A 54,752-nucleotide genomic window follows, 5' to 3' on the forward strand; every position below is an offset into this window, starting at 1 on the left:
TCGACACCCCCCGCCTGCTGCTGCTGTCGGGGGTGGGCCCGCCCGAGGACCTGCGCGCGGTCGGTATCGAGGCCGCCCACGCGCTGCCCGGGGTCGGCGAGAACCTGCTCGACCACCCCGAGTCGGTAATCATGTGGGAGACCGCCCGCGAGGTGCCCGAGACGACGGTCATGCACTCCGACGGGGGCCTGTTCGTGCGCCGCGACGCGGCCGACGAGCGCCCGGACCTGATGTTCCACGTCTACCAGGTGCCCTTCGACGACAACACCGCGCGGTTGGGCTATGACTCGCCGGGTCCGCGCAACGCGATCTGCATGACGCCCAACGTGCCCCGCGCGCGCTCGCGCGGCAAGCTGTGGCTGGTGGATGCGGATCCGGCGGTCAAGCCCGCGCTGGACTTCCGCTATTTCACCGACCCCGGGGACTACGACGCCCGCACGATCGTGGACGGGCTGCGCATCGCCCGCGAGATCGCCGCCACCGAGCCGTTCCGGTCCTGGATCGCGCGGGAGGTGGCGCCGGGTCCGGCGCTGACGGGGGATGCGGAGTTGTCGGAGTACGGCCGGCGGGCGGCGCACACGGTCTATCACCCGGCGGGTACGTGCCGGATGGGGGCCGAGGACGATCCGGGGGCGGTGGTGGATCCGTGCCTGCGGGTGCGGGGGCTGTCGGGGTTGCGGGTGGCGGATGCGTCGGTGTTTCCGACGATGCCCTCGCCCAATCCGATGGTCACGGTGCTGACCGTGGGCGAACGCGCCGCCGACCTCATCAGGTCCGACAACTGAGGATCGCACCGCGGACGGCGGACCGCCACTGAGAGGGCGATCCGCCCGATACCTGCCGCCCTGCCCCGCCCCTGCACGCCGACGCGCCGCCGCGGGTCGACGACGAGCCGACCCGGCTGGGCCGGTCGCTACGCGCTCCGATCCCGGCCCTCACCGACTGGGCCGAGCAGCGCGCGGGCGAGATGGTCGACCTTCGGTAGGCCTACGACGCGGCGCGGGGCGTGAGCGGGGTCGGCCGGGTCGGCGGCGCGCCCGGTGTGCCCGGCGGTCGCCCGCAGTCCAGGTGGGTCGGCGCCGCGCGGCCGCACGCGGCGCGTGCGTCAGTCCGCCGCACTGTGCGCCGTTTCCGGGAGCCGCGGGGAAGCCGATCGCGCAGGCGGGGCCGGGGCGGAGCCCGCGCCAGCCGCGGGCCGCCGGACGCCGCCGGGGTCCGTGCCGCTTCTGGTGCCGCCCTGCCGCGCCGCTTCCGCGACTTCGCGGAGCACCGTGAGTGCCGTGCGCGCCGCCGGGGTGTGCTCGACGGCATCGTGCACCACCGCGTGGATGGACCGGAGCGGGGTCGGGCGGACGACGCGGACGCAGGCGGCGCCGTCGGGGAGGTGCGCAGCGCCGAGCGAGGGGAGCACCGTGACGCCGATCCCGGCCTCGACGAAGGCGAGAGCGGTCGGGTAGTCGTGGGCCTCGACGTGGAAGGCCGGGGTGAAGCCCGCGGCCGTGCAGGCTTCGACGAGGTTGGCGCGGCACCAGCCACGGGCGAAGTCGTTGTCGATCCAGCGTTCATCGGCCAGCTCGGCCAAGTCGACCTCGTCCCTGCCCGCGAGGGGGTGCTCCCGGGGCAGCACCGCGACGTAGGGGTCGTCGAGCAGGTGGTGGGCGGTGAAGCCCGTCCCGGGGACGAAACCGGACCGCGCCACGACCACCTGCACGTCGGCGCGCTCCTCGTTGGAGTCGGGGATGTGCTCGCGGAGTTCGAGGGCCAGCTGCACGCCCGGGAGGTCGGTGTTCAGCCGCCGGACCACGTGCGGCATCCACGCGGCGCCCACCGACGCGAAGTAGGCGATGGACAGCGAGCCGGTTCGGCCCGAGCGCAGGGCCGCCACCAGCGACTCGGCCTCGCCGAGCCGGGCGAGCACCCGGTCGGCTTCGGCGGCCAGGGCGTGCCCGGCGGCCGTCGGCCGCAGCCCGCGGCCGGCCCGCGTGAACAGGGTGAGGCCCGTCTCCCGCTGCAGTGCGGTGACGTGCTGGCTGACGGCCGAGGGCGTGTAGCCCAGGTTGGTGGAGGCCGTCTGGACCGATCCGGAGGCGACGACGGAGCGGAAGATCTGGAGCCGGTGGACGTCAAGCATGGAGCGAATATACAGCAGAACTGAAGTGTCATGAAGAAATAATCGCTGGTACTGAATCGTGCGGCAGGTGAGAATCGCTGTATGACACAGCAGCACACTCCCGAGATCCCCACTCACAGGCCGGCTGAGAGCGCCACCGCGCCGCCCGCCGCCCCCTCCTCCGCGCAGGCGCCGGATCGGCGCGCCGGGCGCCCTCCCTCCTGGACGATCGTCTGCGCCGCGGGGATCACCGTTCTGCTGTGGGCGTCGGCGTTCGTCGGTATCCGCTCCGCCGGACACGACTTCTCGCCCGGCGCCATGGCGCTCGGCCGCATGGTGGCCGCGGCCCTCACGCTGAGCGTGTTCGCGGCGGTCGCCGCCGCGTCCGCCCGGTACCGGACCGCGGAGCGAGCGACCGCCGAGTCGGCCGCGGAGCCCGCCTCCTTCCGCGCCCTGCCCCGGGGCCGCCTGCTGGGGCTCATCGCGCTCTGGGGCGTGGTCTGGTTCGGCGGCTACAACGTGGCCCTCAACGCCGCCGAGCGCCTGGTGGACGCCGGGACGGCGGCCCTGCTGGTGGCGACCGCGCCCATCCTGGTCGCGGTGACCGCCGTCGCCGTCCTGGGTGAGCGGCTCACGAGTCGGCTCGGCATCGGTGTCGCCGTCGCGTTCGCCGGTGTCGCACTGATCGCCGTCACGGGTTTCACCGGCCGGGTGGACGGCGTCGGCGTCGCGCTGGCAGTCCTGTCCGCGGTCCTGTACGCCTTCGCCGTACTGCTGCAGAAGCGCCTCCTGGCGCGCGTGGAGGCGGTGACGATGACGTGGCTCGGAGCACTGGCCGGGACCGCGGCCCTGCTGCCGTTCCTTCCCGCGCTCCTCAGCGAACTGGCCGCGGCGCCGGCGGCCTCACTGGCGGCGGTGCTCTACCTGGGTGTGTTTCCGACCGCGGTCGGTTTCCTGACCTGGGGCTACGTCCTGTCGTACTGGACCGCGGGCCGCACCATCGCCGCGACCTACCTGGTGCCGCCGGTCACGGTGGCACTGTCGTGGACGCTCCTGGGCGAGGTTCCGGCCGTTCTCGCCCTCCTCGGCGGCGCCTTCTGCCTGGCAGGCGTGGTCCTGGCCACCCGCCGCTGACCGGGCCCGCCCGGACCGGCAGGCGGCCACTCGGAGGCCCGCGACCGGGCGCGGCGCGCGGTGCAGCCGAGCGACATCGCCGCGCACCGGGCGCTGAGCCGATACAACGCAGGTGTCGCCGCGTCCCCGGCGCCACGGGCGGTCTCGAACGCCCTGCGGCGTATCGCTCGGTGACGCTGGCACACTGGTTCCCCTTCGACGCGGGCGATCCTAAAAATGATTAATTAGTATTTTTCGTTGACGCCATGCGCCCTCGGTGGCATGCTCTGTGCCAGTCAGAACCGCTATCCGTCCAGGTGAGGCGGTCGGCTGTTCGCTCGGGGAGGTGCACCACGGTGGAGACCGCACCCGCTTGCGCGCCCTCGTCGGGCCTGTCGGCCTCCTGGGGGCGCCGGCCGCCGGCCGACCTCACCGGTGTGTTCCCGGGGCTGCGCGCGTGCCGGGAGGACTCGGCCGAGCCGCGCGGCCCGGTGGCGCCGGCCTCCTCGGTGCACGCCTGATGGCCGCCTACTCCGAACGCGGGGTCCACGGCCAGACCGTGCAACTCCTGGGGGAGCGGGTGCTCTCCGGGCGGCTCGCCGAAGGGGAGACGATCGACCTGGCCGTGCTCAGCGGCGAGCTCGACCTGAGCCTGACCGCCATCCGGGAGGCGATCAGGGTGCTGGCAGCCAAAGGACTGGTGGGGTCGCGCCAGCGCAAGGGCACCTTCGTGCGGCCCCGGGCCGACTGGAACCTGCTCGACCCCGACGTCGTCAAGTGGCAGATCGCCGCCGGGGCGGGCGACACGTTCTTCCGGAACCTGGCCGAGCTGCGCGGCGCCCTGGAGCCGACCGCGGCCCGGCTGGCGGCCGCCCGGCGCACCGGGCGCGACGTCGAGGAGCTGCGCGCGGCGGTGCGGGCCATGGCCGACACCCGCGGGTCGCCACCGGAGGAGGCCGCCGCCGCGGACCTGCGCTGGCATCGCGCGCTGCTGGCCGCCACCGGTAACGAGCTCTACACCCGCACCGACATCTTCCTCGCCGCCGGTCTGGTCGAGCGGGACCGCCTGGTGCACGCCGCGGACCCCAGGGACCCGGTCCCCAGCCACACCCGCGTCACCGAAGCCGTCGCGGCCGGCGACCCCGCCGCTGCCGAGAGCACGATGCGCGCGCTGCTGGACCAGGCGGAGGAGGACCTGTTCCGCGCCACAGACGAGGGCGCGCACGACGACGGACCGGAGAGACCCGCATGAAGATCACCCGTATCGAGACCTTCCTCGTCGCCCCGCGGTGGCTGCTGTGCCGCGTGGAGACCGACGAAGGGCTCGCCGGGTGGGGCGAGCCGGTGGTGGAAGGCCGCGCCGAGACGGTGCGGGCCGCTGTCGGCGAGCTGTCCGACCTGCTGATGGGCGAGGACCCCGCGCCGATCGAACACCACTGGCAGCGGATGACCAAGGCCGCCTTCTACCGGGGCGGGCCGGTGCTCTCCAGCGCGGTGGCCGGGCTCGACCAGGCCCTGTGGGACCTTGCCGGCAAGCGGCTGGGCGTGCCGGTGCACCGGCTCCTGGGCGGGCCGGTGCGCGACCGCGTGCGCGTCTACGGCTGGGTCGGGGGCGACGACCCCGCCCGGTTGCGCGACGCAGTGGCGGCCCGGGTCGAGTCGGGGCTCACAGCGGTGAAGATGAACGCGGCCGGGGTGGTGAGCCGCTCGCCCACCGTCCGCGAGATCGACGGCGTCGTGGAGCGTCTGTCCCAGGTCCGGGAAGTCCTGGGGGACGACCGCGACGTTGCGGTGGACTTTCACGGCCGGTTCACCGCCGCTGCCGCCCGCCGCGTCCTCCCGCTGCTGGAGCCCCTGCGGCCCATGTTCGCCGAGGAGCCGGTGCTGCCCGAGTTCGGGCACCTTCTCGAGGCCGTGGTCCGCTGCAGCCCGGTGCCCGTCGCCACCGGCGAGCGCCTGTACTCGCGCGGCGACTTCCTGCCCGCGCTGCAGGCCGGGATCGCCGTGGCCCAGCCCGACCTCTCGCACGCCGGAGGGGTGTCCGAGGTCCGCAGGATCGCCGCGCTGGCCGAAACCTACGACGCCCTGGTCGCTCCGCACTGCCCCCTCGGCCCGGTCGCGCTGGCGGCGAGCCTGCAGGTCGCCTTCGCCACTCCCAACTTCCTCATCCAGGAGCAGAGCATCGGGATCCACTACAACCGCGGCGCCGAGCTGCTGGACTACGTGCTGGACACCGGGCCCTTCGGCTTCGCCGACGGGGCCATGCACCGCACGGACGCCGCCGGCCTGGGCATCGAGGTGGACGAGGACGCGGTGCGCACGGCCGACCGCGCGGGCCACCGCTGGCGGCCTCCGGTTTGGAGCCACCGCGACGGATCGTTCGCTGAATGGTAGGAGGATCGTTGGATACGTCGGCGGGACCGCGGATTCAGCAGCGGTTCGAGCTGGGGGAACGGCTGCGGTGGTCCGCACCGGGTCGGGCGGGGAGCGGTCTCCCCGGCGGCCGGCTGGGCGCCGCGGCCGCCGGGGCGCCCGGCCCTCCCGTGCGCCCCCGGCCCTCCGCGGCCTTCGGCGGGGCCGCGTGAGGGGCCCGGTCGCGTGCGTCGGCGAGACCATGGCGCTGCTGGTCCCGAGCGGCCCGCTCCCGCTGGAGGAGGCGCCGCACGTGTCGGTGACCGCCGCCGGGGCCGAGTCGAACGTCGCTTGCACCCTGGCCGGGCTCGGGCACTCCGCGGCCTGGGTGAGCGCGGTGGGTGACGACCCCTTCGGCCGGGTCGTCACCCGGACCCTGGCCGAGCGCGGTGTGGACGTTTCCGGTGTGCGGGTCGACCCCGACCGCCCCACCGGGCTGCTCGCCAAGGACCCCCGCCCCTCGGGCAGCACCGTCCACTACTACCGGTCCGGGTCGGCGGCCTCGGCCCTGGGGCCCGACACCGCCGACACGCCCGCGGTGCGCGGCGCGGGGCTGGTGCATCTGTCCGGGATCACGCCGGCGCTGTCGCCGGCGTGCGGCGCCCTGGCCGAGCGGCTGCTCACCGGTCCCGCACCGCCGGTGAGCTTCGACGTGAACCACCGCGCCCGCCTGTGGCCCCCGGGGAGGGCGGCCGGGCGCCTGCTGGAGTTGGCGCGGCTCGCCGACGTGGTCCTGGTCGGCCGGGACGAGGCCGAGGAGCTGTGGGGCACCGCCACCGCTCCCCAGGTGCGCGCACTCCTTCCGGAGGTTCCGCGGCTGGTCGTCAAGGACGCCGAGCGCGGCGCGACCGAGTTCAGCGGGGAGCGGGCGGTCCACGTCCCCTCACCGGCGGTGGAGGTGGTCGAGCCCGTCGGTGCGGGAGACGCCTTCGCCGCCGGGTACCTGGCGGGCGGCCTGCGCGGACTGGACACGGCGGGCCGCCTGCGCCTGGGGCACCTGTGCGCCGGGCGCGTCCTGCGGGTGGTGGGTGATCTGGCCGCACCGCCGCGGGACGGCCAGGGCGAGGCCGTGCTGGTTGAGCCGCACGAGCGCCGGGGCGATCGGGCACCGGCCCAGCCGGCGCCGGCGGGTGAACGAGAGGAGGAACCGTGGCGGACGCAACGAGGGAAGGCGTGAGCGGCGGCGGGTTCGCAGGGCTCTTCGGCGGCGGGCGGGTGATGGCCATCCTGCGGGGACTGCCGCCGGCGGACACGGTCGCGCTGGCCGCCCGGGCGTGGGATCTGGGAATCGGCGTCGTGGAGGTGCCCGCCCGCGATCCGCGGGGGATGGAGGCGCTGCGCGCGACCGTGCGGGCGGGCGCGGAGCGCGGAGTCCCGGTGGGCGCGGGCACGGTCGTCGGCCTCCGCCAGGTCCGCGAGGTCGGTGCGTGCGGAGCCGCCTTCACGGTGGCGCCCGGGTTCGACCCGGAGGTCATGGCCGCCTCGCAGGAGGCAGGTATGCCGCACCTGCCGGGCGTGGCATCGCCGACCGAGGTGCAGGGCGTCATGCGCGCGGGAGGGCGCTGGGTGAAGGCGTTCCCGGCGTCGGTCCTGGGCCCGGACTGGATCAGGGCGCTGCACGGCCCCTTCCCGGACCTGCGGGTGGTGGCGACCGGAGGCGTCGACGGCCGCAACGCGCGTACGTTCCTGGACGCCGGAGCCGACGTGGTCGCGGTGGGGTCGGCGCTCGGCGACCCCGACCAGATACCGCTTCTGAGCGGCCTGTGAACCGGCGCCCGGCGCCGCAGGCGCCGGGCTCAGCTCCGGTTGAGCAGGCCCCCGGGAACGAGGAGCGCGGCCTCGTGCTCGTCCAGGAGGTCCTGCGGGGCGGTGAGCAGCCACGCCTCCGTGACCAGCTCGGCCAGCTCGTCGAGGGCTATCGCGTCCAGCTGGACGACGACCCATCCGTAGCCGCCGGCGGTGAACTGCTCCTCGAAGACCGCGGGGCGCTCGGCCACCAGGGCCTGCTGCTCGGCGACCGTCTGCTTCAGACCGACTGTGCGCGTGCGTTCCCAGAGGAAGCCGAACCCCTTGCCGTGCACCTTGAACGAGGTCCAGTCGCGCGCCTCGCCCTGCTGGACCGAGGGCAGCGCGCCGACCAGGCGCAGGAAGTCGTCCACATCGGCGGCCATACCCCTATGGAACCACGCCCGGACGACGAAAGCGGATGCTGCACGCGTTTCGGGGACGCGCCGTGCCCGCGGAGCGCGGGACCGGCAGCGGCGGCCGCCACCGCCGGCGGAGCCTCACCAGTCGTGGATCGTGCCGTCGGCGAGCCGGTTGTAGGGCAGGTACGCCTGCGCGTAGGGGTACCTGCCCGCCTCGTCGGCGTCGAGATCGACGCCCAGGCCCGGCTTGTCGCCCGGGTGCAGGTAGCCGTCGCGCCAGCTGAACGACTGCTGGAACACCTGGTCGGTCCGGGCGCCGTGCTTCATGTACTCCTGGATGCCGAAGTTGTGGATCGACAGGCCGAGGTGCATCGCCGCCGCCATGCCGACCGGCGAGACGTCGGTGGGGCCGTGCATGCCCGACTTGATCTGGTACTGGGCCGCGTAGTCGAGCACCTTCTTCAGGTGGCTGATGCCGCCGGTATGGGTGACGGCGGAGCGGACGTAGTCGATCAGCTGCTCGCGGATGATCTGCTGGTAGTCCCACACCGAGTTGAAGATCTCTCCGACCGCGAGCGGGGTCGTGGTGTGCCGGCGCACGAGGCGCAGCGACTCCTGGTTCTCGGCGGGGGTGACGTCCTCCAGCCAGAACAGGTCGTAGGGCTCCAGCGACCGGCCGAGCCGGGCCGCCTCGATCGGCGCGAGCCGGTGGTGCGCGTCGTGCAGCAGCGGCGTCTCGGGGCCGAACTCGCTGCGCACGGCCTCGAAAACTCCGGGTACGTGCCGCAGGTAGCTCCGTGTGTCCCAGTCCTCCTCTGCGGGGAGGGAGCCCCGCTGGGCCGGCTCGTGATCGTAGCGCACGCTCTTGTCGGCTCGGCGCGTCTCGTTTGAGGCGATGCCGTAGATCGACTTCAGGCCCGGCACGCCCGTTTGCACGCGGATGGCGCGATAGCCCTGCTCCCGGTGGTCGCGGACGCTGTCGAACAGCTCCTCCAGATCCCGGCCCGACGCGTGGCCGTAGGCGAGCAGGCCCTCGCGCGAGGCGCCGCCGAGAAGCTGGTACACGGGCAGCCCCGCGACCTTGCCCTTGATATCCCACAGAGCGGTGTCGACGGCGGCGATCGCCGCCATCGTGACCGGCCCCCTGCGCCAGTACGCGCCGCGGTACAGGAACTGCCAGGTGTCCTCGATGCGGCTCTCGTCTCGGTCGATCAGCAGCGGCACGACGTGGTCGCGGAGATAGGCGACCACCGCGGACTCGCGCCCGTTGAGGGTCGCGTCCCCGAGGCCGGTGACCCCGTCAGCGGTGGTCAGCTTCAGGGTCACGAAGTTCCGGTCCGGGCTCGTGACGATCACTTCGGCGCGTGTGATGGCCATGTCTTCCTCGCCGTACGGGGATGGGTGGGGCGGGCGCGGCCGTGCGGGCCGACTGCCGGGTGGGACGGCAATACTCTCATCGCCGGTTCGGGGGACGGACGGCGGCGGTGCGCTCGCCGCCTGTGCCGAGAGCGGGCGGGGCAGCGGTCACCGCCGCACCCCCGCCACCGCCAGCTCCGCCGGGTCGGAGACCACCACGCCGGCGCCGTGCGCGAGGAGCTCCGCGGCCTGCCCGGACCGGTCCACCCCGACCACCAGGCCGAAGCCGCCGCGCGCGCCCGCATCGACCCCGGCCAGGGAGTCCTCGACCACGGCTGTGCGGGCGTGAGGCGCCCCCATACGACGGGCCGCCTCGGTCAGCAGCGCGGGATCGGGTTTGCCGGGAAGCCCCAGCCGCTCGGCGTCGCCGCCGTCGACCCGCACGTCGAAGAGGCCGGCGGCACCGGCGGTCTCGACGATCGCCGCGCAGTTGCGGCTCGCCGAGACGATCGCCGTCGCGATTCCCGCGCGGCGCAGCGCCGCGAGCAGCGCCAGCGTCGACGGGTAGGCGGTCACGCCGTACGTGCGCACGTAGTCCAGGAAGTAGCGCTCCTTGCGGTCCCCCAGCGCCGCAACGGTCATCGCCCGCGCGTCGGCGCCGGGACGCTCCTCGGGCAGCTCGATTCCGCGCGAGGCGAGGAAGGAGCGCACGCCCTCCAGCCGCGGGCGGCCGTCGACATGAGCGAGGTAGTCGCCGCGCAGCTCGAAGGGTACGAACGGCCCGCCGGCGGTTCTGGAGCGCGAGCGCAGGAAGTCGTCGAAGGTCCTCTTCCATGCGGCGGCGTGGACGGAGGCGGTGTCGGTGACGACCCCGTCCAGGTCGAACGCCGCCGCCGCGAACTCCTCGGCCGCGATCACCGCCTCACCCGCGTGCTCCACGTCGCCTTCTCTCGCCCGGGCGCCGACGGGCGGACGCCGGTCCCGGCTCCGCTTCCGGCCCTTCGCGCGCCGGTTCCGCTCCGGCCCCGGCCGTCCGGTCCGCGGGACCGCGGAGCGCGCGCCGCGTGCTGTAGGGCGGAGGGACGCCGCCGGCAGCGCCGTCCCTCGGTACTCCCCGGTCCGCTGACGCCGTTCGGGTCTGCGGGGCTTCGCGCTCCTTACCGCCCACCCTCCTCCGGCGCCCGTGCCGGCGGCAGAGGCGGCCTGCCCGCGGCCGCGCGGGCTTCCTGCCCGCACGTGGAGGACCTCCGTCCCGCCGACCGCGACCTCCGGTACGCGCGGCTGCTCGGACGGCGCTCCGCATCACCAGCGGTTCGGAGCCAAGGCCTCCTCAGAGCCGCGACGCGGTCCCGCCGGACGCATCACGGGGCGGGGGAGCCGCCGCGTCCCGCTACGTCCGGTCCTCCCCGAGTGCGCGGCGCCCGCCGACGCGGCGCCCGGTGATCCGCTCGGCGTCGATGCGGATCCAGACGTCGCGTTCACCGCCGGCCCAGGGCCGCACGGTGTGGTGCTCGCGCAGGGCCGCCAGTCGGGCGTCGTTGACGATGGCGGCGCGGCCGGTCGCGAGCACGCTCCAGCCCTCGCTGGTGCCGCCGTCGATCCGGTCGACCTGGAAGCTCATCGGTCCGGGGGTGTGGCGGGCGATGACTCCGTCGGCAGCGGTGCGGAAGACGACCGCGCCTTCGCTGAGGGTGTAGTTGACCGGCAGCACCGCGGGGGAGGTGCCGGCGGCTTCGGTGAAGGCGGCGCGCCCCACCCCGCCGGGTGCGATCAGCTTCAGGCACTCCTCGGTGCTGAGCGGCCGGATCCCGGGGTCGGGCTCCGCGGTCGCCGCGTGGCCGGGCGGGGTCTCGGTGTCGGCGCCCAGCAGCTGCGCCGGGGAGGTGCGCAGGGCCTGCGCCAGGCGGTAGAGCGACTGCCGGCTGAGGCTTCCGGGGTGCTCTTCCAGGTAGGCCACGTAACCGGGGTCCATGGAGGCGGACTCGGCCACCTGGTCGTGCGAGAGTCCCAGTTCGGCGCGGCGCTGCGCGACACGGCGCCCGAGGTCGCCCCCGTCGCCCTGGTGCGGTTCCTTCATCGCTCTGCCCTTCCGTTCGCTCTCGGCGCAGGTCATCGTGCCCCGCTTCGCGCATCGTCACGCGCCGGGCGGGTGACGGCCAAGGGGCGTCGGTGCCCTGGTCCCGGGGCGGAGGTCCCGCCGCGGGCGTCCACGGGGCGAGCTCCGGGCCCTGCCGCCGGACGGTTGGCGGCGGAGGTGTCGCCGGGCCGCTGGCGGGATCGGTGAGCCGGTCGGTGCCGCACCGCTCCCCACGTCCTGGTCCAAGCGGCCGGCCCATGCCGGGGCGCCGACGACCGAGCGGCCGCGGCGCGTCCCCTCAGCCGAGGCCGTCCTCGTCGACGGGCGCCCGCCAGGACAGCCGGGAGCCTCCGCCGGGCCGCCGGCCCGTCTCGAACGCGCCCCCGCAGAGAGCGGCGCGATCGGCGAGGTTGGCCAGTCCGCTGCGGCGGCCCTCCTCCTCGGCAATGCCCACGCCGTCGTCCTCCACCTCGACGGAGATGCCGCCGTCGTCGTCGACGACGACGCGGATCTCCGCACGCGAAGCCTCGGCGTGGCGAGCGATGTTGGAAAGCGCCTCGCCGATCACCGCGAGCACGTGCTCGCCCACGTCGTCGGGAACCCGGCTGTCGATGGGGCCCTCCAGCCGCAGGTTCGCGGTGAACCCCAGCGGCTCGGTGGCGGCGCTGACCGCGTCCAGGATCTGGTTGCGCAGCCAGCGGCGGTCGTCGCCGACCTGCTGGAGGGCGAAGATGGTCGAGCGGGTCTGGCGGATGGTGTCGTCCAGGTCGTCCACCGCCTGCTGGACGCGCTGCGCCGACCCCGAATCGTCGATCCGGTTGACGCAACCCATCAGCGACATCGCGATCGCGAACATCCGCTGGATGATGACGTCGTGCAGGTCCTTGGCGATGCGGTCGCGGTCCTCCAGGACGCTGAGCCGCTCGGCGTCGCTGCGTGCGTCGGCCAGCTCCAACGCCAGTGCCGCGTGACCGACGAAGGTGTGCAGCATCCGTACGGTCGTCGGGGTGAACGGCCCCGAGCCCGCTATGCGTCCCAGCACGAGCACGCCCCTGGCCGTCTCGCCCGTGCCCAGGGGAACCAGCAGAGCCGGCCCCAGGCCCAGCCCGTCCAGCAGGGGCGCCGACTCGTCGCCGGACCGGCCGAGATCGGTGATCACGGGCGCCTCACTGCGGAACGCCCGCCCGGTCAGCGTGCCGTGCGTCGGGGTGGAGCGTCCCCGGATCCGTTCTGCGTCGGCGCCGTCGGCCACCCGCACGGCCAGTTGCCGGCCTTGCTGCTCGGGTGCGGCGATGGCCACCAGCTCGGCGCCGGACATGCGGCGCGCCCGCTCCGCGATCAGGTGCAGCACCTCGTCGGTGTCGGCGCCGCGCAGCAGCCGTGTGGTGATCTCGTCGGAGGCGCCCAGCCACAGCTCCCGGCGGCGGGTCTCCTCGTAGAGGCGGGCGTTCTCGATGGCCACACCCGCCGCGGTCGCCAATGCCACCACGATGGCCTCGTCGTCCTCGTCGAAGTCGGCGCCGTCGGCCTTCTCGGTCAGGTAGAGGTTGCCGAAGACCTCGTCGCGCACCCGGACCGGGACGCCGAGGAACCCCCGCATGGGCGGGTGCCCCCGCGGGAATCCGCGGGACTCGGGGTGCTCGGCCAGCTCGCGCAGCCGCAGCGGGCGCGGCTCCTTGATCAGCAGTCCCAGGACGCCGCGGCCCTCGGGCCAGTGGTCGATCGCGGCGATCTGCTCCTCGCCCAGGCCCACCGGGATGAACCGCTCCAGTTCGCCGTCGTGGCCGACGACGCCCAGAGCGCCGTAGCGGGCGTCGACCAGGTCCATCGCGGCCTCGACGATGCGGCGCAGGAGCGTCTCCAGATCGAGTCCCGTGCCGATCATGACGACGGCGTTGAGCAGGGAGTGCACCCGGTCCCGTGTCAGCATGACCGCGCTGAGGCGGGTCTGCACCTCCGCGAGCAACTGGTCGAGCTGCGTCTGCGGGATCAGGACCGGGGTCGGCTCGGTGTGGGGATTCTCGCCGGACAAGAGTCACCTCCGAGGCCCGGAACGGCTCGCTGCGCCGGCGGGCTTACTCTCCTCCGACTCTACTGAGGTCGTCGGCTGCCCGGAACCGCTTTCGGGCCGAGATCGCAACGAACGGTGATTCGGAGGTGATGCGCCGTCATCGCGGCGGTGCCGGATCGGTGCGCACGGAACCGTGCGGGAGGGTGCGCCCGAGGCGCAGGACCATCTGGGGGTGGGCGCCCTCGCAGTACCTCTCGGCCATGAAGGCCCGCAGCGCCGGCTCCTCCAGAGGCTGGGTGTGGAACGCGGCCGAGACCTCCTCCACCGCGGCCGCGAGCAGCACGCGTTCCAGGGCCTGCCCGGCGGCCATCCAGGCGTTGCGCGTGTCCTCGGCCGTGGTCAGCAGGGCGACGGTGCCGGTGACCGCCCCCGGGGAGTCGAGCATGCCGCGGATGCGGCCCTGCCCGTAGTCGCGCCCCGGGAACAGGGCGCCGTCAGCGTCCGCGTCGCCGGGGAAGTCCTCCGCCCGGACCCCGTCGGAGGCCGGGCTGCCGACCGGGCGCACCCAGCCGGCCAGCTCGTCGGCGCGCGGGCGCTCGTAGCGGTGCAGGTGCTCCGCGGCGGCGACCAGACCGGCGAGCGAGCGGACGAGCGGTTCGGAGAGCAGCGGCAGCAGCGCCGCGCCCTCGGCGGCCGCGGCGGCGCCCAGCTTCCGCACGAGGGCGACGTCGTCGATGTCGGCGGCGAACAGTCCGCGGTGGGTGCGGCGGCGGGTGATCGCCGCACCCTGCGCCCGGGCCTCGTCGTCGGGTCCGCCCGCGCGGCCGATCGCGACTTCGGCCAGCCGCCCCGGCCGGTCGGGGTCGGGCAGGACCGTGGCCTCGGGGACCATGCCCTCGGCGCGCAGCGCCACGCGGATGTTGTAGAGCGCCGCTCCGCAGCTGATCACCAGTTCCCGGGCCTGCGGGTCGGCCGCATCCAGGCGCCGCTCGGAGTCGGCGACCACCGCGATGCGGTCCCCCTCGTCGCTGAGGACCCAGGGGCGGGTGTTGCATACCGACGGCGCGCGTTCCCCGGCCTGTAGCGCGGCGCGCAGCGGCCGGTGCTCGGCGGGGCGGAGGTCGCGGATGTCCATGATGGTCAGCTCCAGCGGTTCGCGGTGTCGGCGTTCGGGCGAGGACGGGGCCGGATGCGGTCCGAGTCGGCCGGGGCGGCGCGCGGTGGGACGCGAGCGGTCGGGATCGCCGAGCGCGCCGCGGGCGGCGGGGCGCTGTCGCAGCCCCGGGTGGGACCGCGTGCCCTCGCCCCCGGATCCGTTCTCCGAGGGCGAGCGCAGCGGTTTCCTCACAGCCCTGCGTAGGGCATCAAGAGGTCGTCGACGTGCCAGCTGATCCTGTTGTCGACGGAGACGACGCCCTCGATGCGGTTGACCAGCCGGGCCAGGGTGTGGCCTGTGCTGCGGTGGTGAACCGACCCGGTCAGCTCCACCCGCCCGTCGTCGACCGAGGCGGTGATGTCGGTGCTCTTCATCGCGGCGGTGATGTCGGTGCCCTTCATCGCGGCGGCGAGGTGGTCGATCTCGGCCTGGACGGCGGCGGCGATCGCTTCGTCGTCCTGCAGGAACACCCGCAGCAGGTCGCGGCGGCCGACCATGCCGACCAGGGAGCCCGCGGCGTCGACCACGGGCAGCCGCTTGACGCCGCGGCGCTCCATCAGCCGGGCGGCCTCCACGACTCCCGCGTCGGGGGAGACGGTGACCGCAGGGCGGGTCATCAGCTCTGCGGCACTGGTGGCGACGGCCTTCTCGTCGGCGCGCTCGACCAGCACCCCGGCGCCGGCAAGCCGTGAACGCAGCCGGGCGCGCAGCGGCGGCCGGTAGTTGTTGTCGCGGTCGGTGTCCTTGAACTCCTCCTTGTGCAGGAGGTCCTCCTCGGAGACCACGCCGACGACGCCGCCCTCGGAGTCGAGGACCGGCAGGGCGCTGACACCCTGGTCCAGCAGCGCCTGCGCTATGTCCTTGTAGCCGGTGTCCTCGGTGACCGAGGCGACCCCGGTCGTCATGACGTCGGCGACCGTACTTCGCATCGTCTTCTCCTGTTCTGTGTGCGCTTGTGAGCCGCGCCCGCGGCGGGCGCGGCCGGGGCCGTTCAGACCGCGCGCGGCGAACTGCTCGCGGGGTCGGGCCGTCCGCGCCGGCCGGGCTCGCCCGACGGCACGAACTCGATGGAGCGGACGCCGGGAACGGTCTGCTCCAGCGCCTCGATGGCGCGGCGGGTCCGGGCGTCGGCGGTGCCGGCCACGAGGACCTCGCCGTCGCGCACGCTCACCTCCAGGCCCTCGGCGTCGGGAGCGCTCCGGCCGATGGCGGCGCTCACGTCGGCGCTGACGTCGGCGTCCGGGCGCAGCATGAGCAGCATGACGTCGCGGCGGCGCACCAGGCCCACGACCGCACCGGCGCGCAGTACCGGCACGCACCGGACGCGCGTCTCGAACATGCGCCGACACAGCTCGCAGGCGTCCTGGTCCTCAGCGGCGGTGACCGCAACGCGGGTCATCGCCGAACCGACCCGGTGGGGTCCGCGCGAGGGCGGGGCGTCCAGGCCCCGGGCGTAGCCGCGGTGGTCGGCCTCCAAGCGGTCGGCGAGCAGGTCGCCCTCGGTGAGGATGCCCAGCAGTTCGCCGTCGTCCCCCGTGACGGGGGCGCTGTCGCAGCGGGCTTCGGCCAGTAGCCGAGCCGCCTCGCGCACCGGGGTGTCTGCGTCCAGCACCACTTCCGGGGGCGACATGATCGCGCCTACCTGCATCGTCTCCGCCCCTTCCTTCGTGGCCGCGGCCGCCGGTGCGCCGCCTCGGCGCCCGTCCGATCCGCCGGGGCGGACTCCGCCCCGGGGTGTGAGCCGTTCGACGGCTGCGGCGAGTTCGGCCGCGGTGCTCTCCAGGTGCCGGACACGGGCTTCCAGGACCGCGATCTGCGGCGGGGCGTAGTCTTCGCCGATCTGGCGCATCGTGTGCCTTCCGTGTCCGTGCGGCGGTCTGTCGGCGGCGGGTGCCGGTGCTGCGGCTCGCGCACTGCGCGCCCGGCGGTCGTGCCGACGCTTGGAACTGCGGCTGTGCTCGGTTGCGTCGTGCGCCGCCCCGCCGCTGTCTCTGCTGTTTCCAGACTCCGCCGCGGAGCGCGCCGTCGACAGTGCCCACGGGCCCGTCGGGGGCGGACCTTCGGCCCGGAGGGCGGCGGCCTCCCGGCGGCCCCCGGGGCGCCCGCGGGGGAGCGGACACGGGAAAGGGGGCCGCCGCATCCCGGGATGCGGCGGCCCCCTTCGCCCCGGCGGCGGCCCCGACGCGGTCTCAGTGCTTCTCGGCCCGCAGGACAGCCACCGGTACGGCGCTGTGGGAGAGCACCGACTGGCTCACCGAACCCATCAGCATCCCCGTGAAGCCTTCGCGGCCGCGGCTGCCCACCACCAGGAGGTCGGCGTCCTCGGCCGCGTCGACCAGTACGCGGGCAGGGTGGCCGCCCTCGACCACCTCTTCCACGTCGACCTGCGGATAATGCTCCCGTCGGCCCGCGAGCGACTCCGACTGCATGCGGCGGGCCTCCTCCGCGGCCGCCGCCTCCTCGGCGGAGTCGAACGCGTAGCGGGCCGGCACCTCGAGTGAGCCCAGGCGTCCGCTGGAGACCCGTGCGTGGACGGTGACGGCGCGCAGCGCGGCACCGCGCTCGGCGGCGGTGGCGAACGACCACGCCGCCGCGGCCCGCGCGGCGGGTGATCCGTCGAGGCCGACGACGACGCGCCCGACGTCCGGTTTCGGTTCGCGGTCGGGCACCACGACCACGGGGCAGCGGGCGGTGGCGGCCAACTCCATCCCGGTCGAGCCCAGCAGGACCGCGCGGAGCCGGCTGCGGCCGCGCGAGCCGATGACGGCCAACTCGGCCTCGGCCGCCGCCAGAAGCAGGATCGGTGCGGCGTCGCCGACCTCGAACTCCGCCTCGGTCCGCAGGTCCGGCGCCCGCTCGAGTGCCCGGCTGCGGGCGTGCTCGACCACGCGTCGGGCGAAGTCCTCCATCGAGAAGTCCGGGATCCCCGCGGGCACCGTATGGTAGACGGGCCAGTCGAAGGCGTAGACGATGCGCAGCCGCCGGCCGCGCCGCAGTGCCTCGTCCGCCGCCCAGTCGAGGGCGCGCAGGCTGCCCTCCGTCCCGTCGACCGCTGCCAGCACCGGCGCGCCTGTTTCCTCACCCATCGCCGTCTCCCGCCCTCGACTGAGGTGTCAGAACCGACGCTAGGCAGGCGGCACTGCCGGGAGGCAGCGGCCGAAGTCCGCGGACGGAGGGCCGTGTGTCCGCGGAGGGCGGGACTTTCGGCCCGGCCGGGGACCCGGGCCCGGGTCAGTCCGAGCCGCGGCGGCGGGGCTCCTGCGACTTCAGCTGCGCGGCGTAGGCGGCCGCCTGGGTGCGGCGCTGCATCTCCAGCTTCGACAGCACGCTGGAGACGTAGTTCTTCACCGTCTTCTCGGCCAGGAAGATGCGCTCGCCGATCTGGCGGTTGGTGAGGCCCTCGCCGATCAGCGCGAAGATGCGCCGTTCCTGCTCCGAGAGCGCGGCCAGCGGATCCCTTCGCTCGGCGTCCTCGCGGATGCGCCGCATGATCCGGGCCGTGCTGCGCGGGTCGAGCAGCGACTCGCCGGCTGCGACCGTGCGGATCGCGCCCACCAGGTCGGAGCCGTGGATCTGCTTGAGCACGTAGCCCGAGGCCCCGGCCATGACCGATTCGTAGAGCGCGTCGTCGTCGGCGTAGGAGGTGAGCATCAGGCAGGCCAGCTCGGGCAGGCGGGAGCGCAGGTCGCGGCAGACCTCCACACCGCTGCCGTCGGGCAGGCGGACGTCGAGCAGCGCCACGTCGGGCCGGCTCGCGGGGATGCGCGCGAGAGCCTCGGCCGCACCGGCGGCCTCGCCGACCACCTCGATGTCGGGCTCGTCGCCGAGCATCGCGGCGACCCCGCGGCGTACCACGTCGTGGTCGTCGAGGAGGAACACCCGGATCGGGCCGTCGGTCCCGGCCATGGCAGGTCACCTCATTCCGCTGCGGCGGCGCCGCGAGAACCCGCGGCGCGGTGCGCGCCGCACTCGTGACCGCGCACGCCTGTCGTGTCCTGGGGTGCTCCTACCCGCGCACGCCGCCGGTTCCACCCGCCGGGCAGGGCCCGACGGGCAGTGGTGCACCGCCGCACCTTCGCGACGAGCGGATCCGCACGTCCGCGAGCGTATTCCGGCGGTCACCGCCCGCCCAGCAGGGGACGGCGGCTCCGACCGGTCGGGATCTCCGGCGCGGGGCGCCGACCGCCAGGCGAAGCCCCTGGGGGACACCGGGCCTGCCCCCTGCCCCCTGCCCCCGTGCCGAGCCCGCCTACGGTCGCTCCCGGGTCCGAGCCGATCGAGGGCGGCGTGCTAGCGTCGGCGGCGCCGTGGTGAACGGGAATTCCGGTGTGAAACCGGTGCGGCCCTCGCCACTGTGATCGGGAGTGCTGTGTCGTTCGCCCGAACGAGCCACTGGGGTGCAAACCCTGGGAAGGCAGGACACAGCGCGTATCCACCCGTCAGCCAGGAGACCGGCCACGGCACCGCACGACCCGATTCCACGAGGACCTGGAAAAGGCGGTCTCATGGCCCCCGTATCTTCATTCCCCCGCCGTGCCGCGTCCGCGCTGGCCGGCGCCTTCCTGATCGCCGGCTGCGGCGCTCCCGCCCCCGAGCAGGCGGCGGGCGAGGACGCCCTCACCCGGACCAACTGCGGCATCGACGTCGCCGTAGGCGCGCCCCCCGAGCGCCTCTACGCCGCCTACCAGCCCGGCATCGAGGTCGCCCACGCCCTCGGCCTCAGCGACCGGCTGGTGGGCACCGCATTCCTGGACGCCGAGGTGCTGCCCGAGTACGCCGACGAGCAGGCCGAGGCCGAGTACGTGCCGACACTCCCGAGCAGGGAGGGCCTGCTGGAGACCGAGCCCGACTTCGTGATCTCCGGTTACAACGGGTTCTTTGCCGAGAACAGCCCGGACCGCTCGGTCGGCACCCGCGCGAGCCTGCGCGAGCTCGGCGTCCAGAGCTGGATCCTCAGCCCGCTGTGCCCCAGCGAGGACGGGCTGACCGACCGGGCGATCGACCCGGGGTCGGTCCGGGTGGGCAGCGTCTACCGGGACCTGCGCGACCTCGGGGCGCTGTTCGGCGCCGAGGAGAACGCCGAACAGGTGATCAGCGACATGCGGGAGCGAATCTCCGCCGTGGAGGAGCAGGTGGAGGGGGCCGAGCGCCCGTCCGTGGCGATCGTGTCACCCGGGGAGGACGGCGGCTACCGGGTGGCGAGCGGAATCGACTTCGGCACCCGGATCATCGAGCATGCGGGCGGAGTCAACGCCTTCGCCGATCTGACCGAAAAGCGCAACGTCGACGTCGGCGTGGAGGAACTCGTCGAACGCGACCCCGACGTCATCCTCACCGACGCCTGCTGCGACGCCGGGTTGACCACGCAGGACGCCGAGGACGAGGTCCGGGCGATCACGTCGGATCCGGCGCTGGAGGGGGTCACCGCCGTCGCCGGGGGCGACGTCCACCCCTTCCTGTTCGCCGACCGGGCGGCCGGGGTCCGGGCGGCGCACAGCATCGAGTTGGTCGCCGCCCACATCCACCCGGACCTGGTCGAGCAGTAAGCCGTGACCGGTGCGACCGCGCCACCCGGGAATCGACACGCAACGGCCCTCCCGGCCCCCGGCGAGCCCGGCCGGGGACTGCTGCCCGGCCGCGCCGGCCGGGCAGCGGGCCTGGTTCTGGCCGGGCTCGCGCTGGCGGCCGCGTGCGCTCTGTCGCTGGTCACGGGCAACTACACCCTCTCTTTCACCGACGCGGCCTCGGCCGTGGCCGCGCCCGCCGGAAGCGAGGCCGACCGGATCGTATGGCACGTGCGTGTGCCCAGAACCGCGACCGGGGTGCTCGCCGGGATCGGCCTGGGCATCGCGGGCGCTGTGATGCAGGGACTGACCCGCAACCCGCTGGCGGGGCCGGGCATCCTCGGTGTCAACGCCGGTGCGGCGTTCGCAGTGGTGGTGGCCATGTCCGTCTTCCAGGTGGGCGCCCTCACCGGCTACCTGTGGTACTCCTTCGCCGGTGCCGCGCTGGCCGCGGTCTTCGTCTACGCGCTCGGCTCACTGGGCACCGGCGGCGCGACGCCGGTGAAGCTTGCCCTGGCCGGCGCGGCGCTCAGCGCCATGGTCGGATCCGCGACCACGGCCATCACCCTCCTCGACGCCTCCGCACTCGACGACTTCCGTTTCTGGGCCGTGGGTTCGCTCACCCGCGCCGACACCGGGCAGCTGCTCGTGGCCGCTCCGGCCGTCCTGATCGGCGCCTGCCTGGCGACGGCGGTCCGCCGGGAACTCAACACGGTCGCCCTCGGCGAGGACATGGCCCGCAGCCTCGGCACGCGGCTCGCGTCGACACGTGCGCTCGCCGCAGTCTCGGTCGTGCTGCTGGCCGGAACCGCCACGGCGATCGCCGGGCCGATCACGTTCGTCGGGCTCGTTGTACCGCACATCGCGCGGGCGCTGACCGGGCCGGACTACCGGTGGATCATGCCCTGGTGCGTGCTGCTGGCACCGGCCGTGCTCGTGCTCGCCGACGTGCTCGGCCGGGTGCTGATCCGACCCGAGCAGCTGCAAGTGGGCATCGTCACGGGGCTGATCGGCGCGCCCTTCTTCGTCCACCTGGTCCGCAGGCGGAAGCTGGCCCAGCTGTGATCCCCGGAGACCGCGACGCACTCGTGCTCCGCGGCCCGCGCGCCCGCGTCGCGTTCCGGCTCGGGCGCCGGTCCACCGCCCTGGCGGCGGCCGTCTGGCTGCTGGCCGGCGGCGTCGCCGTGCTGTCGCTGACTCTGGGCCGGTTCGACATCGGGGTCACCGGCGTCCTGCGGGTGCTGGGCGGGGGCGGCTCGCTCATCGAGTACGACGTGGTCGTGCGCAACCGGTTGCCGCGCGCCCTCACCGGCCTCGGGGCGGGAGCCGCCTTCGCCCTGTCGGGGGCCATCCTGCAGCGGATCGCCGCCAATCCCCTGGTCAGTCCGGACGTGATCGGCGTGAACGCCGGAGCTGCCTTCGGTGCTCTGACGGTACTGACCGTGTACGGCGGCACGGGACTGCACACGGCCGCCGGCGCGCTCGCGGGGGCTGCGGCGACTGCCGGGGCGATCTTCGCGCTGTCGGCCAGGCGCGGTCTGAGCGGCTACCGGCTCGTGCTGGTCGGCGTCGGCGTCGCGGCCATGCTGACCTCGGCCGTGTCCTTCCTGCTCACCCGGACGGACTACCACCGCGTGCTGGCCGCGTCCGCCTGGCTGACCGGAAGCCTCGCGAACCGCAGCGGCCTGCACGTCGCGATCGTCACTGCGACCCTCGCGGTCGCCGTTCCGGTCCTGGTCGTGCTGGCGCGCCGGATCAGGCTGCTGGAGCTCGGGGACGATCTGGCCGGCATGCTGTCCGGGCGCACCGGAAGCGGCAGGCTCGCCCCCGCGGCCGTCGCCGTCGTGCTCGCCGCCATGGCCACGGCGGCGGCCGGCCCCATCGGGTTCGTGGCGCTGGTGGCGCCCCAGATCGTCCGCAGGCTGCTCCCCGACCGCGGGGCCCTCCTCGCGCCCGCTGCGGCCCTCGGCGCCCTGCTCGTCGTCGCCGCCGACCTTGCCGCCCGGCTGCTGTTCACCCCGGTGGAGCTGCCCGTGGGCGTGATGACGGGCGTCCTGGGAGCACCGGTGCTGCTGTACCTCCTCGCCCGCGCCAACCGGATCGGACACACAGGATGACGCGTTCACCGACCCCGTCCACCCCGGCGACGATGCCGACCACGCCTACCCAGGCGACAGCGCTGGCCGCCGCCGGCCTCAGCCTCGGCTACCGGTCGGCGGGAACGGTCGTCGACCGGGTCTCGCTGACCCTGCCGCCCGGAAAAGTCACGGCGGTCGTCGGTCCCAACGGATGCGGAAAGTCGACCCTGCTGCGGGGACTGGCCCGGCTGGTCGCGCCGCGGGAAGGCACCGTGCTGCTGGACGGCGCCGACGTCTCCCGGCTCCCTGCCAGGAGCCTGGCCACGCGCCTGGGCCTGCTGCCGCAGCAGCCGGTCGCTCCGGACGGCATCACGGCCGCCGACCTCGTCGCGCGGGGGCGACACCCCCACCAGCGCTGGTTCCGCCAGTTCACCGACGCCGACGCCGAGGCGGTCTCCGCGGCGATGTCGGTGACCGGCGTGACCGAGCTCGCCGAGCGGCCGCTCGACGAGCTCTCGGGAGGCCAGCGGCAGCGGGTGTGGATCGCCCTGGCGCTCGCCCAGGACCCCGACGTGATGCTCCTCGACGAACCGACGACCTACCTGGACCTCGCGCACCAGGTCGACGTGCTGGAACTGCTCACCGACGTGAACCGGCGGGACGGCCGCACGATCGTTCTCGTCCTGCACGACCTCGACCTCGCCGGCCGCTACGCCGACCACCTGGTCGTCATGGAGGACGGGGGTGTCGCGGCGCAGGGGTCGCCGCAGGAGGTCGTCACCGCCGAGACCGTGGAGGCCGTGTTCTCCCTGCCGTGCGTGGTGATCAGCGATCCGCTCACCGGCACGCCGATCGTGCTTCCCCGGCCCCGCCGGTAGCCGGCGCGCGTGCGACGTCCGGCGAGCGGCGGTCGGGCGCGTCGCCGCCGAAGCGGTGCCGCTCCCCTGGGGCGGGAGGCCGCTTCAGCTTCGCGCCAGAACAGGCGCGTCGACGTCGACGTCGGTTCCGCTGTCGAAGTGCAGGGTCAGAGTCACCGTGTCGCCGGCGGAGAGGTCCTCGGGCAGCTCCATCAGCATCAGGTGGTAGCTCCCGGACTCCAGCACCAGCTCGCCGCCCGCCGGGACCGGGGCCCGTTCGACCTCTTCCATCGTTTTCGCGCCGCTGTCGGAGGTCGCGGTGGTGTGGACCTCGGTCGTTGCGGCCGCCGAGGTCTCCGCGCCCACCAGGGCGTCGTCCCGGTCCCCGGAGTTGCGCACCGACAGGTAGCCGGCGGCCGTAGCCGGGTTCGCGGGCTCGGGTATCCACGCTCCGCCGACCTTCAGGTCGCCCGCTGCGGCGGAGCCCTTCCGCGCGTCCCCGGCACCGGCTCCGCTCGGGGCGCCGGTGCCGGAGTCCGATGCGCCTGTGCCGCTCCCTTGCCCGCACCCGGCGAGGGCGAGGGCGGCGGTCCCGGCCGCCGCGAAGGCCAGCGTTCGGCGTGTGAAAGGGGTCATCTCGGATGCGTCCGTTCGTGCTCTCGTTGTCGGGCCGGAGGCGGCACCCCGTGGGGGCCGCGTGTCCCCCACAAGTCGGTCGGGTGCGCGGAACGGTTCCATACAGCGCCCGGATGCGGCGCGGAACCTGCGCTACCGGACCCGCGGACCGGCGGCCGACCGGATCGCGGACCGGCGGCCGACCGGATCGCGGACCGGCCGGGGCCCTGACTTGCGGGCGTCGTCCACCCCCGCGGAAGGGGGCCGCGAACCGGTGCGAGGATGACAGGGCTGTGATGAGGTCGCCACTGTCGCGCACGTGCCGGGCCGCGGTGTTCGCCGCGGTCGCCGTCGGCGTGTCCGGAACGGGACACGCGGTGATGTCGGCGCACCACGTCCCCTTCACCGGCTTCGCCGTCGGGTTCGCGGCCGTCTTCGCGGCCGCCGCGGCCGCCGCGGGCAAGGAGCGCGGCTACTGGGTCATCCTGGGGTGGATGGCCTGGAGCCAGCTCGCGCTGCACCTGGTCTTCGCGCTGGCCCAGGGATCCGCCGACCCCGCCACGATCGCCTCCGCTCATTCGGGCGCCGCGGCCGCCACGGGCCCGGGAACCGGGCCCGGCGGCCACGGCGGCGGTTCGGACGCGGGCATGCTGCTGTGGCACACGGCTGCAGGGCTGCTCTCCTCGTGGTGGCTGCGCCGCGGCGAGGCGGCCGCGGCCGCATTGGCCCGCCATGTGCGCGCACTGCTGCTCCCCCCGCTGCTGCCCGCACCCCGGTGGCGCCCGACACGGCGCCCGGCCCCGTGCACCTGCGTGCCGCGGAGCCTCCGGGTGGCCACGCCGGTCCTGCGGTACGCGCTCGTCGTGCGCGGACCGCCGCCCTCGCTCTCCGTGTCCTGACACCGCGGACCGGCCGCTCGGCGGCAGGTCCGACGGACGGTGCCGCCGTGCGCCCGAGCGCCGGCCGCCTCCCCACCACACGCGCCCGGACGGTGTCCGCGCTGCAGGTCCGCGCCGATCTCCGCCGTGCGTGGCAACCCCCGTGCCCGGCCCGCATGGCAGCTCCGGCGGGCACGGCCGAAGCGAGGAAGACACCACGCCATGTCGACGATCACCCGTTCCCACCCGGCCGAAGGCCCGCCGAAGCCGACGGCGCCCGCCGCGGAGCGGACTCCCGCCCGCCAGCAGGGGGCGCGCGCTTCCGCACGCCGCGTCCGCGGCAGCAGGGAGCCCTTGACCGAGCAGCGCATCACCGATCTCGCGCTCGCCGCGCAGAGCCACGCACCCGACGCCGTGGAGAAGTTCGTACGCGCCACCCGAGGCGACGTGTGGCGCCTTGTCGCCCATCTCAGCGACCCGCAGACCGCCGACGACCTGACGCAGGAGACCTTCGTGCGGGCGCTGTGCAGCCTCACGGGCTACGCGGGGCGCTCGTCGGCGCGGATCTGGCTGATGTCGATCGCCCGGCGGACCGTCGTGGACCACTACCGCGCGGCCGCGGCACGCCCCCGGGCCGCCCGCTCCGGCAACAGCGAGCAGGCCGCCGACGCCGCGCTGTCGCACCGGCCCTCCTTCGAGGAGGAGGTGGCGCTGGACGACCTGGTGGACAGCCTGCCCGAACCGCGCCGCACCGCCTTCGTGCTGACGCAGCTGCAGGGGTTCACCTATGAGGCGGCCGCGGCGGCGACCGGGGTGCCGATCGGCACGGTGCGCTCCCGCGTCGCCCGGGCGCGCGGCGACCTCGTCGCCGTACTCCGCAGGTCCGAGTCCGACGCCGACTGAGCCGCGGGGCGCCGTGCTCACCCGGGCACGGCGTCCCGCCCGGGCGTCGTCCCGCCCGGAGGCGCCGGCCTGCCGAGGGCGTCGGGGTGCGCCCGCGGTTCGCCGACAGCGGCTCCGGTGCGCGAGTATGGCCGCGTGCCCGACGACTCCGCGACGATCGAACTCAGCCGCGCCGAACTCCGCGAGGTCGCCGGCTTCGCGGCGGCGTGCGCGCGGCCGGCATTGGCGGTCTTCGAGCGTCAGCGCCCCGGCGACGGCCGTCCGCGGGCCGCGCTCGACGCTGCGCAGGCGTTCGCGGACGGGGGCGAGCGGACCAAGGCGATCCGCGACAGCGCCTGGGCGGCACAGCGGGCGGCCCACGAGGCCCGCGACGCGGGGCAGGCTGCGGCGAGCGCCGCCGCGCGTGCGGCCCTCGCGGCGGCCGGCGCGGCGTTCCTCCACCCCCTCGCGAAGGCGACGCAGGTCAAGCACATTCTCGGATCGGCCGCCCATGCCGCGCGAGCGCTCGAACTCGACGCCGGAGACGATCCCGCTGTCGGTGCGGACCGCATCGCGCAGTCGCGGAGCCTCGCCCGCCCCGCCGTGGCCGAGGTCCTGCGGCGCTACCCGGCCGCCCCGAGCGGCGGCGGGCGGGTCGGCGAGCTGATCCGCCGGTTGGACGCGTCCCTGCGGTGATCCCGGCGGCGTGTCGGCGGAGGGGCCGAGCCGGCGCGTCAGCGCCGCCGGCGACCGGAACGCGTCGCCACCGCCCGCCCGCAGCCGCCACGCCCCCGACGGCGGCGATCCCGCACGGGCCTAGGCAGATCGGCCCTACGGTGATGGAGGACGCGAAAATCGGAGGATCCTACGACGCGTTCCGGGTCAGCGGGTAGGTGCGGCCCGCTGTCCGAACGGCCGCGCCGATACGCCGCCGCACGGAAGACGGAGCCGTCCATTGCCTCGTGTCGAGTACAAGTGGCTGGTCGCGGTCACGTTCGTGTTCGGGCTGATCATGCAGATCCTGGACGTGACCATCCTGAACGTGGCGCTGGCGACGCTGGGGCGCGACTTCGGTGTCGACGAGGGCACCCTGCAGTGGGTGCTGACCGGCTACATGACCAGCCTGGCGGTGTTCATCCCCGCATCGGGCTGGATCAGCGACCGGTTCGGCAGCAAGCGCACCTTCCAGTCGGCCGTGCTCGTGTTCACCGGGGCGTCGGTGCTGTGCGGGTTCGCCGCCGGGATCGAGTGGCTGATCGCGGCCCGCGTCCTGCAGGGCGTGGGCGGCGGCATGCTCGTGCCCGTGGGACAGGCGATGCTCTTTCGCGCCTTCCCCGCGGAGGAGCGGGCGAAGGCCTCGGCGGTGCTGATGATCCCCACGAGCGTCGCTCCGGCACTGGGGCCGGTGCTGGGCGGGTTCCTGGTGGAGTACGCGAGCTGGCGCTGGATCTTCTTCATCAACGTTCCCATCGGGGCGCTGGCTTTGCTGTTCACCGTGCTGTTCCTGCGCGAGGAGGTGCAGGAGCGCCCCGGCGGATTCGACGCCGCCGGGTTCGTCCTCGCGGGTGCGGGACTGGCGAGTCTGCTGGTCACCCTGGACCGCGCGGCCCAGTCAGGCTGGGACCGGCCGTCGGTGTGGGGCGGCCTGGTCGCCGCCGCCGTTCTCATCCTGCTGCTGGTCTGGAGGGAGCTGCGGGCCGCGGAGCCGATGCTGGACCTGCGCCTGCTGCGGCAGCGGCTCTTCGGCGCCGGCAACGCGGCGCTGCTGTGCATCACCGCCGCCATGTTCGGGGTGCTGTTCCTGATGCCGCTTTACATGCAGAACCTGCGCGGCTCCTCGGCGCTGGAGGCGGGCCTGGTGCTGATGCCGCAGGCGCTCGGCATGGTCGTCACCACGCAGGTCGTCAGCCGCCTCTACCCGCGGGTCGGGCCGCGACGGCTGCTGTTGGCGGGCGTGGCGCTGATCGGCTGCCTGACCCTGTCCTTCCAGCTGGTGGGCCTGGCCACGCCGTACTGGGTGCTGGGCGGGATGATGTTCGTGCAGGGGATCGGCATGGGGGCGTCCCTGGTGCCGCTGCAGGCCGCGACGTTCGCGCAGACCCCTGCCGCATCCATGGGCCGGGCGACCTCGCTGTTCAACGTCAGCCGCCAGGTCGCCACCGCCACCGGAGTCGCGGTGCTGTCGACGGTGCTGGTCATCCGCGGCCGGGCCGAGACCGCGGAGCTGGGGCGGTCGGCGTCGGATGCGGCCCGGGCCCAGGCCCAGATGGACGCCTACCACGGCGCGTTGCTGGCGGCGGTGGTCTTCGCGGTCCTGGGCGTGGTCGTGGTGTCGCTCATCCGCGACTCCGACGCGGCTCCCAGCATGCGGCGCGGCGCGGCGGCCCCGCGTTAGCCGGACAGTGGCGCGTCAGCCCGGCCCAGCACCGTCGATCTTGTAGCTATCGTCACTGGAAATCGTTTTCCATCACGATAGCTACAAGATCAACGGGGTCTCGGGCGCCTCGGGTGCGGCAGATCGCCCGGTATCGGGGGGAATGACGGCCCCCGCTCGTGGGAAGGCCTCGATACGGGCGCCCCGCCCGGGCGCCGATGCCCCGCCCACGTCGCCACGTGCCGCGAAGCCCGCCCAGCGAGACCAAGGAGGCGCGACGTGACCGACACCGGCGCAACCCCGGCGGGTTGCCGGTCCCTCGACGAGGCGGTGCGCATCGCCGACGAGACGCTCCTCCCGGCGGCGCCGGAGGTCGACGGCGCCGAGCGCGTCCCGCGGAGCCACTTCGACCTGTTGGCCGAGCACGGCTTCTACGGCTTCGCTGCGCCCGAGGACCTGACGACACTGGACTTCCCGAGCTACGCGGCGGCCTGCCGGGCCGTGGAGTCGCTGGCCGGCGGGTGCCTGGCGACGACGCTGGTGTGGGTGCAGCACCACGGCGCCGTATCGGCCCTGTCCAAGACCGCCAACCGCGAGCTGCGCGAGGTCCGCCTCAAGCCGCTCGCGGAGGGCCGGCTGCGGTCGGGGGTGGCGGTCACCGCGGCGGTGCGTCCCGGAACGCCCATGCTCCGGGCGGAACCCGTGGACGGCGGCTGGGTCTTCGACGGCACCGCGCCCTGGGTGAGCGGGTGGGGCATGGTCGACACCCTCTACACCGCGGCGCGCAGCGCCGACGACGTCCTGGTGATGGCGCTGCTCGACGCCGAAGAGGGCGGGTCGGTGAGCGCCGGGCCGCCGGCGCGGCTGGTCGCCGCCCAGGCCAGCCGCACCGTGACGTTGCGCTTCTCCCGGCACTTCGTGCCCAGAGAGCGGGTCGTCCAGACGGTCCCGCTGGAGGACTACCGCAAGGGCGACCCGGAGTCCGTGCGGTTCAACGGCAACCTCGCCCTGGGCGTGGCCGGCCGGGCGGTCGCGCTGATGGGCGACGACGGCGGCGCGCTGTCCGCCCAGCTCGCCGCGGCACGGCGGAGGCTGCTGAACGCCGCGCCCGAGGACGTGCCCGCCGCCCGCGCCGTTGTCTCCGGCTTCGCCGTGCGCGCGGCGGCCGCACTGGCCGTGCACGCCGGCGGGCGGTCCCTGCTCGCGGACGCGCACGCCCAGCGCCTCACGCGGGAGGCGACGTTCCTGCTCGCCTTCGGCAGCCGCCCCGCCGTCCGCACCGCCCTGCTGCGGGGCCTGGGGTCCCAGGAGCGCTCCGCGGGCGGAGCCGAGACAGCCTGAGTCGGCACAGGGCCGCCGCCAGAGGCCCGGCGTCACGTCTCCAGGGCCAGCCCCAGACCGGACAGCGCCTCGTGGACGCTCTTGCCCTCGGCCGTCGCCTCCAGGTCGAACATGTAGACCGAGGTCGGCGGGTAGCCGATCAGCTCGATCGAGCGGCTCACCCGGAAGCACCCGTCGACGTACTCGGGGCCGTCCCACAGGTACACCGCCCCCCACATCTGCCGCTCGGCATCGGAGAACCAGGCCTTCAGCCGCATGCCGTCCATCGTGGAGAAGGCATCGGCGGCGTAGTCGCGCAGGTACGGCCGCAGGCTCTCCGGGGTCGCGTCGGAGTCGCTGAGGTCCCACGCGACGAGCATCAACTGCATAAGGACTCCTTAGGGAAAGGGGTGCGGGTGATGGCTGATGTCCTCGGGGCCCAGCGGCCGGTCGGCGTAGCCGAGGCGGTGCGGCACCGTGTACAGCCGCTCCAGTCCGTGCACGCGGCGGAACTCGTGGCCGAAGGTCATCGGCAGGGTGCCGGGGACGATGACCTTGACGCAGGCGAGGCCGCCCGCCCGGTGCTCGGGTGTCGTCTGGTCGACGACGATGACGTCGAGACCGCAGCCGAGGTACCGGCGCACCAGCTCGACGAGGTCGTCGCGCAGATCCGCCGCCGGGGGCACGCGCGCCATGTCCGCGACGCGGCGGAGGCCGGGAGAGCGGTCGAGGAAGTCGAAGCGGTCGAACGCCTCCGGGTGCCCGTAGAGCTGTGTGTGGTGGGCCATCAGTGTGACCAGCGAGGGATCGCGCACCATCGCCCGCGCCCGCTCCTGGCGGGCGGGGTCCTGCCCGAGGAGGCCGGCCGTCATCGGGCCCAGCTCGCTCAGGGCCCGCTGGAGGGCGCGCTCGGGGTCGAGGTGGGCGCCGCCCGAGCACGCGGCTTTGGGCGCCGCGTCGTCGTCGCCCGGCCTGACCGCCATGGTCCACACGCTCGGGACGCCGTACTCCAGCGTCGTGTCGAACGCGCGCACCTCGTAGCCGGTCTCGCGCTCGATCGCCGCAGCGAGCAGGGGTAGCGAGTCGTCGCGGGCCGAGCCGATGTCGATGCGGGGCACAGGCATCCGCGCGTACCACGTCATCAGGAAGGCGTCGCGTTCGGCCACCTCCAGCGCGCCGTAGAAGGCGGCCTCCTCCACGCTGCCCCCCAGCGCGCAGCCGTTGGAGCACTCGTAGACGAACGGCGGGTTCTCCGGGCCGGCGCGCCGCATCAGCCGGTAGTACACGTAGTTCTCCGGCACCAGGATCGGCGCCGACCGTGCGAAGGAGTAGCCCCACACCCAGGAGCAGGGCACGGACTCGGAGAACCACTCGAAGGCGAATCCGGGAACGTGGCGCTCCGGCGGGTAGAGGCCCAGCTCGCGCGGGTCGAGCGCCTCGTCGCGCACCTCGGAGTAGGGCGCGTGCACGACGGTGCGCCTGCCGCCGGGATGGGTCGCGCCGTAGCGTTCGAGGGCCTCCAGGAGTGCCACGACGCGGCTGGTGCGGTAGCTGCGGGTCCAGCCGAACCCGTACTCGACGGAGTCGCCGTGCGCGCCCAGCTCCGCCGAGGCGGTGACGATCCCGCCGCCGCTGCCCTTCGTCAGCGTGTGCACGAGTCCGCACTCGGGGTCGAAGTAGGTCTGCTCCAGCGACTCCCAGCGGTCGGCGACGTCCTGCGCGCGGTAGGTGTCGGGCGCCGGCTTGGGGCGCGGGGTGAGCGAGAGCCCGGCGAGCTCCGCCGCGTCGTCGGGCCGAGAGCCGCACCGTCCGCACAGGGGGTTGGGCAGGAACCGGTGCCGCGACGTCCGCAGGCCGTCCAGCTCCACGAACACCAGCGCGTCGCGCGTGCGGGCGGACTCCGGGTCCCGCGCCACCCGCTGCGCCTCGTCGAGCACCAGGGCTGCCGCCAGGTCGGCGGCGAGCGTCGTGAGCCACGACGACGGACGCTCCGCCAGCGCGTCGCCGTGCACTCGCAGGACCTCCTCGCGGCCTCCCGGGTCCCGGCGGGCGACGCGCCTGCGCAGGTCCGCGCAGTCGCCGCAGCCCGGTCGGCCCGGGAGCTCGACCGGGCCGAGCACGATGCGGCCGAGTTCTGTGCGCACCGGGAGCCACGGCGCCGGCGCGGCGGCGCAGGCCGCGCGCACGAGCGGGTACGGGCGCGTGTCCCAGCCGTCGGTGGCGGCGACGACCAGCGCGCCGGCGTCCACGCCGGCCCCGTCCGGCTCCGCCGCCGCGGAACCCGCGACGCCGCCGTGCGCGGCGGCCGCGGCGGCGATCGCGTCGGCGAGCAGTCCCGACCCGACGACGTGCAGCGCTGCGCCGCCTCCGCCGGGGACGGTCCCGGCGGGCGCGGTCGTCGTTCTACCGGTCATCGGCAAGCACCACCCTCACGGTGAACGGCATCACCCTGCTCACCTCCGCGTCGTGATCCAGGGGGACGGCGGCGGGGCGATCGCCCCGCGCCGCCAGCGCCGCCGCGAGGTCCGCGCCGGACAGGCGCGGACCGGTCGCGGCGGTGCGCGTCGCGCCGCCTCGAAGCCGCGGCGGCAGGGGCGGGACAGCGGGCGCGAATTCGCGCCGGCCGCTGCTGCGGGCCTGGTAGGCGAGCAGCGTCTTCTCCAGGGCCGCCCCCAGCGCGTCGGCGACCGTGAGCCCCGAGGCGGAGGCCGCCGGTGCGCCTCCCAGGAGGCACACGACGGTCGGCACCCCCAGCGGGCCGGTGACGTCGTGGCAGGCCACCGTGTCGTCGACGGCGCGGAGTAGGGTGCGGCAGTGGTCGCCCCGCTCGTCCAGGTCCGCGACGGCGGCGTCCAGCCGGGGGAACGGTGCCGCGGAACCGGCGACGTCGGCCAGCGTGCGGCGGTGGCACTGCGAGAGCAGTCCGGCCTCGACCGCCTCGCTCCAGCTGTAGGCGGCGGCGGTTCCCGTAGGCAGGCGCAGGGTTGCGCCGTCGCCCTGCGCCGTCGGCGGGGACGCGCCGCGGCCCAGCGCGGGGAAGACCCGCACGGCGTCCACGAGGCGGGCCTCGCCGTCGACCAGCCCGTACGCCCACACCCGGCTCGCGGTGCGGTGCGCGCGCAGGGCCGCCATCGCCGCCCAGGGGTCGGCGTCTCCGGCACACACCGGCGAGCCGCCGGGTGACAGCAGACGGCGGGGGTCGGCCATCAGGGTGCCGTACAGCGCGAACGCCCGCAGCGCCGCGCGCAGCCGCGCCGTTTCGAACCCGATTCCCGAGCCCACCACGTTCGGTGCCCGGTCGCGGGCGCCGAACAGGCCGACCGGGTCGGAGACCTCGACCCCGCACACGTGCAGCGGGAACTGGACGCGGTCGCCCTCATCGGGTTCGCCGAGGACGCCCAGCGCCTCACCGGTGCACGACCGCGCCTCGCGGGAGAAGTCCCCGGGTGCGAGCCGCGGCCGCTCCGCCAGCGCGGCGACCCGATCGAGGAATTCCCGCCCGGTGCGCGCCGGTGCCGCGGGTGCGGTGAACGGATGCGTGCGCAACCGGTGGGCCGTGCTCTCCAGCCCCGAGGGCCCGACCTGCGTCAGCGTGTCGGGTTCACCCGTGTCCGTGCCGGTGACCGCCCGGAACACGCCGTGGACGAGCTGCGCGGCCGCAGCCGCGGCCGCCAGAGCGTCGGCCGTGCTCTCCGGCTGCGATGCGGGCTCCGGCGGCCCGGGACGCCGGGCTGCGCGCCGGAGCCGGCCCGACGTCCAGCTCGCCCCGACCGGCGCGAGCCACACGGCGCCGTCCCTCGAAAGTGCCTGAGCGAGCGGGATTCCGGCGTCGGCGCACAGGCGCTCCAGCAGCCCGGCGCGGCGGTCGGCCGCCGCCCCGTCCTCCGCGGCGTGCACGACCAGGTCCGCGCCCTCCAGGCGGCGGGCGAGCCCGGACTCCTCCGGCTCTTCCGCGAATGCGTCGGCGGTCCCGGCCGGTCCCGCCGCGCCCCAGGCGCCCGCCAGGCGAGCCGCGAGCTCGTCGGCGTCCGCGCTGCCGCCGGCGACCGCGGCCTCCACCCGGCCGAGGCCGCTGCGGGCCGCCGCGACCGCGGTCTCCGCCAGAAGCCGGCCCGAGCCCACCACCAGCGCCCGCTTCGCGGCGTAGGCGGCGAACGCGTCGGCGCCGTCGTCGCGGAAGTAGCCGAGGAAGGCGGCCTCGGGGGAGGCCGGAGCGGAGGCCGCCGGACGGGGCGCGCCGACCTCCCGCACCGCGCCGCGTTCGCGCAGCGTGGCGACCATGCGCTCGACGAGCCGGCGCCGCTCCGGCGCCAGGTCCGCCGTCAGGTCGTCGATCCCGTGGCGGCCGTCGAGGTAGGGGGCGAGCCGGTCGATCAGCAGGTACACCGACTCTCCCGTGAACCTGATCTCGCCCTCGTGGGTGAGCACATAGGCGCCCTGGGGCGACTTCGCATAGTAGGCGTCCGGACGCAGCAGCAGTCCCATGCGGTCCTTCCTGTCACTCCAGCGGCGGGCGGCTGCCCAGCGAGAACTCGCCGACAGCGCTTTCGGTCGCGTAATCCGTCCCGGTCGCCGCGTTGAAGTCCGTCGCGTCGCCGCCGCCCAGGCCGCACGCCGCCAGCCCCATGGCCGTCGCGACCAAGTACATCGTCTGGTACAGAACGCCGACGTGCTTGAGGATCAGCGAGTACGGCATCTGCTCGTAGATCCACATCAGGCGGCCGAACCTGGCGGTCACCACGATCAGCACTTGCGGCGTGCCCGGCGTGGGCGCTGCGCGAAGCGCCGTGCGCATCAGGCGCCGCACGTCGGGCCCGGCCTCCTGCACCAGGCGCAGCCGGTGCGCGTGCGCGTCGTAGTGGTACATGCCGGCGTCGAGCCCGGAGGCCAGGCGGACGACGGGGTACAGCTCCAGCTCGTAGACCGAGCCGCCCGAGGGATGAGGGCGGCTCAGGTACTCGACGCCGTCGCCAGCGCGCTCCGAGCGGACGCGGGCACACCGGTACAGCAGTTCGCCGAGCTGGTCGGCGGTAATCGGGTTGTCGTCGTCGTGGACGCGCAGCGACCGCCGGTCCTCGACGACGGAGGTCAGCGTCGGGTCCGCGCGCCTGAGCGCCTCCAAGCTCGGCCTGTGCAGGGCGACCTCCGGCCCGGGATAGGGCTCCCGGCGCCCGGGAAGCGGGTCGTGGCTCCCGCGCGCCCACATCGTCCGGCCGTAGCCCTCCGCGGCGTCCGAGCGGTCGCCCATCCGCGAGCGGCGGTGGAACCACAGCTCGTGCGGCTGCCACTGGCCCAGCCGCAGCTGCGCCCCCTCCTCTTCCGCGCTCGACACGGCCAGGCCGCTCCGCAGCAGGTCCGCCACCAGGCGCTCGCGGGCCGCGGCGGCCGGCGCCACGGCGGCGAGCTCCGCAGCACCGCCCGCACCGGCGAGGACCCCCACCGCCGCCCGGACCGCCGGGTCGTGCGTCTCCAGGCGGGCGCTCGCCAGCGGTGACTCGGCGACGAGCCCGTCGCGCTCGCGGCGCACCACGGTGAACCGGGAGAGCACCGCGCCGTCTCCGCCGCCGCCGCTGCCGGGGGCGGTCCCCAACGGGCTCTCGGGCAGCAGCGTGTAGAGCGTCCGTCCGCCGTAGCGGACGGCGACGGCAAGCCAGCCGCCGGCCTCCAGCTGCGCGATGAGCGCCTCGACCTCGACCGGCTCCGCGTCCTGCGCCGCATCGGCGACCAGGTCCGAAGGCCGGGACGCCCCGTGGGCGAGGCGGGCCAGCATCTTGCCCTTCCACGGCGCGTCGGCCCCCAGCGACGCGTTGCGGCGCCGCGTGGCGACCCGGATCTCCCCGTCGCCGCGGGCGCAGGACACCCCGGGCACCAGGCGCAGCTCGCGGTCGGGACCGCCGGAGAGAGGGGCCTCCTTCATCACCCGGGCTCACCTCCTCCCGCGTCCGGCACCGGTTCCGGCGGAGCCTGCGTGATCCGCTCCATCGCGGAGACGCCGTACAGGTCCTCGACGGCGTTGGCGGCGAGGTGGCACAGCAGGTAGCGCTCCACCGGGGTGACGCCGAGCTGGGTCATGAACAGGTAGGTGTAGTTCAGCATCAGCCGATATAGGACGAACCACTCGGCGGTCATCGACGCCATCACCGCCGGGTTGCTGTAGGCGGCGCGATGGTAGGGGCTGGCTCCGACCAGCGGCGGGGGGCGGCCGTCGACACCGGGCGCGAACGCCGTGTCGGAGGGCAGCCGCCCGGCGGCGAGGAGGGCGCGCCCCCGGCGGCGGAACGAGTGCATCAGCTGCGTCCACTCGTCGACGAAGCCCTCGGCCCCGTCCGCTCCGCCGTCCAGCGCCCCGGTGATCCGGCCGACACGGCCGCGCAGGGAGGCGGCGTGGCCGCGGTAGTGCGCGTCCCAGGAAGGACGCAGGCGCTGTGCTCCCGGATGGGTGGTGAGGAACGCCTCGGCGTGGGACCGGAACGACATGAAGCCCGTGGTGATGCCGACCCCCGACAGCGCGTGCGCGGTGGCGACCATCAGGTCGAAGGCCAGCCCGAGCCGCGGCGTCCCGTCGGCGACCGCCTCGGTCATCCGGAAAGCCGGGTCGGCGGTCGCCGCGTGGAAGTCGGCCAGCAGGTCCGCCGCCTCCTCACTGCCGAGCACGTGCGCACGCCGTTCGAACGGGGCCTCGTGGATCGTGTTGTCGGGGCGCCACGGAAGCAGGGGCCGGTCCTCATCCTCAAGCTCCGCCAGCCTCCGGTGCTCCTCGATGTGGTCCTGGGGTACGAGGCGAGCGCGCGAGGGGCACCGCGCCAGGAAGCCGCCGACGATCTCCTCCGCCGCCGGGCGCACCAGCGCCGGCACCGCCGCGGGGGCGCATCGGACGTGCATCCGCACGTGCGGGCCGAGCCGCCAGTGCCGGGTGAACGACGTCGCGGCGACCTCGGGCGCCAGCCGGCGGAAGAGGGGCCGGACGGCTTCGAGCAGCAGGCGGTCCTTGTCACTCGCGTAGTACACGACGTGCAGGCTGTGCCATTCCACCCCGGTCCTCCCTGTCGTCCTCGTCGTCCTCACCGTCCGCCTCCTGCTCGGCGGCGAGCGCGCCGACGGCTTCGGCGGCCGCACCCCGGATCTCGTCCTCGCTGTTCAGCAGCACGCCGATGCGGTTGCAGAACAGGTGCGCGCAGGTGTCCAGGACCTGGAAGGGGTCCGGATCGGATGCGCCGGCCCGTGTGCGCTCCACGCCGGCGCGCAGGGCGAGCGCCGACCGGGTCCAGTCGACGAACGTCCCCGTGCGCGGCAGGTCGCCGGCGTGCGCCGCCAGCGGGAGAAGGCCGCGGGCGACGCCGATCGCCTGGTCGCGCCGCTGCTCCCGGCGTGCGGTCGGCGGCGTACCGCCGAGCCCGAGCAGGTCGGTTGACCGGGGCACCGCGGACTCGGCCGTGCCGACCCTTTCGGCCAGACTCCCCAGGTCGGGCTCGGCGACCAGCCAGGCGAGCAGCACGGCCGCGAAGGCGGCGGTCGTCCTCTGCTCGGGCGCCGTCCCCTCGGCCAGGAGGCCGACGGCGATCCGGCTGGACTCGGCGAAGTGCCGCTCCACTGCATCGCTCGCGCCGCCGTAGCGGTCGTACTCGCGGCGGTAGGGCAGGAGCGCGACCGAGTTGTCGGGGCGCAGATCCGTCTCGAAGGTCTCCATTCGCTCCCGTCGGGCGTAGTAGGAGGCCATGTGCAGGTACCGGTCCCGGCGCATCGGCTCGCGGCTGGGGAGCGCGCGGAAGTACTCGGCGAGTCCCTCCAGTACGGCCCGCTCCACCCGCGCCCGGTGGCCGGGTTCGGGCAGCAGGCGCAGCCGGGCGTGCGGGCCGCCCTCCCAGTACCGCAGGAAGAACCAGCGGCGCAGTGCGCCGGCGGAGTCGAGGTCGGCGGCCAGGGGCGCGATCCCCTCGGTGACGAGGAGGTCCAGGTCGCCGTGGTAGAACGCGTGAGCGCTCACCCAGTCGGATTCATCCATTGCGCCTCCCCGGTTCGGAGATCTCCACGAGGAACTCGGTCACGGCGCCGCCGCCCGTCGTGCGCGCCTCGCCGGGGTCCGGCAGCGCCTCCTCGAAGACGGCCATGGCCGCCGAACCGTCCAGCATCCGCTGGAAGGCCAGCACCAGGTACCAGTTGGCGAAGTCCACGTAGACCGGCTTGTGGGCCTTGTCGAGCATCCAGGTGCGCTCGGTGCTCGCGCCGCTGCCCGGCCGCGCGGGGTCGGCCCACACCCGCACGAAGCACCGTGTCGGGAGGCCGTGCTCGCGCAGCCAGCGGAGCAGGCGCAGCCAGTAGTCGGTCTCGGTCTCGCCGCCTTGGCGGCGCGGCACCCGCTGCATCGGAGCCGCCCACGCGGCGCGCCGCAGCACCACGGAGCCGACCGCGACGCGGGGGTAGGCGGTGACCGACGCGGGCGTCCGCGGAGCTTCGTCGGCGACGAGCGACGCACTGGGGTAGGAGTAGAAGCTGTGGCCGAAGCACTGGGTCAGGAACTGCGCGGCGGCGGGCAGGAAGAGGTCGCCGAGCATCCCCAGGTGCAGGGGCAGGACCTCGGCGTCGAGGGGCTCGCAGCGGAGCCGGACGAGGCCGGTCCGCGAGTCGTGGACCGCCACGCAGTCGCCGGGGCGGATGCGCTGCTCGGCGGGGCGGCGGCTCGTCGTGAACGGGTAGTCCAGTTCGTAGGGGGCGGCGGCGCTGCGAACATTGACCGAGGACGCGAACCGCCCGCCCAGTTCGGCGACCGCCCGCCCGCCCGGCTCCGGCGGCGCGGACGCGGGCTCGCCCGCTGCGCAGCCCGCCTGGTCCAGCAGGTGCAGAACGCGGGTCCTGCCCCGGCCGTGGCCGTTCTGCACCGCGTTGAGCACCAGCGACGGCGCGTTCCCGGTGCCCGCCGGTTGGACGTAGCAGGCGAGGGACTCCGCCGCCGCGACCCAGGGCGGCCATCGGGCCGACAGGGCCGCCAGGCGCGCCGGGTCCGCATGCACGGTGCCGCGCTGCGCGGCCGCGCCGGTGCCGGGGTCCCCGAGGACCGCGTCGCGGGCCTCGGCCTGGATGCGCGACAGTTCGCGCAGGCGGGGGAGGAGGCTCCCGGCCAGGGGGCGGACGAGGTTGGCCTTGGCGCGCAGCAGCCGCACGAGCTCGCGGGCGGCCGGAGTCTGCTCCGGTGCGCCCTCCCTCCGCAGCTCGTCCTGCACCGCCCGGTGCAGCGTCAGGACCGGCACCCGCGCCGCGGTGCCGAAACGCTCGCGGAAGTAGGCCGCCAGGGCAAGGCGGAGCGGCAGAGACGGGTCGAACGGCGCCAACCAGGTGCGAAGCACGTCCAGGTCGTGCAGGGCGGGTTCCCAGCGGGCGAAGGAGCACGCGGCCGCCGGTTCGGTGTAGACGGCGTTCTCGTAGAAGGTCCACTTGGACGCGGCGGGGTCCGCCTCCGCCTCGGCATCCGCCTCCGGCCCCGCCTCGCCGCCGGTCTCCGACAGCCCTTCGACGCGCGCCGCGAGGTCGCCTATCGCACCCATCAGGCGGCGTTGGCGCTCGTGGTGTCCGTCGAGATCGGTGACGGGGACGTCGCGGCGCGCCTCCGTGCGCACCCGCTCCACCAGCGCGAGAACCCCGGCGGGTCGCTCGCCCCCGCAGGAGGAGAGCCAGTCGGCCAGTTCCCCCAGAGGGTCGCCGGCCAGGTCGGAGACCGGCGAAAGGCGTTCCACCAGCCCCAGGTCGACCAGCCCGCCCAGGAACGAGTCCACGCTGTCGGCGGAGGCGCGGCCGGACGCCCCTCTGCCGGCGGCCACGAGCGCGTCGCGCAGCGCCGACCAGGTGGGCTCGGGTCGGGTGTCGAGGAGGTCCATGCACGCGCTTACGGCCGGTGTGGCGGGCATCGCCAGGACGGGTTCGGCGGGTCGGCGGCCCGCGAAGCTGACCCGGCCGTCGCGCACGGTCGCGCTCGGGTTGAGCCGCAGCCGCAGCGATGGGGCCAGTCGGGGATCGGTGCACAGCGACGCCAGGAGCGTCTGCACGAGCAGGCCGTCCAGCTCCACGACGCTGCGCACGCGCCGCGCTCCGATGTCCCGGACAGCGGGTCCGTCGGGGGTCCACACACCCACGCCGCCGACCATGAACGTGCTGTACGGGCTCGTTTTGGCCGACGCCCGCGCCACGTACTTCGCCAGCGCGACCAGCGACTGGCGGCGCGGCGGATGCGCCTCGTCGCCGAGCCACTTGCGGACCTCGGCGTAGAGCGCCGGGCTGGACTGGGACAGGGCCCTGCGCAGGCCGGTGTGCTCGGCCACCGCTCGCAGTTCGCCGCGCTTGGCCGCCTCCTCCGCGGCGAGGACTGCGGGCAGTTCCCGGACCGCGCGCTTCAGTGCGTCGAGGTCGGCGGTCCAGCGGCGGATCCGGTCCGCGACGGGCCCGGGGATTACGCCTGCCACCTGCTCGTTCCACTCGGCCGCCCGCGGCGGCCGCGACCGGTGCAGCGCCCGGCGCAGGCCGACCACGCCCGGTTTGGGCGGACCGCTTCCCAGCGTGCCGATGACGTCGTACAGGGACTCGGCCAGCAGCCGCCCCTCGGCCTCCACCCGCTCACCCAGGCGCGCCGCTTCGTCGACGGCCGCGAAGGAGCGGGTGAACCGGAGGGCGCCGAGAGCCCGGACGGGCAGGCCGGCCGTGCGGACGACCGGCGGCGACGCCACGCGGGCGCCGCTCGGCAGGGCCGGGGGCTGTTCCAGCGCCGCCGGGAGTTCCCGGTCCACCGTGTCCCGACTCATTCTGCGTCCCCCCACAAGCGGGTACTCGGGTCGGCGCCGCCGGAGGGCGCCGGCGGCCGGGCGATCGGCCGCCCCCTGGCCGCCGGAACCGGTGATCCCGAGGTGAGAGCCCTCACGACCACCGGGCTCCGCGAACCCGGGAACAGTGAACATCAGAGCGCGGAATTCAACCGCGGCGCGGTCCGGACCGGACGCGTCAGCAGGCGGGGCTGCTGCAGGCGCACATCAGCTCGTTGCAGATCGAGGACGCGCCATTCTCGGGAAGCCCGTGTCCTTCGGTCAGGGTCTCCAGAGTGAGGCCCTGGTCCGCGAGGTCGAATACGTCGACCGGCACCGAACTCAGGTCGAAGTCCAGCTGCTCGGAAACCTTGCCCTTACGCTTCGGGTCTGCCACTCCCAGCTCCTCTCATCTTTACTTTCCGGAGCAACAGCGACGCCGCTCCGGGGCAATTTCTCCTCCGATTGAACGATGTCATCGAAGGAGGCTGTTCAAGGTCTGTTCCGAGCTTTTTAAGATCGGCGGAGGGGGAGAATCGGAATGCGCTTCGCACAGATTAGGGCGGCCCTTGAGAGCGGTCAAGTAAGACGATTGATATTGCCTCGGCGTGCGGGCGCCCGGTGGGCCGCAATTGTGGTTCGCGGGGAGCGCGGTACCGCTGTGGCGCCTGCGGCGGCGGGGGAGCCGCCCACGGGTGGCGCGGCGGGGCCGGCCCGGTGGTGCCGCCCGCGCCCGCGGCGCCCGCCGCCCGAGCGGGCGCCGCGGACGTCGTCCCCGCCGGGCAGGGGTGGAGCGCGGGCGCGGAGAGGGTGTTCGCGGCCATGCGGGAGCGGTCGGGGGTAGCGGTCGGGCGGTACCGGCCGCAGTTTTCGGACGATGATGGGACGATTCTTGTGCGCGCACATCTCCGAGCAGGCGGCCGATGGGGTGGTTCCGGCACTCCGCTCCTGCGCAGCGCGCCGTGGCCACGGCCGAAGGTCCCCCCGCCCCGGGCCGGGCCGAACCTGCGGACGGCGTCGGTGCACCGGCGCGTGCGCGCTCCCGCCGTATCGGCGGCGGGTGCGAGCCCCCCCGTCCCGGGCGTGCGTGCTCGCGACCGGTTGGCGCCCGGCCGTCCTGGTGAGTGCCGGCGGCGATTCCGGTCACACACCGCGTTCCGGTCTTCGCGCATCGGCGGGGTGCGCGCCTCGCGGTCGCCGCTGCGCCATTGCGGTCCATTTCGCCCGGCGCTGCGTACGCTCCTTCTTCGGTTCCGAATGGCGGTTAACGGCGCCCGCCCGCCCCCGGAGCCGGTCCATCGGGAAAACGTGACGTGCAGTAGCGGCGGTCGCCCGGGCTCCCGCGGCCACGGCAAGCGTCTGTCGGCGAGGGATTGACACGGGGTAGCGCCGAATGCGTAACTTGGCGCATGGGAACCGTGCGAACGACCGTCCCCAAGAAACGGATTCCTCCCGGCCCCCAATTGCCGCGGGCGGCGCAGACCGCCCTTTGGTTCAGCGACGCGCGGCGCATGCTCTCGCAGTGTCACGAGCGATTCGGCGACATATTCCGAATCCACATCGCACATCAGGGTACGTGCGTATTCATCAGTGCACCGGAAGACGTGAAACGCGTATTCACGGCTGCGCCCGAACAACTGCACGCCGGCGACGGAAACCGGTCGATGAAACCGGTGCTCGGCGAGAACTCCGTGCTGCTGCTCGACGAAGCCGAGCACCGGGAGCAGCGCAGGCTGCTGCTCCCGTCCTTCCACGGCGAGCGCGCCCGCGGATACACCGGCCTTATGCGCGAGATCGCCGCCGCCGAGATCGCCAGCTGGCCGCGCGGCCGCCCGCACCGCGTCCGAGCGGGTATGCAGGCGATGACGATGGACTACATCCTGCACGCGGTCTTCGGCGTCGCCGACGCCGAACGCCTGAGCCCGCTGCGGGCGAACCTCCAGCGCCTGCTCACCATCGGTGCCGACCCGCGCCATGCCCTCTTCCTGCTCGCGCTGGGCCCCGACCGCCTCCGCCGCTTCCCGCCGTTCCGCCGAGAGATGGACGCGATCGACCGGTTGCTCTACGCCGAGATCCGCCGGCGCAGAGCGCAGCCCGACCTCGAGGAACGCTCCGACGTGCTCTCGCTGCTGCTGCACGCACAGCACGCGGACGGCTCGCCGATGACCGACGCGGAGCTGCGCGACGAGCTGGTGACATTGCTGGTCGCGGGCCACGAGACCACCGCCTCGGCGCTGGTCTCGGCGGTGCGGGAGCTCGTGCGGCACCCGGACAAGCTCGATCGGCTCACGGAGGAGGTGCGGGCCGGCTCGGACACCTACCTCAAGGCGGTCGTGTACGAGACCCTCCGACTGCGGCCGGTCATCTCGGTCATCCCGCGGACGCTCACGCAGCCGATGCGCTTCGCCGGCTACGACGTCCCCGCCGGAGTCCGCGTGGTTCCCGCCATCTACCTGCTGCACCGGCGCCCCGACGTCTACCCCGAACCCGAGCGGTTCCTGCCGGAGCGTTTCCTGGAGCACCCGCCCGGCACCTACACCTGGATCCCCTTCGGCGGCGGAGTGCGCCGCTGCCTGGGACGGGCGTTCGCCCAGCTCGAAATGGAGACGGTGCTGCGCGAACTCGTTCTCGGCGCCGCGGTCCGCGCCGTACCGCAGCAGCCCGCACGGGCGTCGCGGCGCCGAAAGGCCGCCGTGCCCGCGCACGAGGCGGAGGTCATCGTCACCTAGAGCGGCGCGGAACCGCCGCCGACGCGCCGCGGGCCGCTGGGTCGCCCGGCGCGCGGAGAGGGAGTGAGCATGCGACCGGCGCAGCGCATCGGCTGGGTGCAGCACGTCAACGGCTGGACGGACTTCTGCGGAGCGAGGATCGAAGTCGATCCCGGCGTCTTCGTGCCCCGGCGCCGCACGGAGTTCCTCGTGCAGCAGGCGGCCGCCTTGGTCCGGGAGGGCGTCCGACCGAACCGGCGGGCGGACCTCGGAGGGGAGCCGCAGGCGGGCGGCGAGGCGGAGCCGGGGGCGGGCGCCGTCGTCCTCGACCTGTGCTGCGGTGCGGGTGCCGTGGGGGCCGCCCTGTCCGCTGACGGCCCCATCGAGCTGCACGCCGCGGACATCGACGCGGCCGCGGTGGCCTGCGCCCGCAGGAACATCGCCCCATTCGGCGGACGGGCCTACGCGGGCGACCTGTTCACCCCGCTGCCGCTCGCGCTGCGAGGGCGGATCGACCTCATCGTGACCAACGCGCCCTATGTCACCACCGACGAGAGCGTACGGCTGCCCTTGGACGTGCGCCTCTACGAGCCCCGCGCCGCCTTCGACGGCGGAGCGGACGGCCTGGAACTGCACCGCAGGCTCGTCCCCGAAGCCGCTTCCTGGCTGGCCCCCGGAGGCAGCCTCCTGGCCGAGCTCCACCCCGCTCAGACCTCCCAGGCCGCACGCCTGCTCTCCTCCGCAGGTCTGAGCCCTCGTGTCAGCACCTCCCAGACCCTCGACGCCACCGTGATCACGGGAACGAAGCCGTCGGCGTGAACGGAGCGGTCGCGGGTCGAACCCACCCCCAGGCCCTGAGCGGTGGTGAGCCGTCGATCTTGTAGCTATCGTCACTGGAAATCGTTTTTCATCACGATAGCTACAAGATCAACGGGGTTCGGGCCCTGCCACCGCCGGCGCTGCGGCAGGCGGGCGGACTGGCCGGGGCCGACCGGTCAGGAGCGGGCCGCGTCGAGGAACCGTTCGAGTTCGGACCCGATGTCGGGGCCGCAGGGCTGGAACACGATCTCGGTCACGCCCCGCGAGGCGAGGTCGTCCAGGTTGCGCCGGACCTCGCCGCGGGTACCGCTGACGGTCACGTCCTTGAGCACCGCGTGGCCGCCCGCGTTCCAGGCCGCCCGGTCCGCCCGGTTCAACTCGACGCAGTGCCCCGCGTGCACCGCGAGGTGCCGCTCCTCGCCGGGATCCGCCTCGACGATCTCCAGCCACTGCGCTCCGCCGGGAAGCGCGCGCACGGCGTCGGGCCCGCCGAACTCGTAGGCGCCGTGATAGGCCAGCGCCCAGCCCGGTCCTCCGGCGGCGCGGGCATGCTCGGAGTCCAGGGACTCCCCCTCGTCGAGGACGGTGCCCCAGGCGAGGTAGGGCACCCACGCATACTCCTTCATGAACTCGGGGAGCTGGAGGGTGGTGAAGAGCCCGTCGGCGAGCTCCCGGGCCACCGCGTTGCCCTTGGGCCCGAGCGCGCCGATGAGGACGGGGACGTCGACGGGCCGGGCGGGGGCGTGCCCGTCGGGGTGGAGCATCCGCATCCTCCTGCCCTCCCACTCGACGGTCTCGCCGCGAAGCAGACCGCGGTAGGCGCGTATGTAGGAGTCCATGTAGGACCAGCCGATCGCGGGGTACCCCATGGCGCGCCGACCGGTGAACCCGGTGCCGAAGGCGACCGCGACCCGGCCGGGCGCGAGTGCGGCGAGGGTGGCGGTCGCGGCGGCGTTGGCCATCGGGTGGCGCAGGCTGGGCACCAGGACCCCCGGCCCGAGGCCGATCCTCTCGGTGCGCTCGGCGGCCAGCGCGAGGGTCATCCACACGTCGGGGCTTTGCTGCGGGGTGTCGTAGACCCACGCGCGGGCGTATCCCAGGCGTTCGGCTACGGCGATGTTGTCCGGAGAGTCCAGGGCCGTCGGGAAGGCGCAGGCGATGTCCATGGGATACCTCCATCGGAGACGGGCGGTGGGACCGGCGCGGACGTCAGGGCAGGCCGTCGTGCGCAACGTCGACGCGGACCGCCCTCAGCTCGGCCTCGCGGGCCGCGCGGCGCTCGTGCTCGGCGAAGGAGGGCGCCGTGCACAGGAACAGGGTCCGGCCGTCGTCGCCGCCGAGCATGCAGGCGAAGACCCCGGTGCCGGTGGCGATCTCCTCCAGGATCTCGCCGCCCTCGCGTACGCGGAGGACGCGCCCATGCAGGGCGTCGGCCACCCAGAGGGCGCCGGCGGCGTCCGCGCATAGGCCGTCGGGGGCGACGTCGAGCTCTTCCACGGCCCGTCCGACGTCGTCGGTCCGAGGCGTGGGGCAGAACTGCGCCCATACGCGCCGGTTGCCGAGACCGCCGTCCTCGTCGATGTCGAAGGCGGTCAGCCTTCCGGCGAAGGTCTCGGCGACGACCAGGACTCCGTCGGGCAGGATCACCATGCCGTTCGGGAAGCCCAGGTCCTCGGCCACCGTGGTGACAGTGCCGTCGGCATCGACCCGGGCGAGCGTGGTGTAGCGCAGCGGGGCTCCGCCCATCAGATCGAAGCCGAAGTTGCCCACATAGGCGCGTCCCCGGTGGTCCACGACCATGTCGTTGAGCATTCCGGAGGCGGCACCGGACAGGTCCGCGTGCACGCCGAGCCGTCCCGAGCCGTCGCGCACCAGAATGCGGTGGTCGCGCATCGACGCGATGAGCGCGCGCCCGTCGGGCAGGAAGCCCAGTCCCGCCGGCTGGCCCGGGACCTCGGCCACCACCTCGGTGCCGCCGCGGGCGTCGGTCGCCACGACCTGGTGGGTGTAGAAGTCCGAGACCCACAGCCGGCCGTCCCGCCACCGCGGGCACTCCAGATAGGAGAAGCCGTCCAGCACCACCGTGGCGTCCCGGCTCGACGACTTGGGTTCCATTGCCATTTCGCACCTCGCTATTCCTCGGCGGTGCTGCGCTGCCGGGCATCGGATCCGGTTCGCCGCCGACGTAGCGCCGGTCGCCGCTGCGCTGGACACGCTGGGTCCGGGACGGCACGGCCGAGCAGGTCGTCCCGGTGTGGACATCGCCGATGCTGCTCGTTGCTGCGGGATGTTGTAACTAAGCGCATAGTTACCTTAAGTTGGGCCCGTGTCAAGACGTGTTCGCCGGACTGTGTCGAGGTCCGGCGTCCGGTCGCCTTCGGCCGCGGGACCGCCGCGGCGCGGCATGGAGCAAGGGATCGGCATGGTCGCGAATCGGAAGCGGCGCGGTGGCCCCAGGAAGTCGGTGGCCCTGCCTCCGGACCTCCCGGTCGGCGCGGTCGGGGACCTGTGGAGCGACGACCTCCCGGAGGCGGCCCGCGCGCTGCTCACATCGGCCGTGCTGTGCTTCAGCCGGATGGGCTTCCACGCGGCCACCACCCGGGACATCACGGCGGCCATCGGCTTGAGCCCCGGCGCGCTGTACGTGCACTTTCCCTCGAAGGAAGGCGTGCTGTACGAGATCGTCCGGACCGGTCACGAACGTGCTCTCGAGGCGATCCGGTCGGAGCGCGACGACGGCGATACCCGCGTGTACGTCGGACGGCTCGTCACGGGGCTCGTGGTCTGGCACGCGCGTCACCACACGGCGGCCCGCGTGTGCCAGTACGAACTCGCCGGCCTCAGCACCGAACACCGCGCCGCGGTCCTGGAACTGCGGCGGCGGTTCACCGCCGTGTTGCGCTCGGCGGTCACCCGGGGCGTGCGGGAGGGCGTCTTCGACGTTCCCGACGTCAACCGCTCCGTCCGCGCTGTCGTGTCGCTCGGCATCGACCTGGTGCGCTGGTACAGCATCGACGGCGCGGACTCACCCGAGGCGCTCGCCGACTACTACGCCGAGCTCGCGCTGCGGATGCTCGGCGCGACCCCTGGTACGCGGTGAGCGAGGGCCGGCGGGGCGGGTCAGGCGCGACGTCCTCGCCGAACGGCTTGTCAGCGGGGCCGGGGGCGGCGCGCCGCCCCCGGCCCCGCGGCATCCGCCGACTCCGGCGGTCGCAGGGTGCCTATCTGGCGTGGAACCGGACGACGTTGTCGTCGCGGGTGAACACTCCGAAGAACGCCCAGTTGCGGTAGCCGCCGTCGCCCTTGCGCACGAACTCGCCCTCACCGCTGAACACGACCCAGTGGTAGTCGTGCTCGCTCGGCCAGAAGTTCTCGCAGGGCTTGGCCTGGGTGGTGCCTTCGGATACCACACCCTCGAAGTGGCTGGACTCCCGGGCGGTGGCCTTGTAGACGATGATGTTCTTCGAGGTGTCCGAGCCCCAGCCCTGCAGCTCCTCGATCTTGGTGCTCAGGTCGCAGGGGTCGAGGTAGTCCGACGCCTGCGCGGCGGCCGGCGCGCCCGCGCCCGCGGCGCCGGCGAGCGCCAAGACCGCAGCCGTCCTCTTCATCGCACGCATACCTGGACTGTCCTTTCGTTGCAGTGGGGGGACGTCACCGGGGGAGGAACCGGACGTGGGTGTCGTCGCGCTCCCACACTCCGTAGAACGCCCAGTTGCGGTAGCCGCCGTCGCCCTGGCGGGTGAACTCGCCACCGCCGCTGAACACGACCCAGAAGAAGTCGACGTCGTTGCCGATGACCGCGTCGCACTCCTGTGCGGTGGTGTGCCCCTGCGAGACGATGCCGTCGAAGTGGCTGGAGGCGCGTGCCGACTCCTTCCACACGATGATGTTGTACTGGTCGTTGGCGTCCCAGCCGCGCAGTTCGCGCAGCTTCACCCGCAGGTCGCAGGCGTCGAACGCCATGGTGGTGGCCGGCTCCGCGGCGGCGGGCCGCGGTGCGGCGACCGTCGCCGCACCCGTCACGGCCATCACCGCCGCGGCGAAGGAGGCGGCCAGCTTGGCGATCCTCATGTGCTGACTTCCTCTCCAGGCTCAGGGGCGGTGGAAGCGGACGGTGTTGCCCTCGCGGTCGAACCAGCCGCGGAAGCCCCAGTTGATGTAGCCGCCGTCGCCGGTGTTGGTGAACTCTCCCGCCTCGGCGATCCAGAGTCCGTAGTTGATGGAGCCCCACCGGACGTTGGCGTAGAGCCGCTTGGACTCCAGCCGCTCCTCGTAGCCCTGGCTGAGATTCATCATGACGACGCTGTAGCGGCCTCCGCTGGCATCGAACGCCTCGTCGACGGCGCGGCGGACGAACTCCCCGCGGTTGTCCTCGTTGATGGCGCTGATCGCGCGGCCGACTTCGAAACCGTTGGCGCCGTCGTCGAGGTGCACGGTAACGGTCGGGCTCTCGGCGGCCTCCACGGTCGCCCGGGTCTCGTTCGGGTTCGCGGTCTCGGCCTGCGCCGTGCCGACCGCCGTGCCCAGCAGCGCCAGCGCGGCCAGCGGCGCGACGGCGAGTGCATTGCGGAACCTCACGTGCTCGCTCCTCTCGGCCGCGGGTCAGGGCTTGCGGAAGTCGACGGTCATGCCGCTGCGGTCGAACCAGCCGCGGAAGGCCCAGTTGATGTAGCCGCCGTCGCCCTCGTTGGTGAACCGGCCCGAGTCGAAGACGAGCACCCGGAACGACGGGTAGCCCGAGGCCTCGACCGTCGCGTCGTAGACGATGTTGTTCAGGTCGTAGGAGTAGGGGTGGTCGGCCTTGACCACCATCACGTTGTAGCTCTGGCCGGCGTCGTAGAACGACCCCTCCATCAGGCTCTTGACGTAGCCGCTGCGGTTCTGGTTCTGCTCGATCGCGGTGATGGCGATGTCGAAGATCCGGTTGGAGATGTTGACGACCGCGCTGCCCAGGTCGATCTTGACGCCCATGGTCTTCGCCTGGGTGGCGGCGGTCTGCGATGCCGGTGCGGGGGAGTCCGGCGCGGCGGGCGCGGCCACCGCGGTCCCGGCCGGTACCAGCAGGCCGGCGGCGGCGACCGCGCCGACGGCGGCCGTGCTCATCCTCGTGAGAACAGGGGGCATGGTTCTCCTTTCGGATTTCCCACGGCCCTGGGGGTCGGGCCGTGGCGGCCGATAGTACGCATTTAAGAGCTGGCCGGTCCAGCCGATGATCCGCATATTTTTCCGGCGGTTCCCGCGTTGCTGTATTAATGCTGCTCATCAGCTATACCGGCGCACTCGAAGGGGTGTCGGGAGTGCATTGCGATCCCGATGGACAGCCGAATCAGAGCGGTTCTAGAATCCTCCTCGGTAGCCACGATGGGCAGTTGCAGTCGCCCTCCCCTCTGTCGAATCCCGTGTGAACCGCCCCTCCGCGGATGGTGTGACGAACGATCATACGACTGTGTCTGTGCAGCTCACATGGGTCGTATTCGCTTTCGTCGGAGCAGTGGGACGGGCATCCCGGTGAGTCTTCCGGGATATACGGCTGAATCCCAATGGAATTGGAACGCGGGATTCACGAGATATCGTCCGGCCAGGAGTCCGGCGTGGTTCGGGCTGCCTTCTAGGAAACTCCCGCCGTCGGAAAAGGTGCCGCACCCGCAACGCCCGGATCTGCGGTCTGAGGCCTGAAGGCGTATTCCGCCGGGCATTTCCATGGGGAATCAGTCCATTCCCGGTGCTCCCGTCCGCCCCGTTTCCAGCCGCTGAGCACCGCCTCTCCCGCACTCGCCGCGGCTTCGTCGGCCCGTCCGCCTTCTCGGTGGGCGGCCGCGGTGCGCACGCCGGCGGACGGGCTGGTCCACGTTTATCGCCCCTTGACAACCTGGCAACATCGGGCAAAATCAGACAACAAACCACATAAAAACGAAGGGAATCGGGCATGTACGGGGCCGAGCGTCGGCAGGTGCTGGTGCAGAGGGCGCGCCGGGACGGGCGCGTCGACGTGTCGCCGGCCTCGGAGGAACTGGCAGTGACACCGGAGACCATCCGGCGCGACCTCGGGGTCCTCGAACGCCAGGGCGCCCTGCGCCGGGTCTACGGCGGGGCCGTCCCCGTCGAACGCGTGGACTTCGAACCCAGCGTCACCCTGCGCGACCGCACCAGCGAGGCGGAGAAGGAGCGCATCGCCCGTGCCGCCGTCGACCAGCTGCCCGAGCGCGGCACCGTCCTGCTCGACGGCGGCACCACCACCGCCCGTTTGGCCGGGCTCGTCCCCGACGGTGTCGAGCTCACCGTCGTCACCAACTCCCTGCCCGCCGCCAACCGGCTCGTGGTCCGCCCGGGCTGCGAGCTCCACCTGCTCGGCGGCAGGGTGCGCGCCACAACGCTGGCCTCGGTCGGCACCTGGGGCCAGGACGTCCTCGACGGCCTGACCGTCGACGTCGGCTTCTTCGGAACCAACGGGTTCTCCTACGCACGCGGCTGTACCACCCCGGACCCCGCCGAGTCCGCGGTCAAAGCCGCCATGGTCCGCGCCTGCCGGCGCCGGGTCCTGCTCGCCGACCACACCAAGTACGGCGACGACCACTTCAGCCGCTTCGCCCGCCTGGAGGAGATGGACGTCGTCGTCACCGACGGCGGGATCGACGAGCGCGCCCGCGAGGAACTCACCGGTGCCGAGGCCGACGTGGTGGTCGTGTGATCGTCACCGTTACGCCCAACCCCAGCCTGGACCGCACCGTCGCGGTGGCCGGGCTGGCGCGGGGCGGGGTCCACCGCGGCCTGCGCGCCGCCCTGGACCCCGGCGGGAAGGGCGTCAACGTCGCCCGCGTCCTGGCCTCCGCCGGACTGGCCACCACCACCCTTCTGCCCTGCGGCGGTCCCGAAGGCGCACGGCTGGGCTCCCTACTGCGCGGCGAGCGGGTGCCGGTCGCCGAGGTGCCGGTGCACGGCGCCACCCGCAGCAACATCACCGTGGTCGAAGCCGACGGCACCACCACCAAGTTCAACGAATCCGGCAGCGCCCTCACTGCCGGCGAGGCCCGCGAGCTCGTCGACCGCGCCGCCAGGCTGGCCGCTGGAGCCGAATGGCTCGTCACCTGCGGCAGCCTGCCGGCCGACGGGTCCGAGCACCTGCACGCCGACCTCGTGCGGGCCGGGCGGCGGGCGGGCGCGCGCACCGCCGTGGACACCTCCGGCCCCGCGCTGACCCACGCCGCGGCGGCGCGCCCCGACCTGGTCAAGCCCAACCACGACGAGCTCGCCGAGCTTGCCGGGCGGCCGCTGCCCACCCTCGGAGCCGTCCTCGACGTCGCCCACGACCTGCGCGCCCACGGTGTCGGGGCGGTCCTGGTCAGCCTCGGCGCCGACGGCGCGCTGCTGGCCGAGGCCTCCGGGGCCTGGCACGCCCGCGGCCCCGCACCCGCGGTCGTCAGCACCGTGGGCGCCGGCGACGCCTTGCTCGCCGGCTTCCTCGGCGCCGGCGGCGCCGGCCCCGAGGCGCTGCGTGCCGCCGTGGCCCACGGCGCCGCCGCCGTGGAACTCCCGGGCAGCCGCATGCCCGGCCCCCGGGATCCGCGCTCCGACAACGTGCGCGTCACCGCAGTCGACACCACCCTCACTCTCACCGGAGCAGCACCATGACCGAACTCGTCACCACCGACCTGGTGGATCTCGACCTCGCCCCCACCGAACGCCGCGGAGCGGTGCGCGCCCTCGCCGAACGCCTGCGCGCAGCGGGCCGGGTCACCGACCTGGAGCGGTTCCTCGCCGATGTCGAAGCGCGCGAGCAGCAGATGCCCACGGGCCTCCCCGGAGGTATCGGCATCCCGCACTGCCGCTCGGCCGCCGTCACCGCACCCACCCTCGCCATCGGCCGCAGCGCCGAAGGCGTGGACTTCGGCGCCGCCGACGGGCCCGCCCGCCTCATCTTCCTCATCGCCGCGCCTGAAGGCGGCGACACGGACCACATGGCCGTGCTGGCCGCGCTCTCCCGCCGGCTCATGCGCTCCGAGTTCACGGACACCCTCCTGGGTGCCGACGACCCCGCCCACGCGGCCGACTACGTCCGCTCGGAGGTGGCGCCGTGAAGATCGTGGCCGTGACGTCCTGTCCCACCGGCATCGCCCACACCTACATGGCGGCCGAGGCCCTCGAACAGGCCGGGCGCGCCGCCGGGCACGAGGTCTCCGTCGAGACTCAGGGGTCGGCCGGTACCTCCGCCCTCTCGGCCGCGGACATCGCCGCGGCCGACGCCGTGGTCTTCGCCGCCGACGTCGGTGTGCACAACCGCGGGCGCTTCGAGGGCAAGCCCATCGTCGAGGCCACCGTCAAGCAGGCCGTCAACGACGCCGCCGGACTTCTCGAACGCGCCGCCGAAGCCGCTGAACGCGCCGAACCGGGGCAGAGCGGCCCCGAGCCCGCGGCGTCGGGCGTTGCGGGGGCCGAACGGGCGGCCGCCGAGGCGGCCGCACCGGACGCGGCGACTCCTGCGCCCGAGACGAAGGTGACCGCCACCGGAGGGTTCGGCAGCAACCTCAGGCAGTGGCTCATGACCGGGGTCAGCTACGTCATCCCGTTCGTGGCCGCCGGCGGGCTGCTCATCGCGATCAGCTTCGCCCTGGGCGGCTACGACGTCACCGAGGCCCCGCCCGTCACCGAGCACTTCGACCCGCTCAGCCTCACCAGCTGGGCCGCACTCGCCAACCAGGTCGGCACCCTGGCGATGGACTTCCTCGTGCCGGTGCTGGCGGGCTTCATCGCCTACGCCATGGCCGACCGGGCCGCCCTGGCGCCCGGGTTCGTCGGCGGCGCGGCGGCAGTGGCCGTGGAATCCGGGTTCCTCGGCGGCCTGCTCGCGGGCCTGCTCGCCGGCGCGGTCGTCGCCGGGCTCCGCCGCGTCCCGGTGCCCCGGGCCATGGCCGGGGTGATGCCGGTGCTCGTCCTGCCGCTTCTGGGGTCGGCCGTGGTCGGTGCCCTGATGTTCGTGGTCGTGGGCGAGCCCGTTGCGGTGGTCATGCAGGCCGTCACCGGGTGGCTCAACGGGCTGACCGGCACCAACGCGATCCTGCTGGGCGCGCTCATCGGGGCGATGATGGCCTTCGACATGGGCGGTCCCGTCAACAAGGTCGCCTACACCTTCGCCGTAGGAGGGCTCTCCACCGGCAGCGAAACCGCCCACGCGATCATGGCCGCCGCAATGGCCGCGGGCATGACGCCGCCCATCGCCCTGGCTCTGGCCACCAAGATCAAGCGCGATCTGTTCAGCCCCGCCGAGCACGCCAGCTCCCGCCCGGCCTGGCTCCTGGGCGCCTCCTTCATCACCGAGGGCGTGATCCCCTTCGCCGCGGTCGACCCGCTCCGGGTCATCCCCTCCATCGTCGTGGGCTCGGCCACCGCCGGAGCCCTGGCCATCGGCTTCGGCAGCACCCTCATGGCCCCGCACGGGGGCGTGTTCGTCCTGCCGCTGGTGGGCGCTCCGCTGCCGTACCTGGCCGCGATCCTCATCGGGATCGCGGTCTCCACCGCCGCCGTCCTGCTGGCCAAGCGCATCGGCCGCGGCGGACGGAAGCCCGTCGGTGAACCGACCGCGGCCACGGCCACCGCCTGACTGCGATTCCCCACTCCCGAAAGGACCCCCGATGCACCGACGCGTCACCATCGGCTCGCCCGTAGGACTCCATGCCCGCCCCGCCGCGCTGCTGGCCGAAGCCGCCGGCAAGCACGAGGGCCGGATCCGTATCGCCAAGGTCGTCGAAGGCGAGGCCGGGACCCCCGTCGACGCCGCCAGCGTCCTCGGGCTGATGTCGCTGGGGGCCCGGCACGGCGACGAGGTCGAGCTCACCACCGACGACGAGCGCATCCTGACCGAGTTGGCCGAGATGCTCGCCGACGAACACGAAGGCCGTCCGGCCGAGTGACCGGACGAGGACCGGGGTCAGAGGACGTCGGGCGCCCCGGTCCTGCTGCACGTCCCGCACCGCCGTCGCGCCTCGGCTTCCAGGCGGCCTTCGGCGCCGATCGGCCGCGCCGGCGTTCGGCGCCCCCGCCCGCATGGTCGAGGGGGTCGCGATGCCGGACACGCTTCCCGGCCGGATGTCGGTGTTTCCCGGTTTGAGACTTCCCGGCGTTGGGCCGCGGTCGCCGCTACCAAAGTCTCAACCGTTGCTTCAACGGTATGATGTAGCCGCATGAGTCTCGTCATGCCATACTTCGCACCCCGGCCGTATCCGAAGTGGGCACGGTTGCCGACACTCCCGACGCGGAAACCGGTATTGGGGGGCGTCCGCGGCGAACCGTTCCCACCGCTGGTGCCCTCGCGCCTCCGGCCGCTCGACCCGGATTCCGGTCGAGGCTCCGCGCGCGCGGTGGCGGCCGTCGCCCCCGACGCAACGGGAACCCTCGACGATCGCGCAAGGCGCTGCACCCGTGGGTAGGGCCCGCACGCTCGCTCAGGTTTACCGCCGCTTCGGCGAGGTCGACGCCGCCGCGGTGTCGCCGCTGTACGAGCGCGTCGCCGTCGCGCTGAGCGAGTCCGGCGAAGCCTTGCGCGCCGTCGAGGCGGCGCCGCCGCGCAAGCGGCACCCGGAGCTGATCCTCGCCGCGCTGCACCATCTCGCCCTCGCCGGAAGCGCCCCGGCGCTCGCTGCGGCCTATGCCGCCGCGGACGGCGACGCCGCCGCCGATGCGGCGGTCGACACGCTGCTGCGATCGACCGAGGAGGTCGCGGCCACCGCCGCGCGCCGGCGGACGCGTCCCGATGAGGCCGGACGCTGCGCCGTGCTGTATCCCGCCGTCGCCGAAGCGGCGCGCCGGGCGGGCGCGGACGCGGTCGGGCTGATCGACGTGGGCTGTTCGGCCGCGTTCAACCTCAATGCCGATCGCGTCGGCATCGCCTACAGCAACGGGCAGTCGCTCGGCGACCCGTCGTCGCCTGTGCAGCTGTCGGCTTCGGTCGTGGGGGACCGGTCCGTCCCGACGCGGGCGATGCCCGAGGTCGTCACCCGGGTCGGTGTCGACCTCGATCCCGTCGACGTGACCGACGCGGACGACGCCCGATGGCTGCGCGCCTGCCTGTGGCCGGATCAGCCGGATCGGGCGGAACGGCTGGCGAGGCTTGAAGCGGAGACGGCGGTGGCGGCGGCCGCCCCCCCGCTCCTGCTGCAAGGCGACGCCGTCGAGGTGCTGCCCGACGCCTTCGCTTGTGTGCCCGCGGACGCCCTGCCCGTCGTCACCACGACGTGGGCGCTGTCGGGCTTTCCGCTCGAGAAGCGCCTGCGCTTCCTGTACCGCCTCGACGAGGCGGCGCTCGGCCGGGCCCCGCGTCAGCCGACCCCCCGTTGATCTTGTAGCTATCGTGATGGCAATCGATTGCCAGTGACGATAGCTACAAGATCTATTGGTTCATCATGGGGAGTGCCCGCGGCGGTTTCGACGGGAACCACCGCGGGCCGGGGCGGCGGAGTGACTCATACAAGATCTGTCCGCGTGACATCGCGTTGACCTG

The 54,752-nt window shown here is 74.0% G+C and carries 51 protein-coding genes and 1 riboswitch; of the genes, 25 read left to right on the forward strand and 26 right to left on the reverse strand.

The window, feature by feature from the left end:
* Positions 1–785 (forward strand): GMC family oxidoreductase (locus RM446_RS22530; RefSeq protein ID WP_311547418.1); only part of this gene is annotated, 785 nt, incomplete at its 5' end.
* Between the two features lie 320 nt (positions 786–1,105).
* Here the strand turns inward: RM446_RS22530 and RM446_RS22535 are convergent.
* Positions 1,106–2,131: a LysR family transcriptional regulator gene (locus RM446_RS22535; RefSeq protein ID WP_311547419.1), complete on the reverse strand. Its 1,026-nt coding sequence runs from the start codon at positions 2,129–2,131 to the stop codon at positions 1,106–1,108.
* A gap of 81 nt (positions 2,132–2,212) precedes the next feature.
* On the opposite strand from RM446_RS22535, the gene RM446_RS22540 reads away from it, so the two are divergent.
* The 6 genes from RM446_RS22540 to RM446_RS22565 all read left to right on the forward strand — a co-directional run bounded on the left by RM446_RS22540 (position 2,213) and on the right by RM446_RS22565 (position 7,402).
* Complete coding sequence (locus tag RM446_RS22540; RefSeq protein ID WP_311547420.1) at positions 2,213–3,244, forward strand: DMT family transporter; 1,032 nt, start codon at positions 2,213–2,215, stop codon at positions 3,242–3,244.
* Positions 3,245–3,579: 335 nt separating this feature from the next.
* Positions 3,580–3,744 carry a hypothetical protein gene (locus tag RM446_RS22545; protein WP_311547421.1) on the forward strand — a complete coding sequence of 55 codons (165 nt, stop codon included), beginning with the start codon at positions 3,580–3,582 and terminating at the stop codon, positions 3,742–3,744.
* Positions 3,744–4,475, forward strand: a complete 732-nt coding sequence (locus RM446_RS22550) for a FadR/GntR family transcriptional regulator (protein WP_311547422.1) — start codon at positions 3,744–3,746, stop codon at positions 4,473–4,475. Before RM446_RS22545 ends, RM446_RS22550 begins: the two co-directional genes overlap by 1 nt.
* Positions 4,472–5,617 carry a galactonate dehydratase gene (gene dgoD / locus RM446_RS22555; RefSeq protein WP_311547423.1) on the forward strand — a complete coding sequence of 382 codons (1,146 nt, stop codon included), beginning with the start codon at positions 4,472–4,474 and terminating at the stop codon, positions 5,615–5,617. The genes RM446_RS22550 and dgoD overlap by 4 nt, the downstream gene beginning before the upstream one ends.
* Positions 5,618–5,837: 220 nt before the next feature.
* Positions 5,838–6,812, forward strand: a complete 975-nt coding sequence (locus RM446_RS22560; protein WP_398695739.1) for a sugar kinase — start codon at positions 5,838–5,840, stop codon at positions 6,810–6,812.
* 41 nt (positions 6,813–6,853) lie between these two features.
* The gene (locus tag RM446_RS22565) at positions 6,854–7,402 is read left to right on the forward strand and encodes a bifunctional 4-hydroxy-2-oxoglutarate aldolase/2-dehydro-3-deoxy-phosphogluconate aldolase (RefSeq protein ID WP_311547467.1); all 549 of its coding nucleotides are present in this window, start codon (positions 6,854–6,856) and stop codon (positions 7,400–7,402) included.
* Positions 7,403–7,431: 29 nt separating this feature from the next.
* On the opposite strand, the gene RM446_RS22570 is transcribed toward RM446_RS22565, so the two are convergent.
* The 10 genes from RM446_RS22570 to RM446_RS22615 all read right to left on the reverse strand — a co-directional run bounded on the left by RM446_RS22570 (position 7,432) and on the right by RM446_RS22615 (position 18,288).
* The gene (locus RM446_RS22570; RefSeq protein ID WP_311547425.1) at positions 7,432–7,806 is read right to left on the reverse strand and encodes an MmcQ/YjbR family DNA-binding protein; all 375 of its coding nucleotides are present in this window, start codon (positions 7,804–7,806) and stop codon (positions 7,432–7,434) included.
* Between the two features lie 114 nt (positions 7,807–7,920).
* A complete protein-coding gene (gene manD / locus RM446_RS22575; protein WP_311547426.1) occupies positions 7,921–9,159 on the reverse strand; it encodes a D-mannonate dehydratase ManD in 1,239 nt (412 codons plus the stop codon).
* Between the two features lie 147 nt (positions 9,160–9,306).
* On the reverse strand, positions 9,307–10,077 hold the full coding sequence (locus tag RM446_RS22580) for an HAD family hydrolase (RefSeq protein ID WP_311547427.1): 771 nt from the start codon (positions 10,075–10,077) through the stop codon (positions 9,307–9,309).
* 451 nt (positions 10,078–10,528) lie between these two features.
* Positions 10,529–11,215 carry a helix-turn-helix domain-containing protein gene (locus RM446_RS22585; protein ID WP_311547428.1) on the reverse strand — a complete coding sequence of 229 codons (687 nt, stop codon included), beginning with the start codon at positions 11,213–11,215 and terminating at the stop codon, positions 10,529–10,531.
* 298 nt (positions 11,216–11,513) lie between these two features.
* Positions 11,514–13,247, reverse strand: a complete 1,734-nt coding sequence (locus tag RM446_RS22590; RefSeq protein ID WP_311547429.1) for a sensor histidine kinase — start codon at positions 13,245–13,247, stop codon at positions 11,514–11,516.
* 136 nt (positions 13,248–13,383) lie between these two features.
* On the reverse strand, positions 13,384–14,574 hold the full coding sequence (locus RM446_RS22595) for an Acg family FMN-binding oxidoreductase (protein ID WP_311547430.1): 1,191 nt from the start codon (positions 14,572–14,574) through the stop codon (positions 13,384–13,386).
* On the reverse strand, positions 14,571–15,311 hold the full coding sequence (locus RM446_RS22600) for a CBS domain-containing protein (protein ID WP_311547431.1): 741 nt from the start codon (positions 15,309–15,311) through the stop codon (positions 14,571–14,573). The genes RM446_RS22595 and RM446_RS22600 overlap by 4 nt, the downstream gene beginning before the upstream one ends.
* A 62-nt stretch (positions 15,312–15,373) precedes the next feature.
* Positions 15,374–16,231 (reverse strand): CBS domain-containing protein, encoded by an 858-nt coding sequence (locus RM446_RS22605; RefSeq protein WP_311547432.1) that lies wholly within the window; start codon positions 16,229–16,231, stop codon positions 15,374–15,376.
* 340 nt (positions 16,232–16,571) lie between these two features.
* On the reverse strand, positions 16,572–17,468 hold the full coding sequence (locus RM446_RS22610) for a universal stress protein (protein ID WP_311547433.1): 897 nt from the start codon (positions 17,466–17,468) through the stop codon (positions 16,572–16,574).
* Between the two features lie 145 nt (positions 17,469–17,613).
* A complete protein-coding gene (locus RM446_RS22615; protein ID WP_311547434.1) occupies positions 17,614–18,288 on the reverse strand; it encodes a response regulator transcription factor in 675 nt (224 codons plus the stop codon).
* Positions 18,289–18,673: 385 nt separating this feature from the next.
* Positions 18,674–18,856: riboswitch (cobalamin riboswitch) on the forward strand.
* A gap of 31 nt (positions 18,857–18,887) precedes the next feature.
* Here RM446_RS22615 and RM446_RS22620 point away from each other — a divergent pair.
* Genes RM446_RS22620 through RM446_RS22635 form a run of 4 tightly spaced genes read left to right on the forward strand, consistent with a single transcriptional unit; the run spans position 18,888 to position 22,902 of the window.
* The gene (locus RM446_RS22620; RefSeq protein WP_311547435.1) at positions 18,888–19,928 is read left to right on the forward strand and encodes an ABC transporter substrate-binding protein; all 1,041 of its coding nucleotides are present in this window, start codon (positions 18,888–18,890) and stop codon (positions 19,926–19,928) included.
* Between the two features lie 3 nt (positions 19,929–19,931).
* Entirely contained in the window at positions 19,932–21,011 is a 1,080-nt protein-coding gene (locus RM446_RS22625; RefSeq protein WP_311547436.1) for a FecCD family ABC transporter permease, read from the forward strand.
* Positions 21,008–22,063 carry a FecCD family ABC transporter permease gene (locus RM446_RS22630; protein WP_311547437.1) on the forward strand — a complete coding sequence of 352 codons (1,056 nt, stop codon included), beginning with the start codon at positions 21,008–21,010 and terminating at the stop codon, positions 22,061–22,063. The genes RM446_RS22625 and RM446_RS22630 overlap by 4 nt, the downstream gene beginning before the upstream one ends.
* 32 nt (positions 22,064–22,095) lie before the next feature.
* A complete protein-coding gene (locus tag RM446_RS22635; protein WP_311547438.1) occupies positions 22,096–22,902 on the forward strand; it encodes an ABC transporter ATP-binding protein in 807 nt (268 codons plus the stop codon).
* An 84-nt stretch (positions 22,903–22,986) separates the two neighbouring features.
* Here the strand turns inward: RM446_RS22635 and RM446_RS22640 are convergent, their stop codons facing one another.
* Positions 22,987–23,517, reverse strand: coding sequence for a copper chaperone PCu(A)C (locus RM446_RS22640; RefSeq protein ID WP_311547439.1), 531 nt, complete (start codon positions 23,515–23,517; stop codon positions 22,987–22,989).
* Between the two features lie 275 nt (positions 23,518–23,792).
* Here RM446_RS22640 and RM446_RS22645 point away from each other — a divergent pair, with 275 nt between their 5' ends.
* The 5 genes from RM446_RS22645 (at position 23,793) to RM446_RS22665 (ending at position 28,971) form a co-directional block, all read left to right on the forward strand.
* Positions 23,793–24,395 carry a hypothetical protein gene (locus tag RM446_RS22645; protein WP_311547440.1) on the forward strand — a complete coding sequence of 201 codons (603 nt, stop codon included), beginning with the start codon at positions 23,793–23,795 and terminating at the stop codon, positions 24,393–24,395.
* A 201-nt stretch (positions 24,396–24,596) separates the two neighbouring features.
* Complete coding sequence (locus RM446_RS22650) at positions 24,597–25,277, forward strand: sigma-70 family RNA polymerase sigma factor (protein ID WP_311547441.1); 681 nt, start codon at positions 24,597–24,599, stop codon at positions 25,275–25,277.
* Between the two features lie 135 nt (positions 25,278–25,412).
* The gene (locus tag RM446_RS22655) at positions 25,413–25,952 is read left to right on the forward strand and encodes a putative immunity protein (RefSeq protein WP_311547442.1); all 540 of its coding nucleotides are present in this window, start codon (positions 25,413–25,415) and stop codon (positions 25,950–25,952) included.
* Between the two features lie 259 nt (positions 25,953–26,211).
* The gene (locus RM446_RS22660; protein WP_311547443.1) at positions 26,212–27,651 is read left to right on the forward strand and encodes a DHA2 family efflux MFS transporter permease subunit; all 1,440 of its coding nucleotides are present in this window, start codon (positions 26,212–26,214) and stop codon (positions 27,649–27,651) included.
* 258 nt (positions 27,652–27,909) lie between these two features.
* On the forward strand, positions 27,910–28,971 hold the full coding sequence (locus RM446_RS22665) for an acyl-CoA dehydrogenase family protein (RefSeq protein WP_311547444.1): 1,062 nt from the start codon (positions 27,910–27,912) through the stop codon (positions 28,969–28,971).
* A 32-nt stretch (positions 28,972–29,003) separates the two neighbouring features.
* On the opposite strand, the gene RM446_RS22670 is transcribed toward RM446_RS22665, so the two are convergent.
* The 8 genes from RM446_RS22670 to RM446_RS22705 form a co-directional block, all read right to left on the reverse strand.
* Positions 29,004–29,339 (reverse strand): hypothetical protein, encoded by a 336-nt coding sequence (locus RM446_RS22670; RefSeq protein WP_311547445.1) that lies wholly within the window; start codon positions 29,337–29,339, stop codon positions 29,004–29,006.
* A gap of 9 nt (positions 29,340–29,348) precedes the next feature.
* Complete coding sequence (locus RM446_RS22675) at positions 29,349–31,364, reverse strand: TOMM precursor leader peptide-binding protein (protein ID WP_311547446.1); 2,016 nt, start codon at positions 31,362–31,364, stop codon at positions 29,349–29,351.
* Entirely contained in the window at positions 31,354–33,435 is a 2,082-nt protein-coding gene (locus RM446_RS22680) for a hypothetical protein (RefSeq protein WP_311547447.1), read from the reverse strand. Before RM446_RS22680 ends, RM446_RS22675 begins: the two co-directional genes overlap by 11 nt.
* A 13-nt stretch (positions 33,436–33,448) precedes the next feature.
* A complete protein-coding gene (locus RM446_RS22685) occupies positions 33,449–34,867 on the reverse strand; it encodes a SagB family peptide dehydrogenase (RefSeq protein ID WP_311547448.1) in 1,419 nt (472 codons plus the stop codon).
* Positions 34,867–35,982, reverse strand: coding sequence for a thiopeptide maturation pyridine synthase (locus RM446_RS22690; protein ID WP_311547449.1), 1,116 nt, complete (start codon positions 35,980–35,982; stop codon positions 34,867–34,869). The genes RM446_RS22685 and RM446_RS22690 overlap by 1 nt, the downstream gene beginning before the upstream one ends.
* On the reverse strand, positions 35,942–36,952 hold the full coding sequence (locus RM446_RS22695; RefSeq protein WP_311547450.1) for a lantibiotic dehydratase C-terminal domain-containing protein: 1,011 nt from the start codon (positions 36,950–36,952) through the stop codon (positions 35,942–35,944). The genes RM446_RS22690 and RM446_RS22695 overlap by 41 nt, the downstream gene beginning before the upstream one ends.
* Positions 36,945–39,737, reverse strand: coding sequence for a lantibiotic dehydratase (locus RM446_RS22700; RefSeq protein ID WP_311547451.1), 2,793 nt, complete (start codon positions 39,735–39,737; stop codon positions 36,945–36,947). The genes RM446_RS22695 and RM446_RS22700 overlap by 8 nt, the downstream gene beginning before the upstream one ends.
* 196 nt (positions 39,738–39,933) lie before the next feature.
* Positions 39,934–40,131 carry a thiomuracin/GE37468 family thiazolyl RiPP peptide gene (locus RM446_RS22705; RefSeq protein WP_311547452.1) on the reverse strand — a complete coding sequence of 66 codons (198 nt, stop codon included), beginning with the start codon at positions 40,129–40,131 and terminating at the stop codon, positions 39,934–39,936.
* Positions 40,132–41,143: 1,012 nt separating this feature from the next.
* Between RM446_RS22705 and RM446_RS22710 the strand changes: the two genes are divergently transcribed.
* Both RM446_RS22710 and RM446_RS22715 read left to right on the forward strand, forming a co-directional pair.
* Positions 41,144–42,463 (forward strand): cytochrome P450, encoded by a 1,320-nt coding sequence (locus tag RM446_RS22710; RefSeq protein ID WP_311547453.1) that lies wholly within the window; start codon positions 41,144–41,146, stop codon positions 42,461–42,463.
* 69 nt (positions 42,464–42,532) lie between these two features.
* Positions 42,533–43,261 (forward strand): methyltransferase, encoded by a 729-nt coding sequence (locus RM446_RS22715; protein WP_311547468.1) that lies wholly within the window; start codon positions 42,533–42,535, stop codon positions 43,259–43,261.
* Between the two features lie 176 nt (positions 43,262–43,437).
* Here RM446_RS22715 and RM446_RS22720 read toward each other — a convergent pair whose 3' ends face one another.
* Together RM446_RS22720 and RM446_RS22725 are read right to left on the reverse strand one after the other, a co-directional pair.
* Positions 43,438–44,427, reverse strand: coding sequence for an LLM class flavin-dependent oxidoreductase (locus RM446_RS22720; protein ID WP_311547454.1), 990 nt, complete (start codon positions 44,425–44,427; stop codon positions 43,438–43,440).
* A 43-nt stretch (positions 44,428–44,470) separates the two neighbouring features.
* Positions 44,471–45,382 carry an SMP-30/gluconolactonase/LRE family protein gene (locus RM446_RS22725; protein WP_311547455.1) on the reverse strand — a complete coding sequence of 304 codons (912 nt, stop codon included), beginning with the start codon at positions 45,380–45,382 and terminating at the stop codon, positions 44,471–44,473.
* 343 nt (positions 45,383–45,725) lie between these two features.
* On the opposite strand from RM446_RS22725, the gene RM446_RS22730 reads away from it, so the two are divergent.
* Positions 45,726–46,361 (forward strand): TetR/AcrR family transcriptional regulator, encoded by a 636-nt coding sequence (locus tag RM446_RS22730; RefSeq protein ID WP_311547456.1) that lies wholly within the window; start codon positions 45,726–45,728, stop codon positions 46,359–46,361.
* 121 nt (positions 46,362–46,482) lie between these two features.
* On the opposite strand, the gene RM446_RS22735 is transcribed toward RM446_RS22730, so the two are convergent.
* Genes RM446_RS22735 through RM446_RS22750 form a run of 4 tightly spaced genes read right to left on the reverse strand, consistent with a single transcriptional unit; the run spans position 46,483 to position 48,385 of the window.
* Positions 46,483–46,878: a hypothetical protein gene (locus RM446_RS22735; protein ID WP_311547457.1), complete on the reverse strand. Its 396-nt coding sequence runs from the start codon at positions 46,876–46,878 to the stop codon at positions 46,483–46,485.
* Between the two features lie 34 nt (positions 46,879–46,912).
* Positions 46,913–47,332 (reverse strand): hypothetical protein, encoded by a 420-nt coding sequence (locus RM446_RS22740; RefSeq protein ID WP_311547458.1) that lies wholly within the window; start codon positions 47,330–47,332, stop codon positions 46,913–46,915.
* A gap of 21 nt (positions 47,333–47,353) precedes the next feature.
* Entirely contained in the window at positions 47,354–47,839 is a 486-nt protein-coding gene (locus RM446_RS22745; RefSeq protein ID WP_311547459.1) for a hypothetical protein, read from the reverse strand.
* 24 nt (positions 47,840–47,863) lie between these two features.
* Positions 47,864–48,385, reverse strand: coding sequence for a hypothetical protein (locus tag RM446_RS22750; RefSeq protein WP_311547460.1), 522 nt, complete (start codon positions 48,383–48,385; stop codon positions 47,864–47,866).
* Between the two features lie 802 nt (positions 48,386–49,187).
* On the opposite strand from RM446_RS22750, the gene RM446_RS22755 reads away from it, so the two are divergent.
* From RM446_RS22755 to RM446_RS22780, 6 genes are all read left to right on the forward strand, one after another.
* Positions 49,188–49,949 (forward strand): DeoR/GlpR family DNA-binding transcription regulator, encoded by a 762-nt coding sequence (locus tag RM446_RS22755; protein WP_311547461.1) that lies wholly within the window; start codon positions 49,188–49,190, stop codon positions 49,947–49,949.
* On the forward strand, positions 49,946–50,890 hold the full coding sequence (gene pfkB, locus RM446_RS22760) for a 1-phosphofructokinase (RefSeq protein WP_311547462.1): 945 nt from the start codon (positions 49,946–49,948) through the stop codon (positions 50,888–50,890). The genes RM446_RS22755 and pfkB overlap by 4 nt, the downstream gene beginning before the upstream one ends.
* Positions 50,887–51,336: a PTS sugar transporter subunit IIA gene (locus RM446_RS22765; RefSeq protein ID WP_311547463.1), complete on the forward strand. Its 450-nt coding sequence runs from the start codon at positions 50,887–50,889 to the stop codon at positions 51,334–51,336. Before pfkB ends, RM446_RS22765 begins: the two co-directional genes overlap by 4 nt.
* Positions 51,333–52,856 (forward strand): PTS fructose transporter subunit IIC, encoded by a 1,524-nt coding sequence (locus RM446_RS22770; protein ID WP_311547464.1) that lies wholly within the window; start codon positions 51,333–51,335, stop codon positions 52,854–52,856. The genes RM446_RS22765 and RM446_RS22770 overlap by 4 nt, the downstream gene beginning before the upstream one ends.
* Positions 52,857–52,887: 31 nt before the next feature.
* On the forward strand, positions 52,888–53,166 hold the full coding sequence (locus RM446_RS22775) for an HPr family phosphocarrier protein (protein ID WP_311547465.1): 279 nt from the start codon (positions 52,888–52,890) through the stop codon (positions 53,164–53,166).
* A 508-nt stretch (positions 53,167–53,674) separates the two neighbouring features.
* Entirely contained in the window at positions 53,675–54,589 is a 915-nt protein-coding gene (locus RM446_RS22780; protein ID WP_311547466.1) for a DUF2332 domain-containing protein, read from the forward strand.
* Positions 54,590–54,752: the final 163 nt, after the last annotated feature.

Origin of the sequence: Streptomonospora wellingtoniae (genome assembly GCF_031845375.1) — a bacterium.
GTDB lineage: Bacteria > Actinomycetota > Actinomycetes > Streptosporangiales > Streptosporangiaceae > Streptomonospora > Streptomonospora wellingtoniae.

What these genes read in the sequence shown, in the direction of transcription:
- RM446_RS22635 (WP_311547438.1), top strand. Translation starts at nt 22,096, where the DNA reads ATGCCGACCACGCCTACCCAGGCGACAGCGCTGGCCGCCGCCGGCCTC.
- RM446_RS22610 (WP_311547433.1), bottom strand. Translation starts at nt 17,468, where the DNA reads ATGGGTGAGGAAACAGGCGCGCCGGTGCTGGCAGCGGTCGACGGGACG.
- RM446_RS22700 (WP_311547451.1), bottom strand. Translation starts at nt 39,737, where the DNA reads ATGAGTCGGGACACGGTGGACCGGGAACTCCCGGCGGCGCTGGAACAG.
- RM446_RS22715 (WP_311547468.1), top strand. Translation starts at nt 42,533, where the DNA reads ATGCGACCGGCGCAGCGCATCGGCTGGGTGCAGCACGTCAACGGCTGG.
- RM446_RS22535 (WP_311547419.1), bottom strand. Translation starts at nt 2,131, where the DNA reads ATGCTTGACGTCCACCGGCTCCAGATCTTCCGCTCCGTCGTCGCCTCC.
- RM446_RS22775 (WP_311547465.1), top strand. Translation starts at nt 52,888, where the DNA reads ATGCACCGACGCGTCACCATCGGCTCGCCCGTAGGACTCCATGCCCGC.
- RM446_RS22560 (WP_398695739.1), top strand. Translation starts at nt 5,838, where the DNA reads ATGGCGCTGCTGGTCCCGAGCGGCCCGCTCCCGCTGGAGGAGGCGCCG.
- RM446_RS22755 (WP_311547461.1), top strand. Translation starts at nt 49,188, where the DNA reads ATGTACGGGGCCGAGCGTCGGCAGGTGCTGGTGCAGAGGGCGCGCCGG.
- RM446_RS22605 (WP_311547432.1), bottom strand. Translation starts at nt 16,231, where the DNA reads ATGCGCCAGATCGGCGAAGACTACGCCCCGCCGCAGATCGCGGTCCTG.
- RM446_RS22765 (WP_311547463.1), top strand. Translation starts at nt 50,887, where the DNA reads ATGACCGAACTCGTCACCACCGACCTGGTGGATCTCGACCTCGCCCCC.
- RM446_RS22550 (WP_311547422.1), top strand. Translation starts at nt 3,744, where the DNA reads ATGGCCGCCTACTCCGAACGCGGGGTCCACGGCCAGACCGTGCAACTC.
- RM446_RS22570 (WP_311547425.1), bottom strand. Translation starts at nt 7,806, where the DNA reads ATGGCCGCCGATGTGGACGACTTCCTGCGCCTGGTCGGCGCGCTGCCC.
- RM446_RS22725 (WP_311547455.1), bottom strand. Translation starts at nt 45,382, where the DNA reads ATGGCAATGGAACCCAAGTCGTCGAGCCGGGACGCCACGGTGGTGCTG.
- RM446_RS22695 (WP_311547450.1), bottom strand. Translation starts at nt 36,952, where the DNA reads ATGGATGAATCCGACTGGGTGAGCGCTCACGCGTTCTACCACGGCGAC.
- RM446_RS22680 (WP_311547447.1), bottom strand. Translation starts at nt 33,435, where the DNA reads ATGGGACTGCTGCTGCGTCCGGACGCCTACTATGCGAAGTCGCCCCAG.
- RM446_RS22640 (WP_311547439.1), bottom strand. Translation starts at nt 23,517, where the DNA reads ATGACCCCTTTCACACGCCGAACGCTGGCCTTCGCGGCGGCCGGGACC.
- RM446_RS22540 (WP_311547420.1), top strand. Translation starts at nt 2,213, where the DNA reads ATGACACAGCAGCACACTCCCGAGATCCCCACTCACAGGCCGGCTGAG.
- RM446_RS22675 (WP_311547446.1), bottom strand. Translation starts at nt 31,364, where the DNA reads ATGACCGGTAGAACGACGACCGCGCCCGCCGGGACCGTCCCCGGCGGA.
- RM446_RS22735 (WP_311547457.1), bottom strand. Translation starts at nt 46,878, where the DNA reads ATGCGTGCGATGAAGAGGACGGCTGCGGTCTTGGCGCTCGCCGGCGCC.
- RM446_RS22645 (WP_311547440.1), top strand. Translation starts at nt 23,793, where the DNA reads ATGAGGTCGCCACTGTCGCGCACGTGCCGGGCCGCGGTGTTCGCCGCG.
- RM446_RS22650 (WP_311547441.1), top strand. Translation starts at nt 24,597, where the DNA reads ATGTCGACGATCACCCGTTCCCACCCGGCCGAAGGCCCGCCGAAGCCG.
- RM446_RS22600 (WP_311547431.1), bottom strand. Translation starts at nt 15,311, where the DNA reads ATGCGAAGTACGGTCGCCGACGTCATGACGACCGGGGTCGCCTCGGTC.
- RM446_RS22710 (WP_311547453.1), top strand. Translation starts at nt 41,144, where the DNA reads ATGGGAACCGTGCGAACGACCGTCCCCAAGAAACGGATTCCTCCCGGC.
- RM446_RS22565 (WP_311547467.1), top strand. Translation starts at nt 6,854, where the DNA reads ATGGCCATCCTGCGGGGACTGCCGCCGGCGGACACGGTCGCGCTGGCC.
- RM446_RS22615 (WP_311547434.1), bottom strand. Translation starts at nt 18,288, where the DNA reads ATGGCCGGGACCGACGGCCCGATCCGGGTGTTCCTCCTCGACGACCAC.
- RM446_RS22620 (WP_311547435.1), top strand. Translation starts at nt 18,888, where the DNA reads ATGGCCCCCGTATCTTCATTCCCCCGCCGTGCCGCGTCCGCGCTGGCC.
- RM446_RS22740 (WP_311547458.1), bottom strand. Translation starts at nt 47,332, where the DNA reads ATGAGGATCGCCAAGCTGGCCGCCTCCTTCGCCGCGGCGGTGATGGCC.
- RM446_RS22670 (WP_311547445.1), bottom strand. Translation starts at nt 29,339, where the DNA reads ATGCAGTTGATGCTCGTCGCGTGGGACCTCAGCGACTCCGACGCGACC.
- RM446_RS22720 (WP_311547454.1), bottom strand. Translation starts at nt 44,427, where the DNA reads ATGGACATCGCCTGCGCCTTCCCGACGGCCCTGGACTCTCCGGACAAC.
- dgoD (WP_311547423.1), top strand. Translation starts at nt 4,472, where the DNA reads ATGAAGATCACCCGTATCGAGACCTTCCTCGTCGCCCCGCGGTGGCTG.
- RM446_RS22685 (WP_311547448.1), bottom strand. Translation starts at nt 34,867, where the DNA reads ATGAAGGAGGCCCCTCTCTCCGGCGGTCCCGACCGCGAGCTGCGCCTG.
- RM446_RS22585 (WP_311547428.1), bottom strand. Translation starts at nt 11,215, where the DNA reads ATGAAGGAACCGCACCAGGGCGACGGGGGCGACCTCGGGCGCCGTGTC.
- manD (WP_311547426.1), bottom strand. Translation starts at nt 9,159, where the DNA reads ATGGCCATCACACGCGCCGAAGTGATCGTCACGAGCCCGGACCGGAAC.
- RM446_RS22750 (WP_311547460.1), bottom strand. Translation starts at nt 48,385, where the DNA reads ATGCCCCCTGTTCTCACGAGGATGAGCACGGCCGCCGTCGGCGCGGTC.